We start from the raw sequence: 43,960 nt of genomic DNA, 5'->3' as shown, positions 1-43,960 counted from the left end.
AGTCCGAAAACCCAGCAAAACAATCGCCAGCCGGAAATTAGCTGACTAAAAATGTCCGACCCTCCACACGGGGGTATGAAGAGCCGAAACCAAAATAATTGGCACTGACATTCATCGACACACTATTGAGTTCTCAAAGAACACACGCACACACCATCGTTCGGTTTGAACCGATTGATCGGTGAAGCAACTTTTCCAGCTTAGCTCAGCCGTGAACCCAGTTGCAAACTGGGACCTCGTTCGAGCTAGTGTGATCGTCAGGCGCTCCTCGTCCTACCTCGTTTCCCTGGCCTCTCGCTCAGCGTTTCCGCTCAGCTCCTGGGCCCCGGGTCGGTGTCCGTGTCGCTCTGACTTGGAATAAGTTACGTGTCTGCGTGCACCATGTCAAATCCCCTGGTCAGCACGCGTTTTGCGGAACACTTTCGGTAACTCGCCCACTGACCCGAACGCCGCGGCGCTCAATCCGTGACGCCGACCCGCGTGACATCGCCACCGAGCGCCTGCAGCTGCTCGACGAAATTCGGATATCCGCGGTCGATGTGGAAGACGTCGTGCACTTCGGTGGTCCCGTCGGCCACCAAGCCCGCGAGGACCAAACCCGCGCCGGCCCGGATGTCCGACGACCACACCGGCGCACTCGACAACCGCGGGATCCCGCGCACCACCGCGTGGTGCCCATCGGTGCGCGCGTCGGCGCCGAGCCGGATCATCTCCTCCACGAACCGGAAGCGCGCCTCGAAGATGTTCTCGGTGATCATCGAGGTGCCGTCCGCGATGGACGCGAGCCCGATGGCCATCGGCTGCAGGTCGGTGGGGAAACCGGGGAACGGCAGGGTGGAGAAGTTGACCGCGCGCGGACGCTCGGCCTGGACCACCCGGAAGCCGTCCTGCTCGAAAGAGATGCGTGCCCCCGCTGACCGCAGCTTGTCCAGCACCAGCGAGAGGTGCTTGGGGTTCACGCCGGTGACCCGGATGTCGCCGAGGGTCATCGCGGCGGCGATGCCCCAGGTCGCGGCGACGATGCGGTCTCCGATCACGCGGTGCGTGGTCGGGTGGAGACGTTCGACCCCCTGAATGGTGAGCACCGAAGTTCCCGCGCCGCTGATCCGCGCGCCCATCTGCACGAGCATGTTGCACAGATCGACGATGTCGGGCTCGCGCGCCGCGTTGTCGATCACCGTCTCGCCCTCGGCGAGCACCGCCGCCATGAGGATGTTCTCGGTCGCGCCGACCGAGGGGAAGTCCAGGCGGATCCGAGCGCCCTGCAACTCGTCGGCCTTGGCCACCACACAGCCGTGTTCGATCTCGCTGGTCGCGCCGAGCAGGCGCAGACCGGCCTGATGCATGTCCAGGGGGCGGGAGCCGATGGCGTCACCGCCGGGCAGCGCGACGACGGCGCGCTTGCACCGCGCCATCAGCGGACCGAGCACGCACACCGACGCGCGGAACTGGGTCACCGCGGGGAAGTCCGCGTGATACTTCGGTTCGGCGGGCGTGGTGATGCTGACCACGCCGCCGTCGATGGTCACGTCGCAGCCGAGTCCGCGCAGGACATCACCCATCAGCGGCACGTCGAGGATGTCCGGACAGTTCGTGATCGTGGTGGTGCCCTCGGCCAGCAACGCAGCGGCCATCAGTTTGAGGACGCTGTTCTTGGCGCCCCCCACCGTGACCTCACCGACGAGTCGATTTCCGCCGGTAACCAAAAACCGTTCCATGCCGCCTCTCCGCGTATTCGGCGCACTGTTGGTGCAAGGATAGTTGGGGCGGCGCACTACGGTGCCGCCTCTCCACGACTCCCCTCGCCTCCGGACGTTTTCGCCGTTGGAGCGAGTGCCGCGGGATGGGCGTACTGCGATCTGCGAGACCTTGGCTGGCCATACCCAGTGATCGTTCGGGTACTCGCCTGGCGGTGCTACGCGATCAGACGCCCGGCCGTTCTCCGCCGGGCTTCCACAGGATATCGCCGCCGGGATTGGCCACCCGGCTCAGGATGAACAGCAGGTCCGAGAGGCGATTGAGGTACTTGGCCGGCAACACGTTGGTGTCCTCCGGATGGGTCTCGATCGCCGCCCAGGCCGAGCGCTCCGCGCGGCGGGCGACCGTACGCGCGGTGTGCAGCAGCGCCGCCAGCGGCGTACCGCCGGGCAGGATGAACGAATCGAGCGCGGGCAGCCCGGAATTGAACTCGTCGCACCATGCTTCGAGCCGATCGATGTAGGGCTGGGTGACCCGCAGCGGCGGGTACTTCGGCTCCGCGACCACGGGGGTGGAGAGATCGGCCCCGGCATCGAACAGATCGTTCTGTATCTGCCGCAGCACCGCGAGCATCGTTTCGTCCGGGTGGCCGAGGGCGATCGCGACGCCGATGGCGGCGTTCGTCTCATCGCAGTCGGCGTAGGCGACCAAGCGTGGGTCGGTTTTCGCGACCCGGGAGAAGTCGCTCAATCCCGTGGTCCCGTCATCGCCGGTCCTGGTGTAGATCCGGGTCAAGTGCACGCTCACAGCACAACCCTAACGGGCGCGGCGGGCTCGGACTGCCGATGGCCGTCGGACCGGGGACTACAGGCCCGGCATCCGCCGGGTGCGATCGGAGGGGCGGGACTCCACCCAGGAGAGAAAAGCGGTCAAGGAGTCGCGGTCGAGGGCCAGCTCGAAGTCGCCCGCGCGGTCGGACACCGCGATCACGGCGATGTCGTCGGTCATGATGTCGTACTCGTCGCCGCGCGGACCGCGGCGATCGCCGATCTCGATGCCCTGCCGCTGAATAGTGGAGTCGGGGCCGAGTTTCAGGCTGGTGAGTTTGAAGAACACGAGACGATCCTCGTCGTAGCGGATCAGTCCGTGCCGCCACCCCTGACCGCCGCGAGCGGGGAGGACACGCAGAATCGCGGCGGTTCCGCCGCGCCGCAGCATGATCAGGCGGTAAGTCGAAGCGAGGGCGAGGAACACGAGCGTCAGCACCAGAATGATCAGGAGAACCATCCCGGTTTGCAATGCGTTCGTCCCTTCGCTCCGCCGCCGTGTGATCCACACGGTATTCCACTGGCGATGTTCACAAGCTTCTCGTGGTCAGCAGGCTTCCGCCGCCGAGCCGATGCGTACACCGCGTGCGGTCATTCAATCACGGCCCCGAGTTTACAAATGCCCCGGCCGTGTCCGACTCGCCTGAACGACGCTGTCGGCGGTGAAGAAGGCTTCACCGCCGACAGCGATCGTTCTCGATAACAGGTTGTGGTCAGGCGTTCGCGGTCTGCTCGACCGCGCGCACCCGAGCCTGCGCGGCCCGCTGCTGCTCCTCGCTGGCGTCGGAGTCGGCCAGCACCCGGCGGGCCTCCTCGACGTCCACCTCGTCGGCGAATTCCGCCGACTCGGCGAGCACCCGAACCGAGTTCGCGGTCACCGAGAAGAAGCCGCCGTGCACGGCGGCGACGACCCGCTGACCATCGGTGTCCACGATCGTTACGGTGCCGCCCTCGACCAGCTGGCCGAGCAGCGGCTCATGGCCGGCCATGATGCCGATCTGGCCCTCGGTGGTCTGCGCGCTGACGAACGTCGCCTGGCCGGACCAGAGCAGGCGTTCGACCGCGACGAGATCGACTGACATTTCCGCCATCGGTGACTACTTTCCGAGGATCTTCTTGGCGGCCGCCTCGACGTCGTCGAGACCACCGCAGCTGTTGAAGGCCTGCTCCGGGTAGTTGTCGAACTCGCCCTTGCAGACCCGGTCGAAGTCGTCGATGGTCTGCTCGAGCGGCACGACCGAACCCGGCTGACCGGTGAACTTCTCGGCCACGATGAAGTTCTGGCCGAGGAACTTCTCCAGACGACGGGCGCGGCCGACGAGCACCTTGTCCTCTTCGGACAGCTCGTCCATACCGAGGATGGCGATGATGTCCTGCAGCTCCTTGTACTTCTGCAGGATCCGCTTCACCTCGTTGGCCACCCGGAAGTGCCGGTCGCCGACGATCGAGGCCTCCAGGATGCGGGAGGTCGAGGTCAGCGGATCGACGGCCGGGTAGATGCCCTTCTGCGAGATCGGGCGGGAGAGCTCGGTCGTCGCGTCGAGGTGGGCGAAGGTGGTCGCCGGAGCCGGGTCGGTGTAGTCGTCGGCGGGCACGTAGATCGCCTGCAGCGACGTGATGGACCGACCACGGGTCGAGGTGATGCGCTCCTGCAGCTCACCCATCTCGTCGGCCAGCGTGGGCTGGTAACCGACGGCGGAGGGCATGCGGCCGAGCAGGGTCGAGACCTCGGAACCGGCCTGGGTGAACCGGAAGATGTTGTCGATGAACAGCAGCACGTCCTGGTGCTGCACGTCGCGGAAGTACTCGGCCATCGTCAGGGCCGAGAGGGCGACGCGCATACGGGTGCCCGGCGGCTCGTCCATCTGGCCGAAGACGAGGGCGGTGTCCTGGAGGACGCCCATCTCCTCCATCTCCAGGCGCAGGTCGGTGCCCTCACGGGTGCGCTCGCCGACGCCGGCGAACACCGAGGTGCCGGAGAACTCCCGCGCGATACGGGTGATCATCTCCTGGATCAGGACGGTCTTGCCGACGCCGGCGCCACCGAACAGACCGATCTTGCCACCCTTCACGTACGGGGTGAGCAGGTCGATGACCTTGATGCCCGTCTCCAGGATCTCGGTCTTGCCCTCGAGCTGGTCGAACGACGGCGGCTTGCGGTGGATGCCCCACTGCTCGCCATCGCGGCCGAGGCCGGGGGTGTCCAGGCAGTCGCCGAGCGCGTTGAAGACGTGGCCCTTGACCACGTCACCGACCGGCACCGAGATCGGCTTGCCGGTGTCGGTGACGGTGGCGCCGCGGACCAGGCCGTCGGTCGGCTGCATCGAGATGGTGCGCACGATGTTGTCGCCGAGGTGCTGGGCGACCTCGAGGGTCAGGGTCTTGGCCACCGAGGTCAGGGTGATCTCGGCGTGCAGAGCGTTGAACAGCTCGGGGATGGCTCCGCGCGGGAACTCGACGTCCACGACGGGGCCGATGACCCGGACGACGCGACCTGCGGCGCCGCCGGTCCGGCTCGTGTTGTCTTGAGTGACAGCTGCGGTCATTGGTGTTGGTTCTCTCCGTGTCGATGTGCGGCTCTCGGGAGCCGCAGGCGCTTAGTCGCGGTCCGAGCTCGACGCCAGCGCGTTCACGCCGCCGACGATTTCGCTGATTTCCTGCGTGATCTGGGCCTGACGCACCGAGTTCGCCTCGCGCTGGAGCACGCTCGCGAGCTCGTTGGCGTTGTCGGTGGCGGCCTTCATTGCGGTGCGCCGAGCCGCTGACTCGGATGCCGCTGCCTCGAGCAACGACGCGTAGATGCGCGTGTTGACGTACTTCGGCAGCAGCGCCGCCAGCAGCACATCGGCGTCGGGCTCGAATTCGTACTGCGCGTGGACGTCCGCGGTCGGGGAATCCGACACGATGTCCTCACCCAGGTCGAAGTTCTCGTCGACGTAGCTCACCTGGATCGGCGCCAAGCGGCGCACCTCAGGGGTCTGCGTCAGCATCGACACGAAGCGGGTGTACACGACGTGCAGCTCGTCGACACCGGCGATGTCACCCGTGCCGTTCGGAGCCGGCACGGCCCCGTCGGAGCCCGCCATGAAGGCATCGACCAGGTGGTGGCAGGCCGACGAAGCATCGGTGTACTTCGGCTGCTGCGAGAACCCGGTCCACGCCGACACGTACGGACGGTTGCGGAAGGCGTAATACGTCAGGCCCTTGTTGCCCATGACGTAGAGCACCGGTTCCTTGCCCTCGTCGCGCAGGGTGGTCATCAGCTCTTCGGCGCGCTTGAGCACGTTCGAGTTGTAGCCACCGCACATGCCGCTGTCACTGGTGATCACCAGCACGGCTGCCCGGCGCGGGTTGGGACGCTCGGTCAGCAGCGGATGCGACAGGTTCTTCGACGCGCTCGCCAGCTCACTGAGGACCTTGGTGATCTCCTCCGCGTACGGCTTCGCGGCCGCGACCCTCGCCTGGGCCTTGGAGATGCGCGAGGTCGCGATCAGCTCCTGGGCCTTGGTGATCTTCTTGATCGAATTCACACCACGAATGCGGGAGCGCAATTCACGCAAACTTGCCATCAGCGGTTCACACTCCCTTCATTCGCTGCGTGGGATGGGCGGCGTCCGCCGGGCAGGAAGTGGTCGCTTCCACTTCCCTGCCCGTCGCGTCCGCCGCGGATCGAATAGCGCATTTGCCGGCTCGCGTTACTTCTCGACGTGCTTGCGGGTCACCGACAGCGACTCGACCTCTTCGTGGTCGAGCTGACCCGCCTCGGCCTCGTTCACCACGGGGGTGCCGTCGGAGGTGAGGAAGGTGCCGAGGAACTTCTTGGTCGCCGCCTCGACCTGCTCGGCCGCCTCGCCGTCGAGCACCTTGCCGCCCTCGATCGCCTTGAACGCGTCGGCGGCGCTGCGGTGCAGATCCTCGAGCAGTTCGGCGTTGAAGCGGCGGATGTCGGCGACCGGGATCGAGTCGAAGTGGCCGCGGTCGACCAGGTAGATCGAGATGATCTGGTCCTCGACCGGCACCGGCGAGTACTGGTCCTGCTTGAGCAGCTCGACCCAGCGGGCGCCGCGCTCGAGCTGAGCCAGCGAGGCCGCGTCCAGGTCGGAGGCGAAGGCGGAGAACGCCTCCAGCTCGCGGTACTGCGCCAGCTCGAGGCGCAGCGAACCGGCGACCTTCTTCATGCCCTTGGTCTGGGCGGCGCCACCGACGCGGGAGACCGAGGTACCGACGTTGATCGCCGGGCGGACGCCCTTGTTGAACAGGTCGGACTCGAGGAACACCTGGCCGTCGGTGATGGAGATCACGTTGGTCGGGATGAACGCCGAGATGTCGTTGGCCTTGGTCTCGATGATCGGCAGACCGGTCATCGAGCCGCCGCCCAGCTCGTCGGACAGCTTCGCGCAGCGCTCCAGCAGACGGGAGTGCAGGTAGAAGACGTCACCGGGGTAGGCCTCGCGGCCCGGCGGACGACGCAGCAGCAGCGAGATGGCGCGGTAGGCCTCGGCCTGCTTGGTCAGGTCGTCGAACACGATGAGCACGTGCTTGCCCTGGTACATCCAGTGCTGGCCGATGGCCGAACCGGTGTAGGGGGCCAGCCACTTGAAGCCGGCGGAGTCGGAGGCCGGGGCGGCGACGATGGTGGTGTACTCCAGCGCGCCGTGCTGCTCCAGCGCGGCCTTCACGCCCGCGATGGTGGAGCCCTTCTGGCCGATGGCGACGTAGATGCAGCGGACCTGCTTGGTCGGGTCGCCGGTCTCCCAGTTGGCCTTCTGGTTCAGGATCGCGTCGATGCAGACCGCGGTCTTGCCGGTCTTGCGGTCGCCGATGATCAGCTGACGCTGGCCGCGGCCGATGGCGGTCAGCGCGTCGATCGCGGTGATGCCGGTGGCCAGCGGCTCCTCGACCGGCTGGCGCTCCAGCACGGTCGCGGCCTGCAGCTCGAGCACGCGCTGTTCCTCGGACTCGATCTCGCCGAGGCCGTCGATCGGCTGGCCCAGCGGGTTCACCACGCGGCCGAGGAACTTGTCGCCGACCGGAACCGAGAGCACGTCACCGGTCCTGCGGACCTCCTGGCCCTCCTCGATCTCGGCGAACTCGCCGAGGATGACCGCACCGATCTCACGGTCCTCGAGGTTCAGCGCGACGCCGAGCACGCCGCCCGGGAACTCGAGCAGCTCGTTGGCCATCGCCGAAGGCAGGCCGCTGACGTGCGCGATGCCGTCACTGGTGTCGGTGACCACACCGACTTCTTCGATGGAGGTCTCGGGGGTGTAGCTCTTGGTGTAGCTCTCGATCGCGCTACGGATCTCGTCGGAGGAGATCGTCAGCTCCGCCATGTTCTTCCTGCTCTCGCTGTCTGGGTCTGGAATGTCGGGGGTGGTGGAAGCGCGCTAGGTCAGGGCCCTGCGCATCTTCTCCAGTCGGCCGATGGCGCTGCCGTCGATCACGTCGTCACCGACGCGCACCACGACTCCGCTCAGCAAACTCGGGTCGACCTGGATGTGCACCGTGGTCGCCTTGCCGTAGATGCGCCGCAGCGAGGCGGCCAGCCGGTCGCGCTGCTGCTCGGTGAGCCCGATCGCGGCGCGCACGTGCGCGACGATCTGATCGCGGCGCGCCGCCGCGAGGTCGGACAGCTCGTCGAAGGCGGCGCTGATGCCCGACCGCTGCCTGGTCACCACCTGCTCCGCCAGGGTCAGGGTGATGGGCTCCGTCTTGCCCGCGAGCAGCCGTTGGACCAGCTCGCCCTTGGCCGAAGCCGGCTGCGACCGGTCCGAGAGCGCCTGCTCCAACTCGGGATTGTCGCTGATGATCCGGCCGAGCCGGAACAGCTCGTCCTCGACCGCTTCGATCCGGCCGCGCTGGGCCGCCGACTCCAGCAACGCCTCCTGGCCGAGCAACACCAAGGTGTCCACCAGGTCGGAGGTGCGCGACCAGTTCTCGGCCACCGCGGTGGTCAGCACTGCCAGCGTGGCAGCGCTGACCTTGCCGCCGAAAACCCGCTCGCTGAGTTCCGCGCGCACGGAACCCGGCACCGACACGTCCGCGAGCGCCACACGCAGCGAACGCTGGTCGTCCAGCACGGCGACAACGGCGAACAGTTCCGAGCCCGTCGTGGCCGCAGCACTGTCGCTTCCGGTCAGAGCGGCCCGAAGCGCCTCCCGAGACCGGGCACTGGCCTCGCGGCTCGCTGCGTACATGCTTCTCACTTTCGCGTCGTTACCTTCCGACCCCGATGCCTGCGTCGGTCTGGTCGAGCTCGTCGAGGAACCGGTCGATCGAGGCCGCCTGCTTGGCCTCGTCCGAAACCGACTGCCCGATGATCTTCTCGGCCAGGTCGACGGCCGTGCGGCCGACCTCGTGGCGCAGCTCCGTCAGGATCTGCTGGCGCTGTGCTTCCAGCTGGGTGTGACCCGCCGCGATGATGCGGTCGGCCTCGGCCTGGGCCTCCGAGCGCATCTGCGCCAGGATCTCCTGGCCCTGGGTGCGCGCGTCCTCACGGATGCGCGCGGCCTCGAGCCGGGCGTCGGCCAGTTGCTGCTGGTACTGCTGCAGGGTGAGCTGAGCTTCTTCCTGCGCGGCTTCCGCGCGAGCGATGCCGCCTTCGATCTTCTCGGAACGCTCGTCGAGCGTCTTCATCAAGCGCGGGACCACGTACTTGTAGAACAGGGCCGCGATGATGACGACGCAGACGATCGACCAGACGATGTCGTACGTTTCGGGGACGAGAGGATTCACATCCTCTCCCTCCGCCGCCGCGAGCAAAACTGACTCGTACATCGGAATCAGAAAATGAAGCCGGCGACGAGACCGATGAGGGCGAGGGCCTCGGTGAACGCGATACCGAGGAACATGTTGGTGCGGATCGTGCCCTGCAGCTCGGGCTGACGCGCGATGCCCTCGATCGCCTTACCGACGACGATGCCGACGCCGATGCCGGGGCCGATCGCGGCGAGACCGTAGCCGACGGCGCCCAGGCCCTTGAAGGTGCTCTCGTTGGTGGCGGCTTCCTGGGCCAGGTAAGCGAGGCTCATGAGTCTTCCATTCCCTTTCTGTTGCTCACCCGCCGGTCGGCGTGGTGTAGCAGGTTTCCGGTAGTTGTGTCGGTCGGGTCAGTGATCGGCCGCGTGCTGTGCGAGTCCGATGTATACGGCGGTCAGCAGCGCAAACACGTAAGCCTGCAGGAAGATGACCAACAGCTCGAAGAGCGTGAATCCGAGTCCGGCCAGCAGCGAGAACGGCGAGAACACCTTCATCCACGCGGTGGCGTCGAACAGGAAGAACCAGGTCGCGCTGAAGAACAGCACCAGCATGATGTGGCCGGCCAGCATGTTCGCCATGAGTCGGACGGTCAGCGTGAACGGGCGCAGGATGAAGGTCGAGACGAACTCGATCGGAATCAGCAGCACGTGCAGCGCGGGGGGAACGTTCGGAACGACGATGCTGCTGCGCATGTAGTTGAAGAAGCCGTACTTCCTGATACCGACGTAGTTGAACGCCAGGTACGCGATGACGGCCAGCACCAGCGGCATGCCGATTCGGGCGTTCGACGAGATGTTCAACCCCGGAACGACACCCGAGAAGTTCAGAAAGAGGACCGTGAAGAAGATCGTCGCGATCAGCGGGAAGAACTTCCGTCCCGTTTCCTTGCCGAGAACCTCGTCGCAGATCTGCTCCTTGACGAAGACCAGGCCGATTTCGGCGACATTCTGCAGGCCGCGCGGAACGATCCGGGGCGAGCGGAATGCCAGCACCATCACGACCACGAGAACGGCCGTCATCAGAATGCGGATCAGCATCAATCGATCGAGTTCGAACGGCGTTCCCTCGAACAGCACAGCTGGAGGGAAGAAGTCGGTAAGCGACGGCGCGTGGAACTCGGCCGCCAGAGTGGTGACGCTCAGCGTTCTCTCCCGTGTTCGGGCCGCGGGTACGGTCATTCCCGCGGTTCGATCGGACATTGACGATCAATTTGGGTCGACTCAGGTCGGCTCGAAGTTCGTCAGCAGCTGTGCGGTGGTTCGAAATCCACCAGGCGTCTGTACGTGTGTCGGCGACATTCGTCGACATGCAGAACCGGAACACCCCTCGGAGCCCGGCACGGCAGTAAGCATAGCGACCCATGCAGGGGATCTCGGCGGTGACCCCTCACTGATCCCCGACTTGGTCGCTTGCTTACCAACACTTTACCAAGTCATCTACGACAGCGTGTAGGGGGTGGGGGTTTTCGTTACTCCCGAGTACCGGACGCGGGTTCGGAGTCGGTCGTCGTGACGTACGGAACCCTCTGCCGCACAACGCCATAGGTCTCCGCGCCGAGCACGATGATCAAGGCGCCGACCACGGTGAAGAACAGGACGACGCGGTCGTAGAAGTCGAACCGCTGGAGGATCGCGACGACGATCAGCGCCACCAGGAGCTTGAGCACCCAGCTGACCAGCATGACCAGACCAGCGGTGCTCGGCGGCAGTTTCGCGCCGAACAGCACCACGGCCGCGGTGGTGAGGATGAAGCCACCGCCGATCGCGGCGCCGAGCACCGCGCCCCAGACGCCGGGGACACCCGAGACGGCCGCGCCGAGCGCGACCGACAGGACCACCAGCACGCCCAGGCCGATCAGTCCGTAACGCAGCGCGGAGCGCAGCGGCGCGTCGGGGCCGGGGACGGGTCTGGGTGTGAAGCTCACAGCCGCCGACTTTACCCGGACGCCGATCCGTCGCCCGCCGGGTCCCCACGCCGCAGCCCGGGAACGGCGGTGATCACCAACGCGAAAACCAGCCCGCCCGCCATCAGCAATACGACCAGCCTGCGATCCATCAGCGAGGTGCCGACCGCGCCGAAGGCGAGCACGCCGACCCACAAATAGATCAGCAACACCACGCGCCGATGGGAATGACCGATCTGCAGCAAGCGATGATGCAGGTGCATTTTGTCCGGCGTCGAGAAACTCACGCCGGCGCGCACCCGGCGCACAATGGCGAGCAACAGGTCGAGCACCGGAATGAACATCACCGCGCCGACCAGCAACAGCGGAGAAAGCAGACCGACGATGTCGCGCGGGCCGTATCCCTGCAGCGGGATTCGCCCCGAGGCGCCGGTCGAGACCGCGGCCAGCATCAATCCGATGAGCATCGAGCCGGAGTCGCCCATGAAAATGCGGGCGGGCTGGAAATTGTGCGGCAGGAATCCCAGGCAGCCACCCGCGAGCGCCGCGGCGAGCAGCGCGGGCGGATAGGTGTCGACCGAGCCGCCCTGCTCGTTCATCAGACCGAGGCAGAACACGAAGACCGCCAGCGCGGCGATCAGTCCCAAACCCGCCGCCAAGCCGTCCAGACCGTCGACGAAGTTCATGGCGTTGACCAGGGTGACGGTGACCGCGACCGTGACCAGACCGCCCTGCAGTCCGTCCAGCACCACCGTGGTGTTGCTGAACGGGTTGTAGATGACGTACCAGCCAAGGCCCATGACGGCCATCACGCCCGCCGCCGTCACCTGACCCGCGAACTTCGTCAGCGCGTCGAGCCCCCAGCGGTCGTCGACGATGCCGACCAGCACGATGATCGTGGCGGCCACCAGCACGGCGATCGGGATATTGGGTTTGTAGTCGAAGCCGCTGCGCAGCGCGGGCAGCTGGTGGGCGAACAGCACCGCGGCGACCACGCCGATGTACATGCCGACGCCGCCCATCCGCGGAATCGGTTTGACGTGCACGTCGCGGTCACGCGGCACGGCCACCGCGCCGAAGCCGATCGCGAGCACCCGCACCCCACCGGTGGCCAGGAACGTCACCACCGCGGAGATGAGCAGCACGACGAGCAGCTCCCGGAGCGGGACGACGGCGCTCGAACCCATCATCCGAGCTGGGCGGCGCCGCTGAGCGCTTCCGGCGACATGCCGAGCACCTCGGCGATGTCGGCGACGGGCACCGCGCCCACGCGCAGGATCCGCGGCTGGTCGGCGGTCAGGTCCACGATGGTCGAGGCGACCGCGTGTTCGGCAGGGCCGCCGTCGAGATACACCCCCACCAGGTCGCCGAGCTGCTCGCGGGCCTCGGCGGCGGTCTTCGCGGGCGGTTGCCCCGACACGTTGGCGCTGGACACCGCCAGCGGACCGACCTCACGCAACAGTTCGAGCGCGACCGGGTGCAGCGGCATCCGCAGCATCACCGTCCCGCGGGTGTCGCCGAGATCCCAGGCGAGCGAAGGCGCTTGCTGCACAACCAGACTCAGACCGCCGGGCCAGAACGCCCGGATCAGCTCGCGCGCCTGCGGGCGCACCGAGAACACCAAGCCGTCGATGGTGTGCCAGGAACCGACGAGCACCGGGACCGGCATGTCCCTGCCGCGGCGCTTGGCCGCGAGCAGCGAACTCACCGCGGCCGAATCGAACGCGTCGGCGCCGAGCCCGTACAGGGTGTCGGTGGGCAGCACGACCAGCCGTCCGGATTTCAGGGCGCTGGTGGCTGCGGACAGTCCGGCGGCGCGCGAGTCGGGATCCGCGCAGTCGTAGACGGTACTCACGGCAACCATCCTGGCATGCTGGGCCGCCTCTCCGAGAACTCAGGCCGTACTAGTGGGGTGAAACGAGAGTTGCGTTGAGGTCTTGCGCCGGGTGCCGAGCGAGTTCTGGGCGTGCCCGGCGAGTTACCCATGTGCGTACGAAATCTGTTGTCACGTGGGATGCGGCGGCTGCCGCCGCGCATCGGGAGCGTCCTCGACGCGACCTTTGCGGCTCGGAACCATGCCTGGATCCGTACTCCGCCGCACCGCACGCCATCGTCTCGCACCCCCGCCGTTGTTCGGTTGCGCGGTGCCGCGTGGAGGTCGCGCCGGTGACGCGTTTGTTCCTCGGCCCAGCGACCGGTCGCGAGACGTCCCGCGCCACCAGTTCATGCGAGGCCGCCTCGCAGTCGTGCAGGCGTCGTCGTGTTGCTTCATCCGGCGGTGCGGTCGTCAGAGGACGCGACCATCAGCGGAATGTGCTCGGTCGGCAGCACAGGCGCCGGGAAGGACCACACGGATTCGGTGCGCAACGGCGCGGGAGACCGTGCAGAGGACCTGCTCATGTGTGCGTTGCGGCGACGAAGCGGGGCTTGCCTGCCAGGTCGGGGTGTTCGACGACGTCGGTGAAGGCGCCGGTGGCGGTGAGGAGGGCGGCGACGCCGGAACCGTTGGTGTCGTCGTGTTCGATGGCGGTGGCTCCGCCGGGGCGCAGCAGTCTGGTGATGTTCGGAATCATGCCGCGGATGACCGATAGACCGTCGGCGCCGCCGAACAGGGCGATGGACGGATCGTGGTCGGCCACTTCGGGGTCGAGGGGAGCGCCTTCGGGGATGTAGGGCGGGTTGGACACCACGATGTCCACGCGGCCGTTCAGGTCGGTGAGCAGGGCGGGATCGGTGGCGTCGTCGGCGTAGAGAGTGATCGGGGTATCGCCCGCGGCGATCCGGTCGTCGGCGTTGCGCCGGGCCCAGACCTGCGCGGCGGGATCGAGTTCCACGGCGTGCACTTCGGCATCGGGGCGCGCGTGTGCGAGGGCCAGTGCCAGCGCGCCCGATCCGGTGCACAGGTCGACAACGATCGGCGCGTGATCGTGCGGCAGCGCCTCCAGCTGCGCCAGCGCCCACGCGTACAGCAACTCGGTCTCCGGGCGCGGTACGAAGACGCCGGGGCCGACCGCGAGGTCCAGCGCGCCCATCACGGCGGTGCCGGTCAAGTGCTGCAACGGGATTCGCTCGGCCCGGCGGGCGACCAGCTCCCGGTAGGCGGCCAGCTGGGCGGGCGAGACGAGCGGGGTCAGCATCAGCCTGGTCCGCTGCACGCCGAGGACGTGCGCAGCCAGATGCTCGGCGTCGGCCTGCGGGCTGTGCACCCCGGCGGTCCGCAACGTCTCGACGGCCTCGTTGATAGCGGGGCGCAGCGCTACTCGGGTGGTCATTCCGCGGCCATACGCGCTTCGCGATCCGCCTTCCCCAGAGCGTCCAGCAGGGCGTCGAGATCCCCGTCCAGCACGGCGTCGAGGTTGTGCGCCTTGAAGCCGATCCGATGGTCGGTGATCCGGTTCTCCGGGAAGTTGTAGGTGCGGATGCGCTCGGAGCGGTCCACCGTGCGGATCTGGCTGGCGCGGCCCGCCGCCGCCTCCTGATCGGCCTGCTCTTCCGCCAGCGCCTGCAGCCGCGCCGCGAGCACCTGCATGGCGCGCGCCTTGTTCTGCAGCTGGGAACGCTCGTTCTGGCAGGTGACCACGATGCCGGAGGGCAGATGGGTGATGCGTACCGCGGAATCGGTGGTGTTGACGCCCTGACCGCCCTTGCCGGAGGAGCGGTACACGTCGATGCGCAGATCGGTCTCGTCGATCTGCACCGCTTCGATCTCGTCGGGTTCCGGGTAGATCAGCACGCCCGCCGCCGAGGTGTGGATGCGGCCCTGCGATTCGGTCACCGGGACGCGCTGCACCCGGTGCACACCGCCCTCGAACTTGAATCGCGACCAGACACCGTCGCGCGCCGCGTCGCGGCTCTTGATCGACAGCGTCGCCTCTTTGTATCCGCCCAGGTCGGACAGGGCGACGTCGAGGATCTCGGCCTTCCAGCCGTGGCGCTCGGCATACCGCACGTACATGCGGGCCAGGTCGGCGGCGAACAGGGCGGACTCCTCGCCGCCCTCGCCGGACTTCACCTCGAGCACGACGTCGTCGCCGTCGTGCGGATCGCGCGGCGCCAACAGGTCGGCGAGGGCCTGTTCCAGTTCCTCGACCTGCCGTTCCAGATCCGGGACCTCCGCGGCGAACGCGGAGTCGTCGGCGGCGAGTTCCTTCGCGGCCGACAGGTCGTCGCGCGCGGTCTCGAGCTTGCGGTAGGTCGCCATGACCGGGGCCAGCTCGGCGAACCGCTTGCCGACCCTGCGCGCGGCGCCCGCATCGTTGTGCAGCGACGGATCGGCCAGCTGCGTCTCCAAGCCGGCGTACTCGGCCAGAATGTCGTCGATGGCGGACGGTTGCGTCACGGTGCTTCCTTCTCCTGGTAGCTGTCCAGACAAAACACCGACGCCCGGCCTGCGCAGCAGGACCGGGCGTCGGCGAGGAAGCTACTTGGCGTCGGCCTTCTTGCCTGCACGCTTGCCGTAGCGGGCCTCGAAGCGGGCCACGCGACCACCGGTGTCGAGGATCTTCTGCTTGCCGGTGTAGAACGGGTGGCACTGCGAGCAGACCTCGACGGTGATGTGTCCCGACTCCTTGGTGCTGCGAGTCTGGAAGGTGTTGCCGCAACCACAGACGACCGTGGTGTCGACATACGCCGGGTGAATTCCTGCCTTCATGGATGTCCTCTCGATTGTGGTCGCCGGGTCGCCCGCGCGAAAGCGCGCGAAGCGTGAACCGGAACCGACTAGGCGGGAGCTCTGCTCACCTGAGCAGACGCAACGACCGTTCAGTATGCCAGAACTGCCGTTACGCTCCCAAAACGCCCCCGGCGAGCGGTTTGTTCCCGCCCAGGTACTCCCCCACCGTTCGCGCCCCCGGAAGTCCGGGCACGCGAATCCGCGCCGCCTCCGGGACCCTGAAGTCGGGTAGTCCGCTACTCACGAATATGAACGAATTCGTTCATAGAGTTGCAGACCTGGTGCACATCGGCGTGCCGAGACAGGAAGGAGACCCCGTGAACATCCGAATCGCGGCCGCGATTTTCGTTCTACTGACTCTCTCGGTCGCCATCGGTGTATCCGCACTCCCCGACCTGGCGAACTATCCCGCGCCGAAGAACGCCGTGTACGTCCAGACCTCGGAATCCGCCACTCCCGATCCCGACGGCGGGGCCTGCGGACTGATCTTCGCGGTCCTGATCGGCGGCGCGGCCACGGTGGGCCTCGTCTTCTTCGCTCCCCAGACGCCGAAAGGGTCCCGCATCAGCGGGACCCTTTCGGCCGTTGTCACGGCGACAACCTGGCGGGACTGCTCACTCGTCGAGCGCGCCCGGCGCGGTCTTGCTCACTTGCATCAAGAACTCGAGGTTGTTCTTGGACTTCTTCAGACGGTCGATCAGCAGATCGATCGCCTGGTGCGAGTCCAGGCCGGACAGCACGCGGCGCAGCTTGTGCAGTACCGCCGCCTCGTCGGGGCTGAGCAGTAGCTCGTCCTTGCGGGTACCGGACGGGTTGACGTCCACCGCGGGGAACACCCTGCGCTCGGCGATCTTGCGATCCAGTTTGAGCTCGGCGTTGCCGGTGCCCTTGAACTCCTCGAAGATCACCGTGTCACCGGTGGAACCGGTCTCCACCATGGCGGTGGCGATGATCGTCAGCGAGCCGCCGTTCTCGATGTTGCGTGCCGCGCCGAGGAACCGCTTGGGCGGGTACAGCGCGGTGGAATCCACACCACCGGAGAGGATTCGGCCCGAGGCGGGCGAGGAGTTGTTGTACGCGCGCCCGAGCCGCGTGATCGAGTCGAGCAGCACGACGACGTCCTTGCCCATCTCCACCAGGCGCTTGGCGCGCTCGATGGCGAGTTCGGCGACCGAGGTGTGGTCCGACGGCGGACGGTCGAAGGTCGAGGCGATGACCTCGCCCTTCACCGAGCGCTGCATGTCGGTGACCTCTTCCGGACGCTCGTCGACCAGCACCACCATCAGGTAGCACTCGGGGTTGTTGGTCGCGATCGCGTTGGCGATGTCCTGCAGGATCGTGGTCTTACCCGCCTTGGGCGGCGACACGATCAGGGCGCGCTGGCCCTTGCCGATCGGCATGATCAGGTCGATCACCCGGGTGGTCAGCTTGTTCGGCTGGGTCTCCAGCCGCAGGCGCTGGTTCGGGTACAGCGGAGTGAGCTTGCCGAACTCGGGACGGCGCTTGGCCGCCTCGACGTCGCCGCCGTTGACCGTGTCCAGCCGCACCAGCGGATCGAACTTCTGGCGCTGGTTGGACTGCTCGCCGTCGCGCGGGGCGCGCACCGCGCCGGTGATCGCGTCGCCGCGGCGCAGGCCGTTCTTGCGGACCAGGTTCATCGACACGTAGACGTCGTTCGGCCCGGCCAGGTAGCCCGACGTGCGGACGAAGGCGTAGTTGTCCAGCACGTCGAGGATGCCTGCGACCGGCTGGAGGACGTCGTCCTCGCGGATCTCCAGCTCGCGCGACTCGCCGCCACCGCCACCGCCGTCACGGTCGCGCCCACGACGACGCTCACGGAAGCGGCGTCCGCGCCGTCCGCGACCGCCCTCTTCGTCGTCACCGCCGCGGCCGCCCGCGCTGCCGTTCTGGCTCTGCTGGCCGCGCTCGCCCTGGCCGCGCTCGCCCTGGCCGCGCTCGCCCTGGCCACGGTCGCCCTGACCACGGTCGCCCTGACCACGGTCGCCCTGACCGCGATCGCTTTGCCGGTCACCCTGGCCGCGGTCGCGGCGACGCTCGCCGCCCTGCTCGGCGTCCTGCTTCTGCTCGTCGGCACGGGTCTCGGCGGGTGCGGACTCGGTGGCGGATCGCGCCTGGTCACGGCCGCGCCGCTGCCGGCCGCGGCCACGCTGGCCGCTCTCCCGGCCGGACTCTTCGGTGGTCTCGGTCGCCGTGGACGGCGCCGCGTCGGCGGCGGGCGCGGCATCGGCGGGGGCCGTCTTCGCCGGGGCGGGAGCCTCGCTGGGCGCGGCGGAGGCCGCGGGCGTCACATCGAGGGTCGCCTGCTCGGCCTTGGCGGGCGCCTGCTGCGCTGCAGCGGCGGTCTTGGCGGTGGCACCGGCCTTCGCGGGCGCGTCGGCCTTGGCGGTTGCCGCGGACTTGGCCTCGCTCTTGGCGGGCTTCTCCACCTTCGCCGCCTTGCCCGCGGCCTGATTTTCCTTGATGGCGGCGATCAGATCGCCCTTGCGCATCCCGGAGGTGCCTCGGATACCGAGCTCCCCCGCGAGCGCGCGCAGTTGCGGCAACAACATTCCAGTCAGCCCCGATCGTGCGACGTCGGTGTGTTCGCTCATCTTCGAAATCTGTCCGGATTCACTTTCGCGCTCGCCCGTCGGGCTCGATTCCACGCCGGGTGTCGCGAGCAGGTCCGTATCTGTCACGGAAATCCTTTCCTTCCCTCGATTGCCGTGTGCTGTTTCGAGGGTTCGTCCCGCAGCCCGGGCATTCTGCCGGACTGGGATGCGTCCGTCCGGGCGCTGTGTGCCGTATCACCTGCCCCGCCGGCCCGGCGGCTTCTCCACCGTTGGTGAAAGGTGGGGAGAGATCATTCCAGTTGCGCAGCTACGCAGCACCCCCATGGCCTGGAGGCTCGAGCCTGGAGCCTGCTGGAGCGATTGCCCTGATGAAGCACCGGCGTCTGATGCGCACGATGTACGGACCTGCCCAGAATAGCTGTCCATTGCGAATCTCGGCAAGACAGACTCGCCGTCAGTCGACCAGGACGCCTTCGGCGATTCCCGGCTCCACCACGCGCAGGCCGTCGGCCGCCGCCAGTTCGCGGAGTTCCGCGGGAAATTCGCTGGTCCCCAGGGCCAAGATGGTCGGTCCCGCCCCGGAGACGGTGGCCGCGAGGCCCGCCGTGCGCAGGCGGGTGATCCAAGCGGTGGTCAACGGTAGCGCGGGAGCACGCTGGGCCTGGTGCAGCCGGTCCGCGGTGGCGGGAAGCAGCAGGTCGGGACGCTGGGTGAGCGCCACGACGGCCAGCGCGGCGCGACTGACGTTGAACGCCGCGTCGCTGTGCGGCACGACGTCGGGCAGCAGGCCGCGGGTGTGCGCGGTGGACGAGCGCTCCTGCGGGATCAGCACCACCGGGCGCAGCGCCGCATGCGCCTCCAGCCGCACCGCGCGGTAGACGCGACCGTGGTATTCCGTGCCGGGGGCCTCGTCGGCCGGGTGATCGGTCTCGGTCCAGGAGACCACGATCCCGCCGAGCACACTGGCCGCCGCGTTGTCCGGATGTCCCTCGAATTCCGCGGCCAGCTGCACCATTCGGTCGGTGGACGTGGCCAGCGCCGGGTCCAGCTTCGCGGCGAGGGCGCACCCGGCGGCCAGTCCGCCGACCACCGCCGATGCCGAGGAGCCGAGTCCGCGGGAATGCGGAATCACGTTGCGGCACACCACATCGAGGCCATCGGCCCACACCCCCGCCGACTCCAGGCCGCGCTCGATCGCGCGGACCACGAGATGCGAAGGGCCCCAAGGCACATCGTCGGCGCCCTCGCCCTCGACCCGGATGGTGAGCCCGGAATCGGTGGTGCGCACCTGGATTTCGTCGTAGATCCCCAATGCCATACCCAGCGAGTCGAACCCGGGACCGAGGTTCGCCGTGGACGCGGGCACCCTCGCGGTCACGGTCAGACCAGCGGGCAGCGTCGCGCTCATGACCTGGCTTTCGCGCGAATTCAACTCAGGCCAGCTCTAATTCGGCGGCCACCGCGACCGGGTCGACGGCGATCGGCTGCACCTGCGGCATGCCCGACAGCGCGGTGTCGGGGTCCTTGAGGCCGTTGCCGGTCACGGTGCACACCACGGTGAGCCCGGCGTCCAGCCAGCCTTCCTTGCGTGCGGCGAGCACGCCGGCGACACTGGCCGCCGACGCGGGCTCGACGAACACGCCCTCGGTGGCGGCGACCAGGCGGTACGCGTCGAGGATCTCCTCGTCGGTGGCGGCGCGGAACGCGCCACCGGACTGCTCCTTGGCCTCGACGGCGCCGTTCCAGGAGGCGGGCGCGCCGATCCGGATCGCGGTGGCGATGGTCTCGGGATCCTTCACCGGGGCGCCGTTGACCAGCGGAGCCGCGCCGGCGGCCTGCACGCCGAGCATGCGCGGCAGCCCGCCGGTGACGCCGTCGGCGTAGTACTCCCGGTAGCCACGCCAGTACGCGGTGATATTGCCCGCGTTGCCGACGGGGAGGGCGTGCACGTCGGGGGCCTTGCCGAGCACGTCGCAGATCTCGAAGGCCGCCGTCTTCTGGCCCTCGATGCGAGCCGGGTTCACCGAGTTGACCAGGCCGATGCTGGGGAAATCAGCGGTGACCTTGCGGGCGAGCTCCAGGCAGTCGTCGAAGTTGCCCTGCACCTGGATGATCTTCGCGCCGAGCATCACGGCCTGGGCCAGCTTGCCCATGGCGATCTTGCCCTGCGGGATCAGCACGGCGCAGCTCATGCCGGCGCGGGTCGCGTACGCCGCGGCGGATGCCGAGGTGTTGCCCGTGGACGCGCACAGCACCGCCTTCTGGCCGCGGTACTTGGCGTCGGTCATCGCCATCGTCATGCCGCGGTCCTTGAACGAGCCGGTCGGGTTCAGGCCCTCGACCTTCAGGTACACCTCGCAGCCGGTGATCTCGGACAGGTGCGGCGCAGGCACCAGCGGCGTTCCGCCCTCGAACAGGGTGACCGGTTCCCAGTCGGCCGCGCCCGCGAGGCGGTCGCGGTAGGCCGCGATCAGGCCGGGCCAGCGTGAGTGCGCTCCGGCCTTGGGCGCGACGCCAGGCGTGTGCCCACCGCTGTCCCGGCCGCCGCCCCTGATGGAGTCGCTACGCGACGCTGTGGTCATTCTTCGGTGCCTTCCAATCTCAGAACGCTGGTCACGGATGTGACGGATTCCATTTCCGCCAGTGCGGCCACGGTGTCCGCGAGCGCCGACTCCACGGCGTGGTGGGTCACCACGACCAGGCGCGCACCCGAGCCGTGCCCTTCTTGACGGACGGTCGAGATGCTCACCCCGTGTGCGGCGAATTCGCCCGCCACCGCGGCCAGGACCCCAGGGCGGTCCTCGACCTGCAGGTTCACGTGATAGCGGGTGGGCGTATCGCCGATCGGCGCGATCGGTAGCTCAGCATAAACCGATTCGCCGGGAGCGCGACCCCCGTAGAACTTGTTCCGCGCCGCCATCACCAGGTCGCCGAGCACGGCCGACGCGGTCGGAGCGCCGCCTGCGCCCTGCCCGTAGAACATCAGCCGCCCGGCGTTCTCCGCCTCGACGACCACCGCGTTGAACGCGCCGTTCACCGCGGCCAGCGGGTGCTTGCGCGGGATGAGCGCCGGGTAGACGCGCACCGAGACGCGCTCTTTGCCGCCGTCCTCCGGTCCCGGCTCACCGGGGCCTGCGTCCACGCGCTCGCAGATGGCCAGCAATTTCACCGTGCAGTCGAGCGCCGAGGCGGTCTCCAGGTCCTCCGCGGAGATCCGCGAGATGCCTTCGCGGTAGACGTCGGCGGCGGTGACCCTGGTGTGGAACGCCAGGGAGGCGAGGATCGCGGCCTTGGCGGCGGCGTCGTAACCCTCCACGTCGGCGGTCGGGTCGGCTTCCGCGTAGCCCAGGCGGGTGGCCTCGGCCAGCGTCTGCGAATAGTCCGCGCCGGTCTCGTCCATCGCGGAGAGGATGAAGTTGGTGGTGCCGTTGACGATGCCGACGACCCGGTTCACCCGGTCGCCCGCCAGCGACTGGATCAGCGGGCGCACCACGGGGATCGCGCCCGCGACGGCGGCCTCGAAGTACAGGTCGGCGCGGCTGGCTTCGGCGGCGGCGGCGAGTTCGCCGGTGTAGTCGGCCAGCAGCGCCTTGTTCGCGGTCACCACGGATTTGCCCGCGTTCAGCGCGGCCAGGATCAACCGGCGCGGCGGATCGATGCCGCCGATCACCTCGACCACCAGGTCGACGTCGGGACGGGCGACCAGTGCGTCCGCGTCGGTGGTCAGCAGCTCGGCGGGGATGCCGCGGTCGGTGTCGAGACTGCGCACGGCCACACCGCGCAGCACCACCGGCGCGCCGACGCGGGAACGCAGGTCCTCGGTGTGCTCACGCAGGATGCGCACGACCTCGGTGCCCACATTGCCCATGCCGAGGACCGCGACCCCGATCGGGCGATCGGTCCCCCACACGCCGTTCTTCGCGTTGGCCGTCACGCTTCCACCTCCAGGCTGAGCAGGTCCGCCACCGTCTCCCTGCGCAGGATCAGGCGCGGCTGTCCGTCCCGCACCGCGACGACCGCGGGGCGGGTCAACTGGTTGTACCGGCTGGACATCGAGTAGCAATACGCGCCGGTGGCGGCGACGGCGATCAGGTCGCCGGGGCCGACGTCGGCGGGCATCCAGGTGTCCCGGATGACGATATCGCCGCTCTCGCAATGCTTTCCGACGACGCGCGCGACCACCGGCCCGGCCTGTGACGACCGCGAGACCAGGCGGCAGTCGTAGTCGGCTTGGTACAGCGCGGGCCGGATGTTGTCGCTCATGCCGCCGTCGACGCTCACGTAGCGGCGGCGCAGGCCGCCGTCGAGCGAGACGTCCTTGATGGTGCCGACCTCGTAGAGCGTCACCGTGCCCGGGCCTGCGATGGCGCGGCCTGGCTCGACCGCGATCGTCGGCGTCGGCAGCCCGGCGCGTTCGGCTTCGGCGGCCACCAGTTCGCGCAGGTTCGCCGCGAACTGGTCCAGCGGCGGCGGATCGTCCGACGGCAGGTACGAAATGCCGAGTCCGCCACCGAGATCCAGCGTCGCGATCTGCGCGGTGCGCTCGATGCCGAACTTGTCGATGGCCTCGCGCAGCAGGCCGAGCATGCGCCGCGCGGCGATCTCGAAGCCGTCGATCTCGAAGATCTGCGAACCGATGTGGCTGTGCAGGCCGACCAGGCGCAGGTTGTCGGCGTCGAAGACGCGCGCGAGCGCCTCCATCGCGTCGCCGCCTGCGATCGAGAAGCCGAACTTCTGGTCCTCGTGCGCGGTCGAAATGTATTCGTGGGTATGGGCTTCCACGCCGACGGTGACCCGGACCAGCACGTCCTGCACCACACCGGCGCGGGCGGCGACGGCTTCCAGGCGCTCGATCTCGATGAGCGAGTCGACCACCACGTGGCCGACGCCGGCCGACACCGCGGCTTCCAATTCCTCGACGGACTTGTTGTTGCCGTGCAACGCGATTCGCTCGGCGGGGAAGCCCGCGTGCAACGCGATGGCCAATTCGCCGCCGGAGCAGACGTCCAGCGAGAGGCCCTCGTCCCGGATCCAGCGGGCGACCTCGCCGCACAGGAAGGCCTTGGACGCGTAGTGCACTCGCGCGTTCGCCCCGAACGCGCGGACCATGTCGCGGCAGCGGGAACGGAAGTCGTCCTCGTCCACCACGAACAGCGGCGTGCCGAACCGCTCGGCCAGCTCGTACACGGGCACGCCCGCCAAGTGGACCACGCCCGCGTCGTCCCGGGTGGCGTTGCGCGGCCACACGTTCGCGGGCAGGTCGATCATCTGCTTCGGATCGCCGGGACGCTCCGGCAGGTTCGGGGCGTGCGGAATCTCGGCATGCCGTGGACCGGCGGGATGCACGCTCATAGCTGCCCCTCGCTGCGCTCGCTCACTGTCGCTTCCTTCCTCGCTCTGGTCGACCGGCCGGTCACATGCGCTCCGGCGCGCTGACGCCGAGCAGGCCGAGGCCGTTGGCCAGCACCTGTCGCGTGGCGTTGACCAGAGCGAGCCTGGCCGCGTTCGTCGGCGAGACCGGGTCGTCGCCCAGCGGCAGGACGCGCAGGTTCTTGTTGGTCTGGAATCGGTGGTACGCGCCCGCCAGTTCCTCCAGGTAGCGGGCCACCCGATGCGGTTCGCGCAGGCTCGCCGCACTGGACACCACCCGCGGGTACTCACCGAGGGTGCGGATCAGTTCGCCCTCCTCCTCGGCCGACAGCAGCGCGAGGTCGGCGGTGACGGAGTCGTAGTCGAACTGCGCGGCGTTGCGCGCGATGGACGCGGTCCGCGCGTGCGCGTACTGCACGTAGTAGACCGGGTTCTCGTTGCTCTGGCTGGCCCACAGGTTCAGATCGATGTCGATGCTCGAGTTCACCGACGAACGCACCAGCGAATACCGCGCCGCGTCCACGCCGATGGCCTCGACCAGGTCGTCCAGGGTCACCACGGTGCCCGCCCGCTTGCTCATCTTCACCGCGACGCCGTCGCGCAGCAGGTTCACCATCTGCCCGATCAGCACCTCGACCGTGGCCGGGTCGTCGCCGAACGCGGCCGCGGCGGCCTTCAGCCTGCCGATGTAACCGTGGTGATCGGCGCCGAGCATGTAGATGCACAGGTCGAAGCCGCGCGCCCGCTTGTCCTGGAAATAGGCGATGTCGCCTGCGATGTAGGCGGCTTTGCCGTCGCTCTTGATGACCACCCGGTCCTGGTCGTCACCGTATTCCGAGCTGGCGATCCACCAGGCGCCGTCCTTCTCGTACAGGTCGCCGGAGTTCTTCAGCCGCTCCACGGCCTGCTCGACAGCGCCGGAGGCGAACAGCGAGCTCTCGTTGAAGTAGACGTCGAAGTCGGTGCCGAACTCGTGCAGCGACTCCTTGATGTGCGCGAACATCAGCTCGACGCCCTCGGCCCTGAACAGCTCGAGCCGCTCGGCCTCCGGCTTGCTCAGCGCGCCGGGGTTGGCGGCAACGATCTTGTCGGCGATCTCGCCGATGTAGGCGCCCGCGTAGCCGTTCTCCGGGGTCGGCGCGCCGGTGGCGGCCGCGACCAGCGAGGCGGCGAACCGGTCGATCTGCGCGCCGTGGTCGTTGAAGTAGTACTCGCGCACCACGTCCGCGCCCTGCGCGGCCAGGATGCGGCCGAGCGCGTCGCCGACCGAGGCCCACCGGGTCCCGCCCAGATGCACGGGGCCGGTCGGGTTCGCCGAGACGAACTCGAGGTTGATCCTGGTGCCCTTCAGCGTCTCCGCGGTGCCGTACGCCGCGCCCGCGGCGAGCACCCGCTCGATGATCGCGCCCTGCGCGGAGGCCGCGAGGCGGATGTTCAGGAATCCCGGCCCTGCGACCTCGGCCGCGGCGACGCCGTCGGCCTCGGCCAGCGCGTCGGCCAGCCAGGTGGCCAGGTCACGCGGCTTGGTTCCGGCGCGCTTGGCCACCTGCATCGCGACGTTCGTGGCATAGTCGCCGTGTTCCGGGTTGCGGGGACGCTCCACGGTGACCTCGTCGGGCAGGACCGCGGGGTCCAGTCCGCGTTCGACAAGCACCTTCGCCGCGGTGGAGCGAAGGAGATCTGCAAGGTCAGCTGGAGTCACGAGTCTCTATCCTATGGTCTTGGCGGGTGTACACCTCGGGTGGGCACTGCGCAGCCAGCGGATCCATCCACGTCGAAAGAGCACACTGAGCGATGCCTAGCAGTCCCAGCGCCAAATCGGCCAAGGCCGCCAAGGCCGCGGCGAAGTTGTCGTCTCCCCGCAAGCGGGGTGGACAAGGACAGCTTCCGAAGAAGAATCGCCAGATTCCCTGGTTGGCCATCGGCGCGGCCGTAGTAATCATCGCATTGATCGGCGCGCTGGCTTACAGCCTGGTCCCCAAGTACCGGGAAAAGGCCGACCTGGACAAGTACACGCCGAGCGCGCAGAAGAAGGATCCGTCCGACGGGATCGCGGGCGTGGTGAAGAAGGAATACCCCGCCGGGCTGCACATCGGCTCGAACCAGCGCGTGGCCTACGACCAGGCCCCGCCGTTCGGCGGCCCGCACGACCAGTCGTGGGCGACCTGCACCGGCGTGGTCTACGACAAGCCGATCCGGGTGGAGAACGCGGTGCACTCGCTCGAGCACGGCGCGGTGTGGATCACCTACAACCCCGACAAGGTGGACGCCGACGGCATCGCGACGCTGAAGGCGAAGGTCGAGGGCAAGCCGTACACGCTGATGTCGCCCTACCCCGGCCTCGACTCCGCCGTCTCCTTGCAGTCCTGGGGGCACCAGTTGAAGCTGGACAGCCCCGACGACAAGCGCGTCGGCCAGTTCATCACCGCTCTGCGGCTGAACAACTACACCTACCCCGAGGTCGGCGCGGACTGCTCGACCATCGTGTTCGACACCGACAACCCGCCGCCGTTCGACCCGACGCCGCCCGGCCCCGACGCGGTGCCGATGGACGGCAAGGGCGCGCAGAAGGATCAGACCGAGCTCGGCGGCATGCCTGGGGGTCTGCCGGGTGTGCCCGGCGTGCCCGGTCTTCCTGGGCTTCCCGGGGTGCCCGGCGCTCCGGTGCCGGTGCAGCCCGCGCCCGTGCCGCCCGCGCCCGCCGCGGGGCAGTAGTGTCCGGCGATCGGAAGGGTGCGGAGTCCGCGAGGCGCGAAGCTGTCGGGGCCGGGGAAGCATCCGGAGGGTCCAAGGCTCGCGACAGTGTGTCCGGGGATCGCTCAGGGTCCACAGCATCCAGGGCTCATGAAGTCAGCGGGGCTGAGGATCGGGCAGCCTCCGCAGTGTCCGGGACTCTTGACGCTGGCAAAACCAAGGATCGCGCAACGTCCGGCGCTCCTGACGTCAGCGGGTCCGGGAATCGCGAAACTGCCGGGGCCGGAGATCGCGCGACACCCACTGCGTCCGGTGCTCATGAATTCGGCAAGACCGGCGATCGCGCGGCCTCGAGATCCGGCGATCCAGGAGCCTCCACTGGCTCCGGCGGCGAAGCACCCGCCGGATCAGGCGATCGCGGAGCCGCCGTATTTGGCCGGGAAGCGACGGGCGGAGCCGGTGACCGCGAAGCTCCGGCGGAGTCCGGCATCGGCGGGCAGTTCCGCCGCCAGCGCACCGCGCTGCTGACTCTCGGCATCATCGGCGCCATCCTGATCGGGTTCGCGATCGGCGTGCTCGCCCGGATACCGCTGAACGGTTCCGCCGAGCCCGACCCGGGCCCGGTCGACGTCGGCTTCGGCCAGGACATGTCGGCGCATCACGCCCAAGCCGTCGAGATGGCGGGTGTGCTGCTGGTTCGCTCCACCGACACCGAGGTACGGCGCTTGGCCTACGACATCCTCACCACCCAGCAGAGCCAGATCGGGCGCATGCAGGGCTGGCTGCAACTGTGGGGCGAATCCGCGCAGAGCGTCGACGGGTTCATGGGCTGGATGGCCGAGCCGATGGGCGGCCACGACCATTCCGGCGCCGGCATGCCCCACCATTCCGGCCCGGTGTCCACCATGCCCGGCATGGCCACCCCCGCCGAACTCGCCGCGCTGCGCCAGGCCACCAGCCCCAAGCTGGACACGATGTTCCTGCAGCTCATGCTGCGCCACCACCAGGGCGGGCTGTCGATGATCGACTACGCCGCCCAGCACGCCGACACCACCGCGGTGCGCACCCTCGCCGAGACCATGGCCACCACCCAGCGCGGCGAATCCGACCTGATGACCACCATGCTCACCGCCCGCGGCGCGGCCCCTCTCCCATAACCCGAAAACCCGCCGCCGTCCGCGCTTTTTGGCGGACGGCCGCCGATACGATAGGCTGACCCAGCCCGATCGGACCGCCATTCCGGCCCCGACCGAGCCCTATCCCGCCCTCGTAGCTCAGGGGATAGAGCGTCTGCCTCCGGAGCAGAAGGCCGCAGGTTCGAATCCTGCCGAGGGCACCGAGCGAAGGCCCCCGACCAGACCGGTCGGGGGCCTTTCTCGTCTGGAAGCTCAGCGCTGTGGGCAAGAGGTGGCCGAGACGATGGCCCATGGCGATATCCGATCCGGTGACAGATGAGCGGTGCGTCTTCGGGGCGGTTCCATGGCGATGCTGCGAATGCCGTTGTCATAGGAAAAGGGCTCCCTGGACGGGAGCCCTTTTCGGATGGTAGGTGCCGTACGCCGCGCGACGGTTATGGCAGGGGTTCGGTGGGTTTGCCGGTGGAAGTGAGGACGCCCGCGTTGGTGAGGTAGGTGAAGGCGGGGGCCGTGAGGCCGGGCTCGAGGAAGTAGAAGTGGGCCTTGGTGACGGCGCCGTTCTCGGTCGCGTCACAGAGGGCGTGCAGGGCGGTGGGGTCGACGGTGCGGGCGATCAGTTTGCCCGCCTCGTAGTCCATCTCCACCCAGTTCGCGTGGATGGCGGCGCTCATGACGCTGCCGGTGAAGTCCTCCCGGTCGGCGGCGGCGCTGAGGCTGATCTCGAGGCCGTCGTCGAGGTCGGTCGGCGCGTGCTGCCAGCGGCCGAACTCCCACCAGCGCACGAAGCTGACCGGGCCTTCGACGCCGCCGGGCAGCTTCGTCGTCGGTTCCACCGAGCGCACCCAGGCGGGCGCCGCGGCCAGCGGGTCGTAGGAGGTTCCGGCGACCTCGTTGTCCTCGTCTCGCCCGAATAGCAGCGCGCGCTCACCGGGGTATCTGACCAGCGAGTACCAATTGCCCTCGCCGTCGTCGTTGATCAGCCGGCCGCCTTCCACTCTGGCCGTCTGCCCGATCTCCTGTCCGCTCGCGGCCCGATCGGTGTGCGTGGCGCAGGTGATCACGTCCAAGACGGTCACGCGCGCCCACAGCACCTCGGGATGCGGCAACTGAAATCCCATGCCGGGCAACGTATCACCGGCCCCCTACGCCGACAACCGGGCCGGCAATCGACCGGACAACCCATTCGGGCCGCGAAGCCGGGAGCAGCAAACCGCACAGCACACGACACTGGCAGCGGTCGCGCGAATACCGGCAGAACCGGCGAATTCGCGGCAATGGATCGGGCCCGGCTCGCGCGACCTTTCCGCGCGGCCGATCAATCGGCTTCCGGTCCGGATTGTCCGGTATGACGCGGGCGCAGCGCGTACGCCGGGACCAATTGGTCGCGCACTTGCAGGTCCGGACGGCCGTCGGCGAACTGGATGCTGTAGTTCACCCGGCCCATCCAGTCGCCGTCGACGGTGGGCAGCCAGTGCGTCAGGGTTCCCGGACGCTCGCCGCGCATGATGACCCCGGCGCCGTTCACATGGCGCGGCGTCCCCGGATCGCGGACCAGGATCGCGTCCAGCCGCACCCAGACCGGCCGCGGCGGATAGGTCAGCGTCCGGTAGTAGTGGCCGGTTCGGTTCGGGTAGACCAGCTCGGGTTCCGTTCCCTCGGTTCGCGGCGTTTCATCGCTTATCGAACCCATGTTCGAATGTTAGCCGGACATATGCGGCAAGCACCAGGCAAACACAGCCCGAATCGGGCGGCATGACGACGGACACACTGCCGCCACGCCCCCGGATCTAGTATGTTCGTTCTAGAACGATCACACTAGAAGGAGTGCGACATGTCTACGAGATCCGAGGTCGTCAAGGGTTTCTACACCGCGACGCAGACCGGCGACGGACCGGCGATCCTGGCCCTGCTGCATCCGGAGTTCGAGGCGCGAACCGCACCGGGCCTGCCGTGCGGCGCGGGCGGCGTCTTCCACGGTCCGCTGGCGGTGATGGCGCGCGTCTGGGGCGCGGTCGCGCGAGAGTTCGACACCGCACCGTACGACGAGACCTGGCAGGAGACCACCGACGGCACCGTTGTGGTGACGGGGCGCTATCGCGGCGCGGCCCGTGCCACCGGCCGGGAGTACGAAGCCGAATTCGTGCACCTGTGGCAAGTCGACGACGACGGCCGCATCACGCGACTGCACCAGTACACCGACACCGCACGCTGGCATGCCGCCTTGGGTGCCTGAACAGCGCACCGCGATGCCCCCCTGCCTCCAGGCCGCGCGAACCGCAGGCCATTACGCCGAACCGGGGGACTTGCACTACTCGCGTGGTGCAGGCCGGGCGGACAAGGACACGGACGAGGCGCCGCGTGTCGCGCGCGCTGCGGGCCAGCCCGTTCGCAGGCTGGACACCCGGACCGCTCGCGCGCAACCGTCTTGTTCTCGGCGACATGGCCCGCCTCGTTCCGGCGGATGATCCGGCCCGGTTTGGTTTCCGGCCACCCGGGCACGCCTTTGCCGTAGCGATGCAGGCACCCGGGGGCAGACCGGAGGACGACATGGCTTATCCACCGGGCGGGCAACCGCCGGATGACCAACCACCGCAGCCGCCCCCTGGCTACCCACCGCCCGGACCAGGGCAACCCTTTCCGCCGCCGGGGCAACCTCCCCCTCCGCCCGGACCGGGCTATCCGCCACCCGGCTACCCGCCCTGGGGACCACCGCCGAAGAAGAGCCACACCGGCCTGATCGCGGGCTTGGTGGTCATAGTCGTGCTGGTGATCGCGGGCGCGGTGATCGCCGGATTCTTCTTGACCACTCGAGGCAAAGGCCCGCTCGCCTCGGACGAGAAGAGGATCGAGCTGGCGATCCGCGACTTCTACGAGACCCTGGACACCCGCGGCTTCCGCGCGGCGGCCGAACAGGCGTGCGTCCGCGAACGCGCCGCGTTCGAGGCGATGACCGAAAGCGAGAAGCGGGAATTCGACAGCACCTCGGTGTCGGTCACCATCGATAGGATCGACGACATCGTCGTCACCGGGGACACCGCGACCGCGAAGGTCAACGGCAAACTCACCGTCGCGGTGCCTGGCGAGCAACCCGATACCGAGACCAGCACGACCGAGCATCTGAAGAAAGAAGACGGCAAGTGGAAGGTCTGCTCCCAGGAGGGGACGCGCTGATCGCCTGCGCCCACGCATGAGTTGCTGCGGCCCCAGCCGCAGGACCGTCCTGCGCGCGTTCGGCCTCAGCGCACTGCTCCCCTTCGCCGTCAACACGAAACCTGCTCGGGCTCGACCGGATACGACTATCGCGACCGACCTGGAAGTGGTCACCGTCACCGACACCTCGGTGATCGTCACCTGGACCACGCTCGCGCCCGACCCGGCCGGTCGCCTGCTGCCCGTCGCCACCGACACCCAGGTGCGGATCGCTCCCGCCGACTCCCCGCGCGCACCGGCGCCGGTTTTCGCCGACGACCACCCCACACCCTTCCACTACGCCGAGATCGACGGCCTCGAACCGGGACGCGCCTACCGCTTCGAAGCCTGGTCGGCGGGCCTGCGCGCCACACCGGCGCTGTCGCTCACCACGGCCGACCCCGCCGCGCCGGAAGCACGCGGTGAGTTCACCACGCTGGTCCCGCCGCCCGGCCGCAGGCTGCGCACGGTGGCACTGGCCAACGACGTGCACTACGGCGAGCAGGTCAGCGGGCTGATCGTCGGCGACCTGCCGCCCGGCTTCCGGCAGGACCCCGGCCTCACGCCCTATCCCGAGGTGATGCTGGCCGCGATGCTGGACGACTTGCGCAGGCCCGACCGCGCGGCTGAACTCCTCGCGCTCGCGGGCGACCTCACGGCCGAAGCCTCCGAGCACGACATCCGCACGGTGCGCTCGCGCCTCGACGCCTGGGGCGAGTTCGGCGACGATTACCTGGCCGTGCGCGGCAACCACGACCGGCCGCACGTGGGTGGTGAATACGCCGGTTGCGCGCCCGCGCCCGCCGACCACCGCGACTGCTGGGCCGATGTCTTCTCCCCGCGGCAGGAACTGGTCGAACACGAGGTCGGCGGCCTGCGGGTATTGGGATTGGACACCAGCAGGCTCGACGGCGCGGGCGGGTCCATCGAGCGCCCGCAGTTCGATCACCTCGCCGAACGCCTGCGTGCCGACCCCGACCGGCCGACGCTGGTGTTCGGCCATCACCCGGTCACGGCGGAATCGGGGCTGACCAACCTCGCCGGACCGGGGTTCGTGCTCGACGGACGCGACAGCGCCGAGTTGCAGGCGCTCTACACTCGCAGTCCCGGGGTGTTCCTGCAGCACAGCGGCCACACCCACCGCAATCGCCGCACCAGGCCGGACGCGCCGTGCGCGGTGGAGTTCCTGGAGGTCGCCGCGGTCAAGGAGTATCCGGGCGGCTACAGCCTGCTGCGCCTCTACGAGGGCGGCTACATGGTGAATTTCTACAAGACCCGCACCGAGGACGCCCGGCGCTGGAGCGCGCTCACCCGCGGCGAGTACTTCGGACTGCAACCGGATTACACGCTGGGCACCTGCGCCGACCGCAATCACGTTGTGCCGCGCGACTTCTCGGGACTGGCGTGACGAACCGGGCGAATGCCGGCGGCTGCGGACATTCCCGCATGTCGGACGCGGTATCTTCCTTAGGTAAGCCTCAACATATGCACGGGTAGCGCGGTCGGAAGGACGAGGATGAAGCCGGTCAGATGGAAGACGATTGCCGCTGGATTGGTCCTCACCTTGACGGCGCTCGGCAGCACGGCTTGCTCGAATTCCTCCGACGACGCCAACGAGATCACCGTCTACAACGCGCAGCACGAGTCGCTCACCAAAGAGTGGGCCGAGGCGTTCACCAAGGAGACCGGCATCAAGGTGACGTTGCGCCAGGGCGGCGACACCGCGCTGGGCAACCAGCTGGTCGCCGAAGGCGCCGCCTCGCCTGCCGACGTCTTCCTCACCGAGAACTCCCCCGCCATGGCGCTGGTGGAGAACGCGGGCCTGTTCGCCGACGTGGACGCCGAGACCCTGGAGCAGGTGCCCGCGCAGTTCCGCCCGTCCACCGGCAAGTGGACCGGCGTCGCGGCGCGTTCGACGGTCTTCGTCTACAACAAGAACAAGGTCCAGCCCGGTCAGCTGCCCGCTTCGCTGCTGGATCTGGCGCAGCCGCAGTGGAAGGGGCGTTGGGGCGCGGGCGTCTCCGGCGCCGACTTCCAGGCGATCGTGGCGGCCATGCTGGCGCTGAAGGGCGAGGACGTCACCCGCGCCTGGCTGAAGGGCATGAAGGAGAACGCGACGCCGTTCCCGAACAACGTCGCCACCATGAAGGCGGTCAACTCCGGCAGCCCGGACGGCGGCGTCATCTACCACTACTACTGGTACCGCGATCAGGCGAACACCAAGGAGAGCAGCGCAGGCACCGCCCTGCACTACTTCAAGAACCAGGACCCGGGCGCCTTCGTCAGCGTCTCCGGCGGCGGCGTGCTGAAGGCCAGCAAGAAGCAGGAGGCGGCGCAGAAGTTCCTGGCGTTCATCGTCGGCAAGACCGGGCAAGAGGTGTTGCGCGACGGCGCGTCGCTGGAGTACCCGGTGGCCGCCGGTGTGGCCGCCAACCCGGCGCTGCCGCCGCTGGCCGACCTCCAAGCGCCCGCGGTCGATCCGTCCGAGCTGGACTCGAAGAAGGTCACCCAGCTGATGACCGAAGCGGGTCTGCTGTAGCCGTGGCACTGCGGACCGCTGTCGCCGCGCCCCGGGTCGGCAGGCCGGGGCCGGTGGTCACCTGCGTGGCGCTGCTGCTGGTCGCGGCGACGTTCGTGCCGCTCGGCTACATCGTTTCGACGTTGTTGTCCACCGGCCTCGATCAGGCGGCCGAGCTGGTGTTCCGTCCCAGAGTCGGTGAGCTGCTGCGCAACACGGCCGCGCTGGTGGTGTGCACCGTGCCGATCTGCGTGGCGCTCGGCGTCGGGCTGGCCTGGGTGGTCGAACGCACCGACGTGCCGGGGAAGTCGTGGTGGGGGCCGGTTTTCGCGGCGCCGCTCGCGGTCCCCGCCTTCGTCAACAGCTATGCGTGGGTGAGCGTCTTCCCCACCATGCACGGCCTGTGGGCGGGCGTGGTGATCTCGACGATGTCCTACTTCCCGCTGGTCTACCTGCCTGCGGCGGCCACGTTGCGCCGTCTCGACCCCGCGGTGGAGGAATCGGCGCGTGCCCTGGGATCGGGTCCGGTCGCGGTGTTCGCGCGGATCGTGCTGCCGCAGCTGCGCCTGGCGATCCTCGGTGGCGGGTTGCTCATCGGACTGCATCTGCTCGCCGAATACGGCGCCTTCGTGATGGTCCGGTTCGACACGTTCACCACGGCCATCTTCGAGCAGTACCAGTCCAGCTTCGCCGGGCCGGCCGGCAGCATGCTGGCCGGTGTGCTCGTGCTGTGCTGCCTGGCGCTGCTCGGGGCGGAGGCGGGGCTGCGCGGCCGGGCACGTTACGCGCGGATCGGCAGCGGTGCGCCGCGCGCGGCGACCCGCATCCGGTTGCGCGCCGGGACATTGCCGGTGCTGGCCGCGCTCGTCGCGGTGACGGCGGGCGCGCTGGGGGTGCCGCTGTGGACCATCGGTCGCTGGTTGCGCATCGGCGGCACGGCGGTGTGGGATCTCACCGACATCGGCAACGCGCTCGGGCAGACGATCGGCCTCGCGGCCGTCGCCGCACTGCTCACCACTCTGTGCGCGTTCCCGGTCGCGTGGATCGCGGTGCGTTCCACCTCGGCGTTCGCCCGGCTGATCGAGGGCGCCAACTACATCACCAGTTCGCTGCCGGGCATCGTGATCGCGCTGGCGATGGTGACCGTGACCATCCGGTGGGCGCCCGCGCTCTACCAGACGGCGGGCATGGTGATCGCCGCCTATCTCCTGCTGTTCCTGCCCCGCGCCCTGGTCAGCGTGCGGGCCGGGCTCGCCCAGGTGCCGGTCGGCCTGGAGGAGGCGTCCCGGTCGCTGGGCAAATCGGGGCCCGCGACGTTCTTCCTGGTCACGCTGCGTCTCGCGGCGCCTGCCGCGGCGGCGGCCGCCGCACTGGTGTTCGTCGCCGTGGCGACGGAGCTCACCGCGACCCTGCTGCTGGCGCCCAACGGAACCCGCACGCTGGCGATGCGGTTCTGGGGCCTGTCCGGCGAATTGGACTACGCGGGCGCAGCGCCGTACGCGCTGATCATGATCGTCGCCGCGGTGCCGGTGACCTACCTGCTGTTCACCAACTCGCGGAAGGCGGCCGGGATATGAGTCGCGTTGTCGTCGCCGATGTCTCGAAGACCTTCGGCCACACCCGGGTGCTCGGCGGGATCGACCTCGACGTGCCGGATCACACCGCGACCGCGGTGGTCGGGTCGTCCGGTTGCGGCAAGACCACGCTGCTCCGGGTGATCGCCGGATTCGAGTCGCCGGATACGGGTTCGGTGTCGATCGGATCGGAAACCGTTGTCGGCGAACGCGTCTCGGTTCCGCCGCAGCGCCGTAACATCGGTTACGTCGCCCAGGACGGCGCGCTGTTCCCGCACCTGACCGTCGGGCAGAACATCGCTTACGGGCTGCCCGGCCTGCGCCGCAACAGCCGCGGGCGGGTGCACGAACTGCTGGAGATGGTGTCGCTGGACGCGTCCTATGCCGACCGGCGGCCGCATCAGCTTTCCGGCGGCCAGCAGCAGCGCGTGGCCCTGGCTCGCGCGCTGGCGCGCAAACCGTCGGTGATGCTGCTGGACGAGCCGTTCAGCGCGCTGGACGCGGGCCTGCGCGCGACGACCAGGCAGGCGGTGGCCGACACGCTGCGCGAGGCGGGCATGACCAGCATCCTGGTGACGCACGACCAGGAGGAGGCGCTCAGTTTCGCCGAGCAGGTGGCGGTGATGCGGGAAGGGCGCTTCACTCAGGTGGGGACGCCGGAGGAGGTCTACGCCACGCCCAAGGACCTGTTCACCGCCCGGTTTCTCGGCGATTGCGTGCTGCTGGACGCGGTGGTGGAAGCCGACGTGGCCAAGTGCGCACTGGGCCGGATCCCGGTGCAGCGCGATGCCGCGAGCGGACCGGCGACGATCATGCTGCGCCCGGAACAGCTTGTCGCCCATGTTGCTTCGGAGAGCGAGACGGAAACCGGCCGGGTCCGCGCCGTCGACTTCCGCGGCGCCGATGTCATCCTGACCATCGAACTGGAAGGCACCGCCACGCCCATTCGGGTGCGCCGGGCCAGCGTCGCCGCCCCGGTATCCGGGCAGCGCGTGCGTCTGGAAGTGATCGGCTCGGCCGTGGCGTATTCCGAGCCGACCGGAGCCTCCTGAAACGAGCGCCCGGATTCGTCCCGGCCACGCTTCCCTCGGTGCTCGGCGTGCACCGAGCACCGAGGACTTTTGGAGCGAGCGGCGGGAATTGAACCCGCGTAAACGGCTTTGCAGACCGTTGCCTAAACCACTCAGCCACGCCCGCCTCGCCCTAGATAGTGCCCGCGGCCGGTCGCCGCGGCCTACCTTTACGCTCACGGTGATCCGAAGCCTGGCCGGATGCCCCCGCCCTCCTGCGACGGCATGGAATGATCGGAACATGTCTCGGCCACGCCCGCTTCCGAACGACCCGATCGAGGAGGCCCACCGCCAGTGGGTCGGCCACGGCTGGGGCGATGTCGCCGACGGCATGGCCGCGGTGACCTCGCTGGTCCGGGCTCAGCAAATCGTGATGGCGCGGGTGGACGAGGCGCTCAAACCCACGGGATTGACCTTCTCCCGCTACGAGCTGCTCATGCTGCTCAGTTTCAGCAAGACCGGGGCGCTGCCGATGGCGAAGGCCAGCGCCCGCTTGCAGGTGCACCCGACCAGCGTCACCAACACCGTCGACCGGCTGGAGGCGGCGAAACTCGTCGAGCGGGTGCCGCATCCCAGCGACCGGCGCGCTACCTTGATCGAAATCACCGACGCCGGACGGGAATTGGTGGCGAAGGCGACCGAGGAACTCAACGCCAAGGTCTTCGCACTGCCCGGACTTCCCCCGGAACGACTGCGCACCCTCCTGCAACTGCTCGCCGAATTCCGACACGCCGCGGGCGACTTCGACACCGCGGAGGGCACGGCGCGCTGGTCGGCCACGGCCACGGACTGATTCGGCGTACCGGTCGGTCGCATACACCTTTTGCCCGACCGCTGGGTGACATTCCGGCATCCAACCGGCGAATTACCGGGCATGCCGTCTTGGCAGCGGAACGGAAAAGGTCCACCATGGAGAACATGGTGCTGGTCTTGGGTGTATCGGCGGGCGCTGGCGGCGCCCACGCGATGCTGACACACTCCGATCAGCCGCACCTCCCCCCGATCGATAGCTGCGAAGTGCCGCGGCGAGCGGGTCGCGGCGTCGAGGAACCGGTCTTCGAGGCGATCCGCCGGATGAACGGCGCCGCCGACCGCAGGGACGAGCTGATCTCGGGCACGGCGGTGACCTGCCGCTGCCCGCTGCACGCCGAGGCCATCCGCGCGGGCATCGGCCGCCGGGACGTGACCATCGTCGACGAACCGCTCGCCCAGCTGCGCTACCTGCGCTTCACCGGCCAACTGCCCGACAGCGGCTCGGTGATCCTCTACGACCTGGGCAGCTCGGGGCTGACCATCACCCACGCCGACTGCCGCACCGACACCATCCTGTCCAGCAAACGCAGCACGGTGCTCGGCGGCGACGGCTACGACACGCTGTTGCGCTGGCGCTTGGCCCGCGACGGCGTGCTCACCGACGCGACCACCGTCCGGCGCCATCGCGAAGAGCTGAGCGAGGCAAGGGTGGTCACCGCGATCGACGACGGCACCGGCGACAGAGCCGTTCTGACCCGCAGCGACCTGGCCGAATTGTGCGCGGCGGGCATTCATCACTCGGTGTCGTTCGTGCGGCAGATCATCGACGAGACCGGCGTGCGACCGGAGGCCATGGTGCTGCTCGGCGGCTGCACCCGCAGTCCCAGCATTCGCGCCGAGCTGGCCGAACTGATCGATCTGCCGATCGTCTACGACCCCGAACCCGACTTCGTCTCCGCGCGCGGCGCCGTGCTGCTCGCCGCCGAACGCAGGGGCGGCGAGGTCAGGATGGCCAGGCTGCGCGCCGGAGCCACCCTGGTTCCGGCCACCGTCGACCGGCGCAAACTCATCGCGGCGGCTGCGGTCACCATCGCATTGGGCGCCACGATCGCCGGACTGCTCGCCACCGGCGACAACGCTCCCCCGCCGGAGGGGAACAAGGTGCCCGCGGAGATCGTCGCCCCCACCTTGGGACCCACCGGATAACCCGCCCGGCCCGGAAATACGGCCGGGCGGGACCCCGTCAGCGGTTGGTGAACTTCGCCGGACGCTTCTCCACGAAGGCGCTCATGCCTTCCTTCTGGTCCTCGATCGCGAACAGCGAGTGGAAGACCCGCCGTTCGAACCGCAGGCCCTCGGCGAGCGTGGTCTCGAACGAGCGGTTCACCGCTTCCTTGGCGATCATGGTGACCGGCAACGACATCCCCGCGATGGTCTCCGCGACCTCGAGCGCCGTGTCGAGCAGCTGCGCGGCGGGAACGATGCGCGAGACCAACCCGGCCCGCTCGGCCTCTTCGGCGTCCATATTGCGGCCGGTGAGCACCAGATCCATCGCCTTGGCCTTGCCGATCGCGCGGGTCAGGCGCTGCGAGCCGCCGATGCCGGGGATGACGCCGAGCTTGATCTCCGGCTGGCCGAACTTCGCGGTGTCGGCCGCGAGCAGGATGTCGCAGATCATCGCCAGCTCACAACCGCCGCCGAGCGCGTATCCCGCGACCGCGGCGATGGTGGGCTTGCGGAACTGCGCCAGCCGGTCCCAGCGGGCGAAGTAGTCGTTCATGAACATGTCCATGTACGACTTGGGCTGCATCTCCTTGATGTCGGCGCCCGCCGCGAAGGCCCGCTCCGAACCGGTGATCACGATGGCGCCGATCTCGTCGTCGTGCTCGAGCTCGTCGAGCGCGGCGATGACGTCGTCGAGGACCTGCGCGTTCAGCGCGTTCAGCGCCTTCGGGCGGTTCAGCGTGATCCAGCCGACCCGGCCCTTGCGTTCCAGCAGAATCGTCTCGAACTCACGCCCACCCGTCACCCGGCCGCCGCCCCCCACGGAATCGCTTCGCGATGCGTCCATTTATGCACCCTCTTTGTCGGAACGGTTACGGATATCGGTGACGATAGCCGAGAAGTCCCGCCCGGCATCCGTCTGGTTGAAGCGGTCGTAGATCGTCGCGGCGAGCAAACCGAGCTGCCCGTCGACGTTGTTCTCCCGCAACGCGTTCGCGGCCAGGCCCAGGTCCTTCGACATGAGCGCCGTCGCGAAACCGGGCTGGTAGTCGTTGTTGGCCGGACTGGTCGGCACCGGGCCCGGCACCGGGCAGTAGCTGGTCAGCGCCCAGCTCTGGCCGGAAGCGGTGGAGACCACGTCGAAGAACGACTGATGACTCAGGCCCAGCTTCTCGCCGAGCACCAGCGACTCCGACAGCGCGATCATCGACACGCCCAGCAGCATGTTGTTGCAGATCTTCGCCGCCTGGCCCACGCCGGAGCCGCCGCAGTGCACGACCTTGCCGCCCATCACCTCGAGCACCGGCAGCGCGGCGGCGAAGTCCTCGGCCGCACCGCCGACCATGAAGGTCAGCGTGCCCGCCGCCGCGCCGGCCACGCCGCCGGAAACCGGTGCGTCCAGCGCGCGGTGCCCGGCGGCGGTGGCGCGTTCGGCCGCGGCCTTGGCGTCGGCCACGTCGATGGTGGAGCAGTCGATGAACAAGGTGCCGGGCGCGGCGGCCGGCAGCAGTTCGGCGTACACGTCCAGGACGAGTTTGCCGTTGGGCAGCATGGTGATCACGGTCTCGGCCGCGGCGGCCTCGGCGGCCGAACCGACCACGAGCGCGCCGTCGCGCTCGGCCTGGTCCCGCGCCGCGGGCACCGGGTCGAAGGCGAGCACCTCGTAGCCGGCCCGCACCAGGTTCGCCGCCATCGGACCGCCCATGTGGCCGAGGCCGAGGAAACCGATTCGCTTGCTCATCTACGCCACCTCCGGGGTCCGCAGACCCAGCTCTCGATCGCCCAACTCGGCGAAGTATGCGTCTACCTGCGCATCCGTGACCTCCGCCAGGGTCGCGGGCGACCATTTCGGAGCACGGTCCTTGTCGATCACCTGGGCGCGAATGCCCTCGACCAGATCATGGGAGGACAGCGACGCGATGGACACCCGGTACTCCTCGTTCAGCACCGCCTCCAGGCTCGGCGCGGTGCGTGCCGCCCGCAGCGAGCGCAGCGTGACCTTCAGCGCGACCGGGGATTTCGCCAGGATCTCGGTGGCCGCCGCCCGCGCCTCCTGCGCGTCGTGCGCTTGCAGCCGCGCGACGATCTCCTCCACGGAGTCGGCTGCGTAGCAGGCATCGATCCAGTCCTGCCCTGCGGCCAGCGCGGAGTCCGGCGCGTCGGTGGCGAACTTGGCGATCGCGATGTCGGCGCTCTCGGTGCGCAGCGTCTCCAGCAGGGCGGGCAGATGCTCGGAAGCGACGAAATAGTCGGCGAAGCCAGCGGCGATGGCGTCGCCCGCGCTCATCCGGGCGGTGGTCAGCGCCACGTGCGTGCCGATCTCGCCCGGCGTCCGCGCGAGCAGGTAGGTGCCGCCGACGTCAGGGACGAACCCGATGCCGACCTCGGGCATGCCGATCTTCGACCGCTCGGTGACGATGCGGTGGCTGCCGTGCCCGGAGAGCCCCACGCCGCCGCCCATCACGATGCCGTCCATGACCACCACGTACGGCTTGGGGTAGCGCCCGATCAAGGCGTTGAGGACGTACTCGTCGCGCCAGAACCGCCCGGTGGCCGAATCCGCGGTGTTCGCGCCGCTTTTCGCGTCGGCGTGAATGGCGACGATGTCGCCGCCCGCGCATAGGCCGCGCTCCCCCGCGCCGGTGACCACGACGGTGCGCACCGCGTCGTCCTCGGCCCACTCGCGCAGCGCCTCGGTGATGGCCAGTGCCATCGAGTGGTTCAGGGCGTTGATGGCCTTGGGCCGGTTCAGCGTGATCAGGCCGAGCCCGTCACGCCGTTCGAGAAGGACCTCTCGGTCGCTCATGCTCTGTCCTTTCCGGCGCGAGCGGGGCCCTGCGTGGTCACGCTGCGCTGCCGCCTCCGGGCCTGACCGCTCATGCTCTGTCCTTTCCGGCATGAACGGGGCCCTGCGTGGTCACGCTGCGCTGCCGCCTCCGGGCCTGACCGCTCATGCTCTGTCCTTTCCGGCATGAGCGGGGCCCTGCGTGGTCACGCTGCGCTGCCGCCTCCGGGCCTGACCGCTCATGCCGCTCCTACCAATGCGCGGGCGACGACCACCCGCATGATTTCGTTGGTGCCCTCGAGGATCTGGTGCACCCGCAGATCCCGGACGATCTTCTCCACGCCGTACTCGGTCAGGTAGCCGTAGCCGCCGTGCAGTTGCAGGGCTTTGTTGGCCACCTCGAAGCCCGCGTCGGTGGCGAAGCGCTTCGCCATGGCGCACAGCTCCACCTTGTCCGGCGCGTCGGCGTCCAGCGCGGAGGCGGCCCGCCACAGCAGCGTGCGGGCGGCCTCCAATTCGATGCGCATATCGGCGAGTTCGAATTGCAGCGCCGGATTCCGCAGCAGCGGCTTGCCGAACGCGTGCCGCTCGGCGAGATACGGCACCGTCTTGTCCAGCGCCGCCTGCGCGCCGCCGACCGAGCACGCGGCGATGTTGAGCCTGCCGCCGTTGAGCCCGTTCATCGCGATGCGGAAGCCGTCACCCTCCGCGCCGAGCCGGTTGGCCGCCGGGACCCTGGCGTCGGAGAAGATCACCTGACGGGTCGGCTGCGCGTTCCAGCCCATCTTCTTCTCGTTGGCTCCCACGGAGATGCCGGGAGTGTCGGCGGGCACGATGAACGCCGAGATCCCGCGCGCTCCGGAGTCTCCGGTCCTGGCCATCACGACGTAGACGTCCGTGGCGCCCGCGCCGGAGATGAACTGTTTGGCGCCGTTGAAGACGTAGTCGTCACCATCGCGCACGGCTTTGGTGCTCAACGCCGCCGCGTCCGAGCCGACGCCCGGCTCGGTGAGCGCGTAGCTGGCCAGCGTCTCCATCGCGGTCAGTCCGGGCAGCCAGCGGTTGCGCTGATCGTCGTCGCCGTAGCGGTCGATCATCCACGCCGCCATGTTGTGGATGGAGATGTAGGCGGCGATGGCCGGGCAGCCGGTGGCCAGCTGCTCGAAGATGCGCACGGCGTCGAGCCTGCGCAGCCCCGAACCGCCCACGTCCTCGCGCACGTAGATGCCGCCGAGACCGAGCGGACCGGCCTTGCGCAGCACGTCCACCGGGAAATGCTTCTGCTCGTCCCATTCCAGCGCGTTCGGGGCGAGGAATTCGTCGGCGAAGCCGCGCGCGGTGTCGCGGATCGCCTTCTCGTCGTCGTCGAGTGCGAACATCCGCGTCAGTCCATCGTCGGGATGACGAACGCGTTGCTCTCCTTCAGGCCCGCGGGCCAGCGCTGCGTCACCGTCTTGGTCTTGGTGTAGAAGCGGATCGAGTCCGGGCCGTGCTGGTTCAGGTCCCCGAAGCCGGAACGCTTCCAGCCGCCGAAGGTGTAGTACGCGATCGGCACCGGGATCGGCACGTTGATGCCGACCATGCCGACCTGCACGCGCGCGGCGAAGTCGCGGGCGGTGTCGCCGTCCCTGGTGAAGATCGCGACGCCGTTGCCGTACTCGTGCTCGTTGGCCAGCCGCAGCCCTTCCTCGTAGTCCTTGGCGCGGACCACGCTGAGCACAGGGCCGAAGATCTCCTCGCGGTAGATCCGCATGTCCGTGGTCACCTTGTCGAACAGCGTCGCGCCGACGAAGTAGCCGTTCTCGGCGCCTTCCACGACCAGGCCGCGGCCGTCCACCACCAGCTCGGCCCCCTCATCGATGCCGATCTGGACGTAGTTGTTCACCCGGTTCACGCCGTCCTGGCCGACCAGCGGACCGTAGTCGGCGCCGGGATCGTCGGAACGGCCGACGTTGAGCTTGCGCACCCGCTCGGTCAGCTTGGCCACCAGGCGGTCTGCGGTCTCCTCGCCGACCGGGACGGCCACCGAGATGGCCATGCAGCGCTCGCCCGCGGACCCGTAGCCTGCGCCGATGAGCTGATCGGCCACGTCGTCGAGGTCGGCGTCGGGCATGACGATCGCGTGGTTCTTCGCGCCGCCGAAGCACTGGGCGCGCTTGCCGTTCGCGGTCGCGGTCTCGTAGATGTACTGCGCGATGGGGGTGGAGCCGACGAAGCCGACGGCCTTGACGCGCGGATCGTGCAGCAGCGTGTCGACGGCTTCCTTGTCGCCGTTGACCACGTTGAACACACCGGCGGGCAGACCGGCCTCGAGGAACAGCTCGGCCAGCCGCAGCGGCACCGACGGGTCGCGCTCGGACGGCTTGAGCACGAACGCGTTGCCGGTGGCCAGCGCGGGACCGGCCTTCCACAGCGGGATCATGGCCGGGAAGTTGAACGGGGTGATGCCCGCGACGACGCCGAGCGGCTGGCGCATCGAGTAGACGTCGATGCCGGTGCCCGCGCCCTCGGTGTACTCGCCCTTGAGCAGGTGCGGGATGCCGGTGGCGAACTCGATGACCTCCAGGCCGCGCTGGATGTCGCCCTTCGCGTCGGCGATGGTCTTGCCGTGCTCGGAGGACAGCAGGGCGGCCAGCGAGTCCATCTCGTCCTGCACCAGCGTCAGGAACTTCATCAGCACCCGCGCCCGCTTCTGCGGGTTGAACGCGGCCCACACCGGCTGCGCCGCCTCCGCGTTCGCGATGGCCGCCTCGACCTCGGACTTGCTCGCCAGCGGCACCCGCGCCTGCACCTGGCCGAGGTTGGGGTCGAAGACGTCGCCGAAGTTGCCGGACGTGCCCGGCACATGCTGTCCGCCGATGAAATGGGTGAGTTCGCGAACCATGCCAGTCCTGTTCTCGTAGCGATCGGGACACCGCGGTGCGGTATGCCGGTCATCCTATAGTTGGACGTCCAAGTATTGGTACTGCGCCAAGAGCGATGTGATTCATCCCACCACCGCGGCTATGCCGACGGCAAGCGCAGCCGTCGGGTCGGCCGCGACCGCCGGGCGGTTTACGTCTTCGGCACCGCCACCGGCGGATCTGGTCGCTTGTCCCGCCGCGGCCGCGTCAACCGGAACGCGCCCGCCGCGAGCGTGGTCGCGCCGATCGCCACGACCACCGCCGCCGCGCCGAGGGAGTCGCCGGTCCATTCCGAGACCGCCTCCCCGGCGG

General features: G+C 68.7%; 42 protein-coding genes and 2 tRNA genes (1 of these 44 cut by a window edge). 11 read left to right on the top strand and 33 right to left on the bottom strand.

Going from position 1 to position 43,960, the window contains the following annotated elements:
- Positions 1-458: 458 nt before the first annotated feature.
- From murA to argS, 24 genes are all read right to left on the bottom strand, one after another.
- Positions 459-1,718: a UDP-N-acetylglucosamine 1-carboxyvinyltransferase gene (gene murA / locus ACWDMM_RS27865; protein WP_067811483.1), complete on the bottom strand. Its 1,260-nt coding sequence runs from the start codon at positions 1,716-1,718 to the stop codon at positions 459-461.
- Positions 1,719-1,923: 205 nt separating this feature from the next.
- Entirely contained in the window at positions 1,924-2,505 is a 582-nt protein-coding gene (locus ACWDMM_RS27860) for a cob(I)yrinic acid a,c-diamide adenosyltransferase (RefSeq protein ID WP_195080609.1), read from the bottom strand.
- 57 nt (positions 2,506-2,562) lie between these two features.
- Entirely contained in the window at positions 2,563-2,985 is a 423-nt protein-coding gene (locus tag ACWDMM_RS27855; RefSeq protein ID WP_067811477.1) for a DUF2550 domain-containing protein, read from the bottom strand.
- A 253-nt stretch (positions 2,986-3,238) separates the two neighbouring features.
- On the bottom strand, positions 3,239-3,616 hold the full coding sequence (locus ACWDMM_RS27850) for a F0F1 ATP synthase subunit epsilon (RefSeq protein WP_159839198.1): 378 nt from the start codon (positions 3,614-3,616) through the stop codon (positions 3,239-3,241).
- 6 nt (positions 3,617-3,622) lie between these two features.
- The gene (gene atpD, locus ACWDMM_RS27845; RefSeq protein WP_067811471.1) at positions 3,623-5,071 is read right to left on the bottom strand and encodes a F0F1 ATP synthase subunit beta; all 1,449 of its coding nucleotides are present in this window, start codon (positions 5,069-5,071) and stop codon (positions 3,623-3,625) included.
- A gap of 51 nt (positions 5,072-5,122) precedes the next feature.
- Positions 5,123-6,094 (bottom strand): F0F1 ATP synthase subunit gamma, encoded by a 972-nt coding sequence (locus tag ACWDMM_RS27840; protein WP_067811469.1) that lies wholly within the window; start codon positions 6,092-6,094, stop codon positions 5,123-5,125.
- 126 nt (positions 6,095-6,220) lie between these two features.
- The gene (gene atpA, locus ACWDMM_RS27835; protein ID WP_067811466.1) at positions 6,221-7,858 is read right to left on the bottom strand and encodes a F0F1 ATP synthase subunit alpha; all 1,638 of its coding nucleotides are present in this window, start codon (positions 7,856-7,858) and stop codon (positions 6,221-6,223) included.
- Between the two features lie 54 nt (positions 7,859-7,912).
- Positions 7,913-8,722 (bottom strand): F0F1 ATP synthase subunit delta, encoded by an 810-nt coding sequence (locus ACWDMM_RS27830; protein WP_195080608.1) that lies wholly within the window; start codon positions 8,720-8,722, stop codon positions 7,913-7,915.
- 19 nt (positions 8,723-8,741) lie between these two features.
- Positions 8,742-9,302 (bottom strand): F0F1 ATP synthase subunit B, encoded by a 561-nt coding sequence (locus tag ACWDMM_RS27825; protein ID WP_067811460.1) that lies wholly within the window; start codon positions 9,300-9,302, stop codon positions 8,742-8,744.
- A 5-nt stretch (positions 9,303-9,307) separates the two neighbouring features.
- Positions 9,308-9,556, bottom strand: a complete 249-nt coding sequence (locus tag ACWDMM_RS27820; protein WP_039796339.1) for an ATP synthase F0 subunit C — start codon at positions 9,554-9,556, stop codon at positions 9,308-9,310.
- A 78-nt stretch (positions 9,557-9,634) separates the two neighbouring features.
- Complete coding sequence (atpB, locus tag ACWDMM_RS27815; protein ID WP_195080607.1) at positions 9,635-10,462, bottom strand: F0F1 ATP synthase subunit A; 828 nt, start codon at positions 10,460-10,462, stop codon at positions 9,635-9,637.
- 290 nt (positions 10,463-10,752) lie between these two features.
- A complete protein-coding gene (locus ACWDMM_RS27810) occupies positions 10,753-11,208 on the bottom strand; it encodes a hypothetical protein (protein WP_195080606.1) in 456 nt (151 codons plus the stop codon).
- A gap of 11 nt (positions 11,209-11,219) precedes the next feature.
- Positions 11,220-12,377, bottom strand: coding sequence for a glycosyltransferase family 4 protein (locus ACWDMM_RS27805; RefSeq protein ID WP_195080605.1), 1,158 nt, complete (start codon positions 12,375-12,377; stop codon positions 11,220-11,222).
- Complete coding sequence (locus tag ACWDMM_RS27800) at positions 12,374-13,042, bottom strand: L-threonylcarbamoyladenylate synthase (RefSeq protein WP_195080651.1); 669 nt, start codon at positions 13,040-13,042, stop codon at positions 12,374-12,376. The genes ACWDMM_RS27805 and ACWDMM_RS27800 overlap by 4 nt, the downstream gene beginning before the upstream one ends.
- A 541-nt stretch (positions 13,043-13,583) precedes the next feature.
- On the bottom strand, positions 13,584-14,459 hold the full coding sequence (gene prmC, locus ACWDMM_RS27795) for a peptide chain release factor N(5)-glutamine methyltransferase (RefSeq protein ID WP_357103594.1): 876 nt from the start codon (positions 14,457-14,459) through the stop codon (positions 13,584-13,586).
- Positions 14,456-15,526 (bottom strand): peptide chain release factor 1, encoded by a 1,071-nt coding sequence (gene prfA, locus ACWDMM_RS27790; protein ID WP_195080603.1) that lies wholly within the window; start codon positions 15,524-15,526, stop codon positions 14,456-14,458. Before prfA ends, prmC begins: the two co-directional genes overlap by 4 nt.
- Positions 15,527-15,607: 81 nt before the next feature.
- Entirely contained in the window at positions 15,608-15,838 is a 231-nt protein-coding gene (rpmE, locus tag ACWDMM_RS27785) for a 50S ribosomal protein L31 (RefSeq protein ID WP_011207583.1), read from the bottom strand.
- 424 nt (positions 15,839-16,262) lie between these two features.
- A complete protein-coding gene (locus ACWDMM_RS27780) occupies positions 16,263-16,424 on the bottom strand; it encodes a hypothetical protein (RefSeq protein WP_449940239.1) in 162 nt (53 codons plus the stop codon).
- Positions 16,425-16,473: 49 nt separating this feature from the next.
- Entirely contained in the window at positions 16,474-18,558 is a 2,085-nt protein-coding gene (rho, locus tag ACWDMM_RS27775) for a transcription termination factor Rho (RefSeq protein WP_449940237.1), read from the bottom strand.
- Between the two features lie 328 nt (positions 18,559-18,886).
- Positions 18,887-19,840 carry a homoserine kinase gene (thrB, locus tag ACWDMM_RS27770; protein ID WP_195080601.1) on the bottom strand — a complete coding sequence of 318 codons (954 nt, stop codon included), beginning with the start codon at positions 19,838-19,840 and terminating at the stop codon, positions 18,887-18,889.
- Positions 19,841-19,865: 25 nt separating this feature from the next.
- Positions 19,866-21,014, bottom strand: a complete 1,149-nt coding sequence (gene thrC, locus ACWDMM_RS27765) for a threonine synthase (RefSeq protein WP_357103603.1) — start codon at positions 21,012-21,014, stop codon at positions 19,866-19,868.
- On the bottom strand, positions 21,011-22,366 hold the full coding sequence (locus ACWDMM_RS27760) for a homoserine dehydrogenase (protein WP_195080600.1): 1,356 nt from the start codon (positions 22,364-22,366) through the stop codon (positions 21,011-21,013). Before ACWDMM_RS27760 ends, thrC begins: the two co-directional genes overlap by 4 nt.
- On the bottom strand, positions 22,363-23,784 hold the full coding sequence (lysA, locus tag ACWDMM_RS27755; protein WP_195080599.1) for a diaminopimelate decarboxylase: 1,422 nt from the start codon (positions 23,782-23,784) through the stop codon (positions 22,363-22,365). The genes ACWDMM_RS27760 and lysA overlap by 4 nt, the downstream gene beginning before the upstream one ends.
- Positions 23,785-23,845: 61 nt before the next feature.
- On the bottom strand, positions 23,846-25,504 hold the full coding sequence (gene argS, locus ACWDMM_RS27750) for an arginine--tRNA ligase (RefSeq protein WP_195080598.1): 1,659 nt from the start codon (positions 25,502-25,504) through the stop codon (positions 23,846-23,848).
- Between the two features lie 92 nt (positions 25,505-25,596).
- On the opposite strand from argS, the gene ACWDMM_RS27745 reads away from it, so the two are divergent.
- From ACWDMM_RS27745 to ACWDMM_RS27735, 3 genes are all read left to right on the top strand, one after another.
- On the top strand, positions 25,597-26,517 hold the full coding sequence (locus ACWDMM_RS27745; protein ID WP_195080597.1) for a DUF3105 domain-containing protein: 921 nt from the start codon (positions 25,597-25,599) through the stop codon (positions 26,515-26,517).
- A 467-nt stretch (positions 26,518-26,984) separates the two neighbouring features.
- Positions 26,985-27,653: a DUF305 domain-containing protein gene (locus ACWDMM_RS27740; protein WP_357104110.1), complete on the top strand. Its 669-nt coding sequence runs from the start codon at positions 26,985-26,987 to the stop codon at positions 27,651-27,653.
- Between the two features lie 106 nt (positions 27,654-27,759).
- A tRNA-Arg gene (locus ACWDMM_RS27735) sits at positions 27,760-27,832 on the top strand.
- A gap of 234 nt (positions 27,833-28,066) precedes the next feature.
- On the opposite strand, the gene ACWDMM_RS27730 is transcribed toward ACWDMM_RS27735, so the two are convergent.
- The gene (locus tag ACWDMM_RS27730; RefSeq protein WP_357103608.1) at positions 28,067-28,750 is read right to left on the bottom strand and encodes a hypothetical protein; all 684 of its coding nucleotides are present in this window, start codon (positions 28,748-28,750) and stop codon (positions 28,067-28,069) included.
- Positions 28,751-28,947: 197 nt separating this feature from the next.
- Positions 28,948-29,322, bottom strand: coding sequence for a hypothetical protein (locus ACWDMM_RS27725; protein WP_195080595.1), 375 nt, complete (start codon positions 29,320-29,322; stop codon positions 28,948-28,950).
- Between the two features lie 141 nt (positions 29,323-29,463).
- Between ACWDMM_RS27725 and ACWDMM_RS27720 the strand changes: the two genes are divergently transcribed.
- From ACWDMM_RS27720 to ACWDMM_RS27695, 6 genes are all read left to right on the top strand, one after another.
- Positions 29,464-29,865, top strand: a complete 402-nt coding sequence (locus tag ACWDMM_RS27720) for a nuclear transport factor 2 family protein (protein ID WP_195080594.1) — start codon at positions 29,464-29,466, stop codon at positions 29,863-29,865.
- 314 nt (positions 29,866-30,179) lie between these two features.
- Positions 30,180-30,803, top strand: a complete 624-nt coding sequence (locus ACWDMM_RS27715) for an Rv0361 family membrane protein (protein ID WP_449940233.1) — start codon at positions 30,180-30,182, stop codon at positions 30,801-30,803.
- A gap of 145 nt (positions 30,804-30,948) precedes the next feature.
- A complete protein-coding gene (locus ACWDMM_RS27710) occupies positions 30,949-32,229 on the top strand; it encodes a metallophosphoesterase family protein (protein WP_357296725.1) in 1,281 nt (426 codons plus the stop codon).
- Between the two features lie 108 nt (positions 32,230-32,337).
- The gene (locus ACWDMM_RS27705) at positions 32,338-33,360 is read left to right on the top strand and encodes an iron ABC transporter substrate-binding protein (RefSeq protein ID WP_449940230.1); all 1,023 of its coding nucleotides are present in this window, start codon (positions 32,338-32,340) and stop codon (positions 33,358-33,360) included.
- Between the two features lie 2 nt (positions 33,361-33,362).
- Positions 33,363-34,916 (top strand): ABC transporter permease, encoded by a 1,554-nt coding sequence (locus ACWDMM_RS27700; RefSeq protein ID WP_195080590.1) that lies wholly within the window; start codon positions 33,363-33,365, stop codon positions 34,914-34,916.
- The gene (locus ACWDMM_RS27695; protein WP_449940227.1) at positions 34,913-35,965 is read left to right on the top strand and encodes an ABC transporter ATP-binding protein; all 1,053 of its coding nucleotides are present in this window, start codon (positions 34,913-34,915) and stop codon (positions 35,963-35,965) included. The genes ACWDMM_RS27700 and ACWDMM_RS27695 overlap by 4 nt, the downstream gene beginning before the upstream one ends.
- Before the next feature lie 70 nt (positions 35,966-36,035).
- On the opposite strand, the gene ACWDMM_RS27690 is transcribed toward ACWDMM_RS27695, so the two are convergent.
- Positions 36,036-36,110: transfer RNA gene (locus ACWDMM_RS27690), tRNA-Cys, on the bottom strand.
- Positions 36,111-36,224: 114 nt separating this feature from the next.
- Between ACWDMM_RS27690 and ACWDMM_RS27685 the strand changes: the two genes are divergently transcribed.
- Together ACWDMM_RS27685 and ACWDMM_RS27680 are read left to right on the top strand one after the other, a co-directional pair.
- Positions 36,225-36,776, top strand: coding sequence for a MarR family winged helix-turn-helix transcriptional regulator (locus ACWDMM_RS27685; protein WP_195080588.1), 552 nt, complete (start codon positions 36,225-36,227; stop codon positions 36,774-36,776).
- Between the two features lie 224 nt (positions 36,777-37,000).
- A complete protein-coding gene (locus ACWDMM_RS27680) occupies positions 37,001-37,942 on the top strand; it encodes an Hsp70 family protein (protein WP_449940225.1) in 942 nt (313 codons plus the stop codon).
- 37 nt (positions 37,943-37,979) lie between these two features.
- On the opposite strand, the gene ACWDMM_RS27675 is transcribed toward ACWDMM_RS27680, so the two are convergent.
- The 6 genes from ACWDMM_RS27675 to ACWDMM_RS27650 all read right to left on the bottom strand — a co-directional run.
- Positions 37,980-38,807: an enoyl-CoA hydratase gene (locus ACWDMM_RS27675; protein ID WP_195080586.1), complete on the bottom strand. Its 828-nt coding sequence runs from the start codon at positions 38,805-38,807 to the stop codon at positions 37,980-37,982.
- Entirely contained in the window at positions 38,808-39,701 is an 894-nt protein-coding gene (gene mmsB, locus ACWDMM_RS27670) for a 3-hydroxyisobutyrate dehydrogenase (protein ID WP_195080585.1), read from the bottom strand.
- Complete coding sequence (locus ACWDMM_RS27665; RefSeq protein WP_195080584.1) at positions 39,702-40,766, bottom strand: enoyl-CoA hydratase/isomerase family protein; 1,065 nt, start codon at positions 40,764-40,766, stop codon at positions 39,702-39,704. It abuts the gene before it with no gap.
- 218 nt (positions 40,767-40,984) lie between these two features.
- Complete coding sequence (locus ACWDMM_RS27660) at positions 40,985-42,124, bottom strand: isobutyryl-CoA dehydrogenase (protein ID WP_195080583.1); 1,140 nt, start codon at positions 42,122-42,124, stop codon at positions 40,985-40,987.
- 5 nt (positions 42,125-42,129) lie between these two features.
- Entirely contained in the window at positions 42,130-43,629 is a 1,500-nt protein-coding gene (locus ACWDMM_RS27655; RefSeq protein WP_195080582.1) for a CoA-acylating methylmalonate-semialdehyde dehydrogenase, read from the bottom strand.
- A 170-nt stretch (positions 43,630-43,799) separates the two neighbouring features.
- Positions 43,800-43,960 carry the 3' portion of a DUF2157 domain-containing protein gene (locus ACWDMM_RS27650; protein ID WP_357103626.1) on the bottom strand. 811 nt of this gene lie beyond the right edge of the window, so only the last 161 of its 972 coding nucleotides appear in the window; the start codon falls outside the window, past its right edge; the stop codon is at positions 43,800-43,802.

The sequence above is a fragment of the Nocardia sp. NPDC003726 genome (assembly GCF_053586955.1).
Note: the sequence above shows the minus strand (reverse complement) of the source record. Positions and strands in the feature narration are given on the sequence as shown.

Excerpts from the sequence above, each read along its gene's own strand:
- ACWDMM_RS27720 (WP_195080594.1), top strand. The coding sequence starts at position 29,464 with ATGTCTACGAGATCCGAGGTCGTCAAGGGTTTCTACACCGCGACGCAG.
- ACWDMM_RS27745 (WP_195080597.1), top strand. The coding sequence starts at position 25,597 with ATGCCTAGCAGTCCCAGCGCCAAATCGGCCAAGGCCGCCAAGGCCGCG.
- murA (WP_067811483.1), bottom strand. The coding sequence starts at position 1,718 with ATGGAACGGTTTTTGGTTACCGGCGGAAATCGACTCGTCGGTGAGGTC.
- ACWDMM_RS27665 (WP_195080584.1), bottom strand. The coding sequence starts at position 40,766 with ATGAGCGACCGAGAGGTCCTTCTCGAACGGCGTGACGGGCTCGGCCTG.
- atpD (WP_067811471.1), bottom strand. The coding sequence starts at position 5,071 with ATGACCGCAGCTGTCACTCAAGACAACACGAGCCGGACCGGCGGCGCC.
- ACWDMM_RS27830 (WP_195080608.1), bottom strand. The coding sequence starts at position 8,722 with ATGTACGCAGCGAGCCGCGAGGCCAGTGCCCGGTCTCGGGAGGCGCTT.
- ACWDMM_RS27715 (WP_449940233.1), top strand. The coding sequence starts at position 30,180 with ATGGCTTATCCACCGGGCGGGCAACCGCCGGATGACCAACCACCGCAG.
- ACWDMM_RS27675 (WP_195080586.1), bottom strand. The coding sequence starts at position 38,807 with ATGGACGCATCGCGAAGCGATTCCGTGGGGGGCGGCGGCCGGGTGACG.
- lysA (WP_195080599.1), bottom strand. The coding sequence starts at position 23,784 with ATGAGCGTGCATCCCGCCGGTCCACGGCATGCCGAGATTCCGCACGCC.
- ACWDMM_RS27820 (WP_039796339.1), bottom strand. The coding sequence starts at position 9,556 with ATGAGCCTCGCTTACCTGGCCCAGGAAGCCGCCACCAACGAGAGCACC.
- ACWDMM_RS27850 (WP_159839198.1), bottom strand. The coding sequence starts at position 3,616 with ATGGCGGAAATGTCAGTCGATCTCGTCGCGGTCGAACGCCTGCTCTGG.
- prmC (WP_357103594.1), bottom strand. The coding sequence starts at position 14,459 with ATGACCACCCGAGTAGCGCTGCGCCCCGCTATCAACGAGGCCGTCGAG.
- ACWDMM_RS27840 (WP_067811469.1), bottom strand. The coding sequence starts at position 6,094 with ATGGCAAGTTTGCGTGAATTGCGCTCCCGCATTCGTGGTGTGAATTCG.
- ACWDMM_RS27655 (WP_195080582.1), bottom strand. The coding sequence starts at position 43,629 with ATGGTTCGCGAACTCACCCATTTCATCGGCGGACAGCATGTGCCGGGC.
- ACWDMM_RS27705 (WP_449940230.1), top strand. The coding sequence starts at position 32,338 with ATGAAGCCGGTCAGATGGAAGACGATTGCCGCTGGATTGGTCCTCACC.
- ACWDMM_RS27660 (WP_195080583.1), bottom strand. The coding sequence starts at position 42,124 with ATGTTCGCACTCGACGACGACGAGAAGGCGATCCGCGACACCGCGCGC.
- mmsB (WP_195080585.1), bottom strand. The coding sequence starts at position 39,701 with ATGAGCAAGCGAATCGGTTTCCTCGGCCTCGGCCACATGGGCGGTCCG.
- ACWDMM_RS27805 (WP_195080605.1), bottom strand. The coding sequence starts at position 12,377 with ATGATGGGTTCGAGCGCCGTCGTCCCGCTCCGGGAGCTGCTCGTCGTG.
- rpmE (WP_011207583.1), bottom strand. The coding sequence starts at position 15,838 with ATGAAGGCAGGAATTCACCCGGCGTATGTCGACACCACGGTCGTCTGT.
- ACWDMM_RS27725 (WP_195080595.1), bottom strand. The coding sequence starts at position 29,322 with ATGGGTTCGATAAGCGATGAAACGCCGCGAACCGAGGGAACGGAACCC.
- atpB (WP_195080607.1), bottom strand. The coding sequence starts at position 10,462 with ATGACCGTACCCGCGGCCCGAACACGGGAGAGAACGCTGAGCGTCACC.
- ACWDMM_RS27685 (WP_195080588.1), top strand. The coding sequence starts at position 36,225 with ATGTCTCGGCCACGCCCGCTTCCGAACGACCCGATCGAGGAGGCCCAC.
- ACWDMM_RS27695 (WP_449940227.1), top strand. The coding sequence starts at position 34,913 with ATGAGTCGCGTTGTCGTCGCCGATGTCTCGAAGACCTTCGGCCACACC.
- ACWDMM_RS27780 (WP_449940239.1), bottom strand. The coding sequence starts at position 16,424 with ATGCGGGACCCTTTCGGCGTCTGGGGAGCGAAGAAGACGAGGCCCACC.
- atpA (WP_067811466.1), bottom strand. The coding sequence starts at position 7,858 with ATGGCGGAGCTGACGATCTCCTCCGACGAGATCCGTAGCGCGATCGAG.
- thrC (WP_357103603.1), bottom strand. The coding sequence starts at position 21,014 with ATGACCACAGCGTCGCGTAGCGACTCCATCAGGGGCGGCGGCCGGGAC.
- ACWDMM_RS27855 (WP_067811477.1), bottom strand. The coding sequence starts at position 2,985 with ATGGTTCTCCTGATCATTCTGGTGCTGACGCTCGTGTTCCTCGCCCTC.
- thrB (WP_195080601.1), bottom strand. The coding sequence starts at position 19,840 with ATGAGCGCGACGCTGCCCGCTGGTCTGACCGTGACCGCGAGGGTGCCC.
- ACWDMM_RS27825 (WP_067811460.1), bottom strand. The coding sequence starts at position 9,302 with ATGTACGAGTCAGTTTTGCTCGCGGCGGCGGAGGGAGAGGATGTGAAT.
- ACWDMM_RS27730 (WP_357103608.1), bottom strand. The coding sequence starts at position 28,750 with ATGGGATTTCAGTTGCCGCATCCCGAGGTGCTGTGGGCGCGCGTGACC.